The sequence below is a fragment of the Pantoea sp. PvP021 genome, from assembly GCF_054056055.1.
Window position 1 is genome coordinate 57481 of the sequence record NZ_JBSRXX010000011.1, and the last position, 57671, is coordinate 115151.

General features: G+C 56.4%; 49 protein-coding genes and 1 pseudogene (2 of these 50 only partly in view). 40 read left to right on the top strand and 10 right to left on the bottom strand.

What is annotated here, in order from left to right; genetic code table 11:
• Positions 1 to 16, bottom strand: partial view of a uracil-DNA glycosylase gene (ung, locus tag ACVKSX_RS21185; RefSeq protein WP_187494674.1) — the start only. 665 nt of this gene lie to the left of the window's left edge; 16 of the gene's 681 nt are visible here — the first part of the coding sequence; it begins with the start codon at positions 14 to 16; the stop codon falls past the left edge of the window.
• Positions 17 to 258: 242 nt separating this feature from the next.
• Between ung and grcA the strand changes: the two genes are divergently transcribed.
• Entirely contained in the window at positions 259 to 642 is a 384-nt protein-coding gene (grcA, locus tag ACVKSX_RS21190) for an autonomous glycyl radical cofactor GrcA (protein ID WP_010672180.1), read from the top strand.
• A 217-nt stretch (positions 643 to 859) separates the two neighbouring features.
• Here the strand turns inward: grcA and srmB are convergent, their stop codons facing one another.
• Positions 860 to 2188, bottom strand: coding sequence for an ATP-dependent RNA helicase SrmB (gene srmB, locus ACVKSX_RS21195; protein ID WP_010257676.1), 1329 nt, complete (start codon positions 2186 to 2188; stop codon positions 860 to 862).
• Positions 2189 to 2353: 165 nt separating this feature from the next.
• On the opposite strand from srmB, the gene trmN reads away from it, so the two are divergent.
• Positions 2354 to 3103, top strand: coding sequence for a tRNA(1)(Val) (adenine(37)-N(6))-methyltransferase TrmN (gene trmN / locus ACVKSX_RS21200; RefSeq protein WP_010257673.1), 750 nt, complete (start codon positions 2354 to 2356; stop codon positions 3101 to 3103).
• On the opposite strand, the gene nadB is transcribed toward trmN, so the two are convergent.
• Positions 3088 to 4707 carry an L-aspartate oxidase gene (nadB, locus tag ACVKSX_RS21205; protein WP_010671303.1) on the bottom strand — a complete coding sequence of 540 codons (1620 nt, stop codon included), beginning with the start codon at positions 4705 to 4707 and terminating at the stop codon, positions 3088 to 3090. The genes trmN and nadB overlap by 16 nt on opposite strands.
• A 414-nt stretch (positions 4708 to 5121) precedes the next feature.
• On the opposite strand from nadB, the gene rpoE reads away from it, so the two are divergent.
• The 11 genes from rpoE (at position 5122) to acpS (ending at position 14576) form a co-directional block, all read left to right on the top strand.
• Complete coding sequence (gene rpoE, locus ACVKSX_RS21210) at positions 5122 to 5700, top strand: RNA polymerase sigma factor RpoE (protein ID WP_010257669.1); 579 nt, start codon at positions 5122 to 5124, stop codon at positions 5698 to 5700.
• 27 nt (positions 5701 to 5727) lie between these two features.
• A complete protein-coding gene (gene rseA / locus ACVKSX_RS21215; protein WP_307379008.1) occupies positions 5728 to 6381 on the top strand; it encodes an anti-sigma-E factor RseA in 654 nt (217 codons plus the stop codon).
• Positions 6381 to 7337 (top strand): sigma-E factor regulatory protein RseB, encoded by a 957-nt coding sequence (gene rseB / locus ACVKSX_RS21220; protein ID WP_010257666.1) that lies wholly within the window; start codon positions 6381 to 6383, stop codon positions 7335 to 7337. Before rseA ends, rseB begins: the two co-directional genes overlap by 1 nt.
• Entirely contained in the window at positions 7334 to 7798 is a 465-nt protein-coding gene (rseC, locus tag ACVKSX_RS21225; RefSeq protein ID WP_010257664.1) for a SoxR-reducing system protein RseC, read from the top strand. The genes rseB and rseC overlap by 4 nt, the downstream gene beginning before the upstream one ends.
• Positions 7799 to 8016: 218 nt before the next feature.
• Positions 8017 to 9816 (top strand): translation elongation factor 4, encoded by a 1800-nt coding sequence (gene lepA / locus ACVKSX_RS21230; RefSeq protein WP_010257661.1) that lies wholly within the window; start codon positions 8017 to 8019, stop codon positions 9814 to 9816.
• Between the two features lie 9 nt (positions 9817 to 9825).
• Positions 9826 to 10800 carry a signal peptidase I gene (gene lepB, locus ACVKSX_RS21235; protein ID WP_010257658.1) on the top strand — a complete coding sequence of 325 codons (975 nt, stop codon included), beginning with the start codon at positions 9826 to 9828 and terminating at the stop codon, positions 10798 to 10800.
• A gap of 131 nt (positions 10801 to 10931) precedes the next feature.
• The gene (gene rnc, locus ACVKSX_RS21240; RefSeq protein ID WP_010257656.1) at positions 10932 to 11612 is read left to right on the top strand and encodes a ribonuclease III; all 681 of its coding nucleotides are present in this window, start codon (positions 10932 to 10934) and stop codon (positions 11610 to 11612) included.
• Positions 11613 to 11753: 141 nt separating this feature from the next.
• Positions 11754 to 12659, top strand: coding sequence for a GTPase Era (gene era, locus ACVKSX_RS21245; RefSeq protein ID WP_010257653.1), 906 nt, complete (start codon positions 11754 to 11756; stop codon positions 12657 to 12659).
• A gap of 4 nt (positions 12660 to 12663) precedes the next feature.
• Complete coding sequence (gene recO / locus ACVKSX_RS21250) at positions 12664 to 13392, top strand: DNA repair protein RecO (protein ID WP_010257651.1); 729 nt, start codon at positions 12664 to 12666, stop codon at positions 13390 to 13392.
• 72 nt (positions 13393 to 13464) lie between these two features.
• A complete protein-coding gene (pdxJ, locus tag ACVKSX_RS21255; protein WP_010257647.1) occupies positions 13465 to 14196 on the top strand; it encodes a pyridoxine 5'-phosphate synthase in 732 nt (243 codons plus the stop codon).
• Positions 14196 to 14576 carry a holo-ACP synthase gene (gene acpS, locus ACVKSX_RS21260; RefSeq protein WP_010257645.1) on the top strand — a complete coding sequence of 127 codons (381 nt, stop codon included), beginning with the start codon at positions 14196 to 14198 and terminating at the stop codon, positions 14574 to 14576. The genes pdxJ and acpS overlap by 1 nt, the downstream gene beginning before the upstream one ends.
• On the opposite strand, the gene ACVKSX_RS21265 is transcribed toward acpS, so the two are convergent.
• Together ACVKSX_RS21265 and ACVKSX_RS21270 are read right to left on the bottom strand one after the other, a co-directional pair.
• Positions 14573 to 14821 (bottom strand): YfhL family 4Fe-4S dicluster ferredoxin, encoded by a 249-nt coding sequence (locus tag ACVKSX_RS21265; protein WP_010671305.1) that lies wholly within the window; start codon positions 14819 to 14821, stop codon positions 14573 to 14575. The genes acpS and ACVKSX_RS21265 overlap by 4 nt on opposite strands.
• A gap of 55 nt (positions 14822 to 14876) precedes the next feature.
• Positions 14877 to 15716, bottom strand: a complete 840-nt coding sequence (locus ACVKSX_RS21270; RefSeq protein WP_010257643.1) for a MurR/RpiR family transcriptional regulator — start codon at positions 15714 to 15716, stop codon at positions 14877 to 14879.
• A gap of 154 nt (positions 15717 to 15870) precedes the next feature.
• On the opposite strand from ACVKSX_RS21270, the gene yfhb reads away from it, so the two are divergent.
• A complete protein-coding gene (gene yfhb, locus ACVKSX_RS21275) occupies positions 15871 to 16509 on the top strand; it encodes a phosphatidylglycerophosphatase C (RefSeq protein ID WP_010257641.1) in 639 nt (212 codons plus the stop codon).
• A gap of 63 nt (positions 16510 to 16572) precedes the next feature.
• Complete coding sequence (gene tadA, locus ACVKSX_RS21280) at positions 16573 to 17064, top strand: tRNA adenosine(34) deaminase TadA (RefSeq protein ID WP_073970918.1); 492 nt, start codon at positions 16573 to 16575, stop codon at positions 17062 to 17064.
• On the opposite strand, the gene mltF is transcribed toward tadA, so the two are convergent.
• Positions 17061 to 18527: a membrane-bound lytic murein transglycosylase MltF gene (mltF, locus tag ACVKSX_RS21285; RefSeq protein WP_033758659.1), complete on the bottom strand. Its 1467-nt coding sequence runs from the start codon at positions 18525 to 18527 to the stop codon at positions 17061 to 17063. The two genes, tadA and mltF, sit on opposite strands and share 4 nt — an antisense overlap.
• Before the next feature lie 267 nt (positions 18528 to 18794).
• Between mltF and purL the strand changes: the two genes are divergently transcribed.
• From purL to glnB, 5 genes are all read left to right on the top strand, one after another.
• Positions 18795 to 22682 carry a phosphoribosylformylglycinamidine synthase gene (purL, locus tag ACVKSX_RS21290; RefSeq protein WP_010257635.1) on the top strand — a complete coding sequence of 1296 codons (3888 nt, stop codon included), beginning with the start codon at positions 18795 to 18797 and terminating at the stop codon, positions 22680 to 22682.
• Positions 22683 to 23261: 579 nt separating this feature from the next.
• Positions 23262 to 24689, top strand: coding sequence for a sensor histidine kinase (locus ACVKSX_RS21295; RefSeq protein WP_010257633.1), 1428 nt, complete (start codon positions 23262 to 23264; stop codon positions 24687 to 24689).
• A 3-nt stretch (positions 24690 to 24692) separates the two neighbouring features.
• Entirely contained in the window at positions 24693 to 25361 is a 669-nt protein-coding gene (gene qseG, locus ACVKSX_RS21300; protein ID WP_182500263.1) for a two-component system QseEF-associated lipoprotein QseG, read from the top strand.
• Positions 25361 to 26695 (top strand): two-component system response regulator GlrR, encoded by a 1335-nt coding sequence (gene glrR, locus ACVKSX_RS21305; RefSeq protein WP_010257627.1) that lies wholly within the window; start codon positions 25361 to 25363, stop codon positions 26693 to 26695. Before qseG ends, glrR begins: the two co-directional genes overlap by 1 nt.
• 184 nt (positions 26696 to 26879) lie before the next feature.
• A complete protein-coding gene (glnB, locus tag ACVKSX_RS21310; protein WP_003848647.1) occupies positions 26880 to 27218 on the top strand; it encodes a nitrogen regulatory protein P-II in 339 nt (112 codons plus the stop codon).
• A gap of 478 nt (positions 27219 to 27696) precedes the next feature.
• On the opposite strand, the gene hmpA is transcribed toward glnB, so the two are convergent.
• Complete coding sequence (hmpA, locus tag ACVKSX_RS21315) at positions 27697 to 28881, bottom strand: NO-inducible flavohemoprotein (protein ID WP_354439536.1); 1185 nt, start codon at positions 28879 to 28881, stop codon at positions 27697 to 27699.
• A 327-nt stretch (positions 28882 to 29208) separates the two neighbouring features.
• Between hmpA and glyA the strand changes: the two genes are divergently transcribed.
• Together glyA and ACVKSX_RS21325 are read left to right on the top strand one after the other, a co-directional pair.
• Positions 29209 to 30462: a serine hydroxymethyltransferase gene (glyA, locus tag ACVKSX_RS21320; protein WP_010257616.1), complete on the top strand. Its 1254-nt coding sequence runs from the start codon at positions 29209 to 29211 to the stop codon at positions 30460 to 30462.
• Positions 30463 to 30590: 128 nt separating this feature from the next.
• Positions 30591 to 31739 (top strand): annotated as a pseudogene (locus ACVKSX_RS21325) (3-phenylpropionate MFS transporter).
• On the opposite strand, the gene csiE reads toward ACVKSX_RS21325, so the two are convergent.
• Positions 31721 to 32989: a stationary phase inducible protein CsiE gene (gene csiE / locus ACVKSX_RS21330; RefSeq protein ID WP_354439534.1), complete on the bottom strand. Its 1269-nt coding sequence runs from the start codon at positions 32987 to 32989 to the stop codon at positions 31721 to 31723. The pseudogene ACVKSX_RS21325 and the gene csiE sit on opposite strands and share 19 nt — an antisense overlap.
• 155 nt (positions 32990 to 33144) lie before the next feature.
• Between csiE and ACVKSX_RS21335 the strand changes: the two genes are divergently transcribed.
• The 3 genes from ACVKSX_RS21335 to ACVKSX_RS21345 all read left to right on the top strand — a co-directional run bounded on the left by ACVKSX_RS21335 (position 33145) and on the right by ACVKSX_RS21345 (position 35960).
• The gene (locus tag ACVKSX_RS21335; RefSeq protein ID WP_010257608.1) at positions 33145 to 33771 is read left to right on the top strand and encodes a DUF1007 family protein; all 627 of its coding nucleotides are present in this window, start codon (positions 33145 to 33147) and stop codon (positions 33769 to 33771) included.
• The gene (locus ACVKSX_RS21340; RefSeq protein WP_354439531.1) at positions 33762 to 34742 is read left to right on the top strand and encodes a nickel/cobalt transporter; all 981 of its coding nucleotides are present in this window, start codon (positions 33762 to 33764) and stop codon (positions 34740 to 34742) included. The genes ACVKSX_RS21335 and ACVKSX_RS21340 overlap by 10 nt, the downstream gene beginning before the upstream one ends.
• A 204-nt stretch (positions 34743 to 34946) precedes the next feature.
• On the top strand, positions 34947 to 35960 hold the full coding sequence (locus tag ACVKSX_RS21345) for a TIGR04086 family membrane protein (protein ID WP_010257601.1): 1014 nt from the start codon (positions 34947 to 34949) through the stop codon (positions 35958 to 35960).
• 63 nt (positions 35961 to 36023) lie between these two features.
• On the opposite strand, the gene suhB is transcribed toward ACVKSX_RS21345, so the two are convergent.
• Positions 36024 to 36827 carry an inositol-1-monophosphatase gene (suhB, locus tag ACVKSX_RS21350; protein ID WP_008926709.1) on the bottom strand — a complete coding sequence of 268 codons (804 nt, stop codon included), beginning with the start codon at positions 36825 to 36827 and terminating at the stop codon, positions 36024 to 36026.
• 132 nt (positions 36828 to 36959) lie between these two features.
• Here suhB and trmJ point away from each other — a divergent pair, with 132 nt between their 5' ends.
• The 5 genes from trmJ (at position 36960) to sseB (ending at position 41848) form a co-directional block, all read left to right on the top strand.
• Positions 36960 to 37712 carry a tRNA (cytosine(32)/uridine(32)-2'-O)-methyltransferase TrmJ gene (gene trmJ / locus ACVKSX_RS21355; protein ID WP_010257594.1) on the top strand — a complete coding sequence of 251 codons (753 nt, stop codon included), beginning with the start codon at positions 36960 to 36962 and terminating at the stop codon, positions 37710 to 37712.
• A 130-nt stretch (positions 37713 to 37842) separates the two neighbouring features.
• Complete coding sequence (gene iscR, locus ACVKSX_RS21360; RefSeq protein WP_010257591.1) at positions 37843 to 38340, top strand: Fe-S cluster assembly transcriptional regulator IscR; 498 nt, start codon at positions 37843 to 37845, stop codon at positions 38338 to 38340.
• An 88-nt stretch (positions 38341 to 38428) separates the two neighbouring features.
• Positions 38429 to 39589, top strand: coding sequence for an IscS subfamily cysteine desulfurase (locus ACVKSX_RS21365; RefSeq protein ID WP_010671315.1), 1161 nt, complete (start codon positions 38429 to 38431; stop codon positions 39587 to 39589).
• A gap of 161 nt (positions 39590 to 39750) precedes the next feature.
• On the top strand, positions 39751 to 41037 hold the full coding sequence (gene pepB / locus ACVKSX_RS21370) for an aminopeptidase PepB (protein ID WP_010257585.1): 1287 nt from the start codon (positions 39751 to 39753) through the stop codon (positions 41035 to 41037).
• Between the two features lie 46 nt (positions 41038 to 41083).
• Positions 41084 to 41848 (top strand): enhanced serine sensitivity protein SseB, encoded by a 765-nt coding sequence (gene sseB, locus ACVKSX_RS21375; protein WP_143789994.1) that lies wholly within the window; start codon positions 41084 to 41086, stop codon positions 41846 to 41848.
• A gap of 270 nt (positions 41849 to 42118) precedes the next feature.
• On the opposite strand, the gene sseA is transcribed toward sseB, so the two are convergent.
• Positions 42119 to 42961, bottom strand: coding sequence for a 3-mercaptopyruvate sulfurtransferase (sseA, locus tag ACVKSX_RS21380; RefSeq protein WP_010257579.1), 843 nt, complete (start codon positions 42959 to 42961; stop codon positions 42119 to 42121).
• 146 nt (positions 42962 to 43107) lie between these two features.
• Here sseA and ACVKSX_RS21385 point away from each other — a divergent pair, with 146 nt between their 5' ends.
• From ACVKSX_RS21385 to bamB, 10 genes are all read left to right on the top strand, one after another.
• Positions 43108 to 48003: an alpha-2-macroglobulin family protein gene (locus ACVKSX_RS21385; protein ID WP_346554563.1), complete on the top strand. Its 4896-nt coding sequence runs from the start codon at positions 43108 to 43110 to the stop codon at positions 48001 to 48003.
• Positions 48004 to 50343 (top strand): peptidoglycan glycosyltransferase PbpC, encoded by a 2340-nt coding sequence (pbpC, locus tag ACVKSX_RS21390; protein WP_354439526.1) that lies wholly within the window; start codon positions 48004 to 48006, stop codon positions 50341 to 50343. It abuts the gene before it with no gap.
• Positions 50344 to 50518: 175 nt separating this feature from the next.
• On the top strand, positions 50519 to 50950 hold the full coding sequence (ndk, locus tag ACVKSX_RS21395; protein ID WP_003848684.1) for a nucleoside-diphosphate kinase: 432 nt from the start codon (positions 50519 to 50521) through the stop codon (positions 50948 to 50950).
• A gap of 187 nt (positions 50951 to 51137) precedes the next feature.
• Entirely contained in the window at positions 51138 to 52307 is a 1170-nt protein-coding gene (locus ACVKSX_RS21400) for a bifunctional tRNA (adenosine(37)-C2)-methyltransferase TrmG/ribosomal RNA large subunit methyltransferase RlmN (protein ID WP_010257560.1), read from the top strand.
• 80 nt (positions 52308 to 52387) lie between these two features.
• Entirely contained in the window at positions 52388 to 53122 is a 735-nt protein-coding gene (gene pilW, locus ACVKSX_RS21405) for a type IV pilus biogenesis/stability protein PilW (protein WP_346531630.1), read from the top strand.
• Entirely contained in the window at positions 53112 to 54131 is a 1020-nt protein-coding gene (gene rodZ, locus ACVKSX_RS21410) for a cytoskeleton protein RodZ (RefSeq protein ID WP_010257552.1), read from the top strand. The genes pilW and rodZ overlap by 11 nt, the downstream gene beginning before the upstream one ends.
• 37 nt (positions 54132 to 54168) lie before the next feature.
• Entirely contained in the window at positions 54169 to 55290 is a 1122-nt protein-coding gene (gene ispG / locus ACVKSX_RS21415; RefSeq protein WP_003848692.1) for a flavodoxin-dependent (E)-4-hydroxy-3-methylbut-2-enyl-diphosphate synthase, read from the top strand.
• A 105-nt stretch (positions 55291 to 55395) separates the two neighbouring features.
• Positions 55396 to 56670, top strand: a complete 1275-nt coding sequence (gene hisS, locus ACVKSX_RS21420; RefSeq protein WP_010257545.1) for a histidine--tRNA ligase — start codon at positions 55396 to 55398, stop codon at positions 56668 to 56670.
• 39 nt (positions 56671 to 56709) lie between these two features.
• On the top strand, positions 56710 to 57327 hold the full coding sequence (locus ACVKSX_RS21425; protein WP_010257542.1) for a YfgM family protein: 618 nt from the start codon (positions 56710 to 56712) through the stop codon (positions 57325 to 57327).
• A gap of 19 nt (positions 57328 to 57346) precedes the next feature.
• Positions 57347 to 57671: the 5' portion of an outer membrane protein assembly factor BamB gene (gene bamB, locus ACVKSX_RS21430; RefSeq protein ID WP_033769690.1), read on the top strand. Its footprint extends 857 nt past the window's final position; the window shows 325 of its 1182 coding nt (coding positions 1–325); it begins with the start codon at positions 57347 to 57349; its stop codon lies beyond the right edge, outside the window.

Here is a 57671-nt window from a genome sequence, read left to right on the forward strand (position 1 = left end):
TCAGCTTTTCAGCCATGTTTAACTCCCTTAACGTTAGTGCCATAAGCTTAGCGGTTCCTGCCGCTGACCTGAAGGCAAAAATAATTTGAATAATACAAATTAAGTTTAGGTGTCAGGGGTATTGAGATCAACGGGTTAGCTTAAAAGCGGCCGGAATGCCTGATTAATATTGATACAGGTCAAAACTGTCCGAAATCAAAGGTGATATACCGGGGCCTCAAATTTGATTTATCCACGTATTACCCGGGAGACGCAATCATGATCACTGGTATCCAGATCACTCAATCAAACAATTCACAACTACTGAACTCCTTCTGGCTGCTGGACGAAGAGAAAGCCGAAGCGCGTTGCCTGTGTGCAAAAGCGGGCTACGAAGAAGATCAGGTTGTCGCCATCAGCGAGCTGGGCGAATTCGCTTACCGTGAAGTGCCGGTTGAAATCAAACCTCAGGTACGTGTTGAAGGTGGACAGCATCTGAACGTCAACGTTCTGCGCCGCGAAACGCTGGAAGATGCAGTTAAACATCCTGAAAACTATCCGCAGCTGACCATCCGCGTTTCAGGCTATGCCGTGCGTTTTAACTCACTGACGCCTGAGCAGCAGCGCGACGTGATTACCCGTACCTTTACTGAAAGTCTTTGAGCAGCCTGAGTTATCGGTTGCTGAAAATTAGCGCAAAGCGCACACAGCAATTTTTATTAATATTATGAATAAGATAAACAGTTAACTTCCCGGCACGCTGATGCCAGTGTCATGAAGAAAGCGCTCTGGCAGACAAAAGATTGTGAAAGGGCTGTTACTGATTATCAGATAAAAAAAATCGCCTCCTGTGAGGCGATTTTTTTATGGCTGCGATGATTTATTCCGCATTCTCGTTAGCTGGCGTACTGCCGCTTGCCTTGCGGCGTTTGCCGACATTTTTGGCATCACGATGGCGTTTTTTCACTCGCGGTTTTTCTGTTTCACTGGCTTTCTGCTCTGCACGCTTCGCCAGAACCTTTTTCGACGGTTTGCCGGTCGTTTTGGCACTTGGCGCCCGCGTCTCAGGACGCAGCTCATCAATCACGCGCGCTTTGATCGGCTCGTTCACATAGCGGGTGATTTTGCCCAGCAGCACGAAATCGTGCGCTTCAACCAGTGAGATGGCGATGCCTTTACGGCCCGCACGACCGGTACGCCCGATGCGGTGCAGATAGGTATCAGCGGTGCGCGTCATGTCATAGTTGAAGACGTGACTGACATCTTCAACGTCAATGCCGCGCGCGGCGATATCCGTCGCAACCAGCACGTTAACGCGGCCTTCACTCAGACGTTTAATCGCTTCGTTACGCTTTGCCTGCACCATTTCGCCTTCAAGATAGCTGCTACGAATCCCCGCTTCGTGCAGCCAGCTCACCAGCTCATGCAGACGTTCACGCTTACGCACGAAGACGATGCTGCGCGTCACATCCGGCTGTTTCAGCAGATGGATCAGTAATTTGGTCTTGTGCTGCAGATCGTCAGCGCGGTAGTACCACTGCTGGATCTTTTTGCGCTCACGGCGGCTTGGGTCCGCTTCCAGCTCAACCGGATCGTTCAGCAGACGCTCGGCGAAGTCACGGATATTGTCGCCTTCCAGCGTGGCAGAGAACAGCAGAGTTTGCTTGCGCCAGCGCGTTTCAGCCGCGATGGTTTCGATATCCTGGGCAAAGCCCATATCGAGCATGCGGTCCGCTTCATCCAGCACCAGGGTTTCTACTGCGCGGCAGTCAAAGTTCTCTTCTTTGATGTACTGCAGCAGACGGCCGGTGGTGGCGACCACGATGTCCTGGTTTTCGCTGAACACTTCGGCATGGTTCATATAAGCCACGCCGCCAGTGATGGTGGCGATGTCCAGATGGGTATGTTTCGCCAGCTCACGCGCATGATCGGCGACCTGCATCGCCAGTTCGCGGGTCGGGGTCACAATCAGGATGCGTGGCGGGCCAGATTTCTTACGCGGAAAATCAAGGAGGTGCTGCAACGCCGGTAACAGATACGCGGCGGTTTTCCCGGTCCCTGTAGGTGCCGAACCCAGAACGTCACGGCCCTCCAGCGCGGGCGGAATTGCAGCAGCCTGGATCACTGTTGGGCGCGTAAAGCCTTTTTCCTGCAACGCTTGTAGCAGGCTTTCGTCGAGTTCGAGTTCGGAAAATGTGGTTACTGTCATGGTCTACCTCAGTTTGGGGCGCTGATTATAGACAGATCAGACTGAATCTTCATCTGTTAATCCGTTTCGGCTGCGCCTGGGGTTGTCTGCCGCGTGAATTCCCTCTGTTGTCACGTTACACTCATGCGCTGCCGTACGGCAGGAAAAAAACGATGGTAGTGACGAATGATGCAGGATAAGCCGCGTGAACGGCCACAGTTAAACAAGAACGGTTTTACCTTTAAACAATTTTTTGTCGCGCACGATCGCTGTGCGATGAAAGTGGGCACCGATGCCATTCTGCTTGGGGCCTGGGCGCCGGTTGCCGGGGTAAAACGTATTCTGGATATTGGCAGCGGCAGCGGGCTTATCGCGCTGATGCTGGCGCAGCGTACGCCGTCGCCGGTCAACATCGATGCGGTTGAGTTAGAACCGCAAGCCGCGCTTCAGGCGCAGGAGAATGTGCAGCAGTCGCCGTGGCCTGAACGTATTCAGGTTCATCAGCGTGATATCGCCGACTGGGCTGAACAGTGCGACAAACGTTACTCGCTAATCGTCAGCAATCCGCCTTATTTTGCGCCTGGCGTGGCCTGTTCTACTGCGGCACGGGACAGCGCCCGTGCCACGGCCTCGCTCGATCATCAGACACTGTTACGCAGTGCTGCATTACTGATTGAAGAAGAGGGGATGTTCTGCGTGGTGCTGCCCACCGCGACCGGCCAGGAATTCATCGCCCTGGCGCAGGCGGATGGCTGGCATCTGCGTTTCCGGCTGGACGTGGCGGAATATGCCCATCGTCCGCCGCACCGCGTTCTGCTGGGGCTGTCGCCGCAGGCCGGTGAAACCCTGCTTGAGCGTCTCGCTATCCGCACGCCGGACACCCGCTATTCTGATGAGTGGTGTAGTCTGACGCGGGAGTTCTACCTTTTTATGTAGTCCGGCGGCGTCAGGATGGTTGGCCGCGCCTCGGGCAGTAAATCCGGGTAGTCGCGGATATAGTGCAGGCCGCGACTCTCTTTTCGCTCCAGCGCACAGCGCACCATCAGGTCAGCGACCTGCACCAGATTCCGTAGCTCCAGCAGATTATTGGAGAGGCGGAAATGACGATAATATTCATCGATCTCCTGCTGAAGCAGGTTGATGCGACGCAGCGCCCGCTCCAGCCGCCGGGTCGTGCGGACGATTCCCATGTAGTCCCACATGAATAACCGCAGCTCGTGCCAGTTATGCTGGATCACCACGCGCTCATCGGCGTCATCAACCTGACTTTCATCCCATGCGGGTAGCGCAGTAACGGCTTCAATGGCGGGCAGGGTGCGAATCAGCTCCTCTGCGGCGGACCAGCCATAAACCAGACACTCCAGCAGCGAATTGGATGCCATGCGGTTAGCGCCGTGCAGGCCGGTATAACTCACCTCACCGATGGCATAGAGGCCACTGACGTCGGTCTGGCCATGCTGATCGACGACCACGCCGCCACAGGTATAGTGCGCGGCAGGCACAATCGGGATGGGTTCTTTGGTGAGGTCAAAGCCAAAGGTCAGCAACTTCTCATAGATCATCGGGAAGTGCGCGCGAACAAACTCCTCAGGCTGGTGGCTGATGTCCAGATACATACAGTCAACGCCCAGCCGCTTCATCTCATGATCGATGGCCCGGGCGACGATATCGCGCGGGGCGAGTTCGGCACGCTCATCGAAATCGGGCATGAAACGGCTGCCATCGGGACGCAACAGCCAGGCACCTTCTCCGCGTAACGCTTCGGTTAACAGGAAATTCTGCGCCTGCGGATGAAACAGGCAGGTCGGGTGGAACTGGTTAAATTCCAGATTGGCAACCCGGCAGCCGGCACGCCAGGCCATCGCGATCCCGTCACCGGAGGCGATGTCGGGGTTAGTCGTATATTGATAGACCTTGGCGGCACCGCCAGTTGCAACCACCACGGCCCGTGCCCGACAGGTTTCCACCTGTTCGCGATTACGGTTCCAGATCCACGCGCCTACTACACGGCGTGGGCCTGGCAGGCCGATTTTATCTGAAAGAATCAGATCGACCGCGTTGGTGCGTTCCAGTATCCGGATATTGGGATGGCTCAACGCCTGGCTAACCAGCGTCGTTTCAACCGCATGGCCGGTGGCGTCAGCGCTGTGCAGGATACGGCGATGACTGTGGCCGCCTTCCCGCGTCAGGTGATAACGCATGTCGCCGGCCGCCTGCGGATCGAGATCAAAGGCGACACCGTTGTCGATCAGCCACTGCACGCAATGCCGGGCATTACTGGCGATAAACGAGACGGCTTCACGGTCGCATAATCCTGCTCCGGCAATCAGCGTATCTTCGATGTGTGACTCGATGCTGTCAGTCTCATCAAATACCGCAGCAATACCGCCCTGGGCGTAAAGGGTTGACCCCTCATTGACCTGCGCTTTACTGAGAACTGTCACCTGGTACTGTTTTGCCAGCCGTAACGCCAGCGACAGGCCAGCAGCACCGCTGCCCACAATGAGTACATCACACTGATAATCCGGGTTCGCATTCATCATAATGTTTAATTTACTAAACAAGAATAGGGCTGAGCATAAGCGCAATGGGGGTTGCTGTGAAGTATTTTAAACATCTGGCGCAGGTTTTTGTCTGATGATTTCCCAAAGTTACTTAATATCAGTGAGTTAAAACCGGACTGCTTTTGGCGCGGTTTTTTATAGCAAACTTATTAAACCTAAAGGATTTAATGATGAAAAAGCTGTTGTCATAGGTTACTCTGCCTGCGATTTACGCTCCTTACACTGAACGAAAACGAAGAACCTGTGTAATGTCCATCGGAGCGGTAAATATCAGGGCGAGAAGTGAACTTCGCACCACATCACAACTCTAAGCGCATGCTTGCTCAGAACCATGAGATGTGCTGGCAGTTACTTTATGCGTATGAAAAATTTGGGGAGACATTACCTCGGATGAGCGAGCAGTTGACGGACCAGGTCCTTGTCGAGCGCGTACAGAAGGGAGATCAAAAAGCTTTCAACTTACTGGTGATTCGTTACCAGCATAAAGTGGCGAGCCTGGTTTCACGCTATGTTCCCTCGGGCGACGTACCTGATGTAGTACAGGAATCGTTTATTAAAGCGTATCGCGCACTGGATTCATTCCGGGGCGATAGCGCGTTTTATACCTGGCTGTACCGCATTGCGGTAAATACAGCGAAAAATTACCTGGTTGCTCAGGGGCGTCGTCCGCCATCCAGCGATGTGGATGCTATTGACGCGGAAAATTTCGAAAGTGCGGGTGCATTAAAAGAAATTTCGAACCCTGAGAACTTAATGTTGTCAGAAGAATTGAAACAAATTGTCTTTCGTACCATCGAGGCGCTACCCGAGGACTTGCGTATGGCAATCACCCTCAGGGAACTGGACGGTCTGAGTTATGAAGAGATCGCCGTCATTATGGATTGCCCGGTAGGCACTGTTCGATCACGTATCTTTCGTGCGCGAGAGGCCATTGATAACAAAGTTCAACCGCTTATCCAACGTCAGTGATAACGGCTACTGGAAGGGTACATAGGCATGCAGAAAGAAAAACTTTCCGCTTTAATGGATGGTGAGACCTTAGATAACGAGCTGTTTTCCGCCTTGTCTAAGGACGCAGAATTACAGAAAAGCTGGGCAAGCTATCATCTCATTCGCGATACCATGCGCGGTGATGTGGGCGATGTCCTGCATTTTGATATTTCTGCGCGCGTCGCTGCTGCCATCGAAAAAGAACCGTTGCGTACGGTTACAACGCTGATCCCTGAAGCTCAGCCAGAACCTTCCCGCTGGGAAAAAATGCCGTTCTGGAAAAAAGCGCGCCCGTGGGCTGCGCAACTGACCCAGGTCGGTGTCGCTGCCTGTGTTTCACTGGCCGTGATCGTAGGCGTTCAGCACTATAACCAGCCTGAGGGCAGCGCCACGCAGACCTCTGACTCTCCGGTGTTCAATACGATGCCGATGATGGGCAAAGCGTCTCCGGTGAGCCTGGGCGTGCCGTCTGATGCATTTGACACCAACAGTTCTAACCAGCAGGTTCAGGACCAGCGTCGTCGCGTAAATGCCATGCTGCAGGATTACGAACTGCAACGTCGCCTGCACGCTGACCAGCTGCAGTTTGAAACCTCTGCGCCAAAACAGGCGCAGGTTGATGTTCCCGGAAATCAATCATTAGGACAGCAACAGCAGTAATGAAGCCGCTTTGGTATGCTGTTAGCCTGCTGACAGGCAGCCTGTTGTGGTCATCTGCCGCCCCGGCGCAACCTTCTGCGTCCGGGGCGCTATTGCAGCAGATGGAGCAGGCAAGTCAGAACCTCAACTACGAATTCGCCTATATCAACGTCTCCCGCATCGGCATCGAATCGCTGCGTTATCGTCATGCTGTAATCGATAACCGGATATTCGCGCAGCTGTTGCAGATGGACGGGCCACGTCGGGAAGTGATCCAGCGCGGCAACGATATCAGTTACTTCGAACCCGGCCTCGATCCCTTTTCGCTCCCCGGCAATCACATTATCGATGCTTTGCCGTCGGTGATTTTTGCTGACTTCACCAAGCTCGCCACAGCCTATGATTTTATTACCGTAGGCCGCTCGCGCATTGCCGATCAGATGTGTGATGTGTTGCGCATCGTGTCACGCGATGGCACCCGTTACAGCTATGTGGTCTGGCTGGATGTGGACACCAAGCTGCCGCTGCGCATCGACCTGCTCGATCGTGACGGCGAAACGCTGGAGCAGTTCCGCGTCATCAGCTTTGCGGTGGACGAAGGGGTGCGCAATCTGATGCAGGGGCTGGAGAAAGCCAATCTGCCACCGTCGCTTTCCGTGCCGAAAGGGGATGCGGTTACGCTCACCTGGCAGCCAGGCTGGATACCTGCCGGTATGTCGCTGGTGTCGCAGAATCGCCGCACGCTACCCGGTCTGAATAAAAATATGGAATCGAAGCTCTACAGCGATGGCCTGTTTAGTTTCGCTATCAACGTGACGCCGGCCGATAAAACCAGCACAACGCAGACATTGCGCACTGGGCGTCGTACGGTCCAGACCGTTGTGCGCAATAATAACGAAATAGCGGTGATCGGCGAATTACCGCCCTCGACCGCAAAACGTATTGCGGACAGCATCGACCTGGGGTCACAAAAATGATGAGAGAATGGGCCACCGTGGTGGCATGGCAGGATGGCATCGCCACGCTGCACACCGAAGCAAAAACCTCCTGCAACAGCTGCCAGGCGCGTAAAGGCTGTGGCAGCCATATGCTGAATAAACTCGGTCCGAAGAATGCCCACGTGATGCAAATCGCCAGCAGCAAGCCGCTGCAGCCGGGGCAGCGGATCGAACTCGGTATCAAAGAGAGCAGCCTGCTGGGTTCAGCGTTGCTGGTCTACATGACGCCGCTGTTTGGCCTGTTCCTTGTTTCCGGGCTGTTTCAGGCGCTGTTCAGCAGCGATCTGGCCGCCGCCTGCGGTGCGCTGCTGGGCGGTATCGGGGGTTTTATTGTCGCCAAAGGCGTTTCAATGAAATTCGGCGATCGGGAAGCCTTTCAGCCGGTCATTCTGAACATCGCCTTGCCTCCCGATGCGCTGCGTGTTGAAAGCGAAGCGTAACGCACGTCCAGGCCGCGCATCCCGCGGCCTTTGTCTGTTCTGCCTCGCGCAGATATCTGTTTCGCTTCCACCACGTTCCATTCTTTTATGCGCGGCGTTAACAGTGTAATATGCGTCGTCATTAATGAGGCTGACAGGATTGTGGGTAAAGAGCGATCTTCCTGAATGTGTCTGTGCTCAGGTTTTCAACTGAATTTTAAGCGAAGATATCCCAATAAATGAAGCACATAAGAAATTTCTCCATCATCGCTCATATCGACCATGGCAAATCTACGCTCTCTGACCGCCTGATTCAGATTTGCGGCGGCCTCACCGCTCGTGAAATGGCTGCGCAGGTTCTTGACTCTATGGATCTGGAGCGCGAGCGTGGCATCACCATCAAAGCACAGAGCGTCACACTCGATTACCACGCGAAAGACGGCCAAACTTACCAGCTCAATTTCATCGATACCCCAGGCCACGTAGACTTCTCTTATGAAGTTTCCCGCTCACTGGCCGCCTGCGAAGGTGCGCTGCTGGTGGTGGATGCCGGTCAGGGTGTTGAAGCGCAGACACTGGCGAACTGCTACACCGCGATGGAGATGGATCTGGAAGTGGTGCCGGTTCTGAACAAAATTGACCTGCCCGCTGCCGATCCCGATCGCGCCGCACAGGAAATTGAAGATATCGTCGGCATTGATGCAACTGACGCGGTGCGCTGCTCAGCCAAAACCGGCGTCGGCGTTCCGGAAGTGCTGGAACGCTTAGTGCGCGACATTCCGCCGCCAGAAGGCGATCCGGAAGCGCCGCTGCAGGCACTGATTATCGACTCCTGGTTCGATAACTACCTGGGTGTTGTTTCCCTGGTGCGCGTGAAAAACGGCACCATGCGCAAAGGCGACAAGATCAAAGTCCTGAGCACCGGCCAGGTTTATAACGCTGACCGCCTGGGTATCTTCACCCCGAAACGGGTTGATCGTAATGAGCTGAACTGCGGTGAAGTAGGCTGGCTGGTCTGCGCCATCAAAGATATCCTCGGCGCACCCGTGGGCGATACGCTGACTACCGCACGTAACCCGGCAGACAAAGCGCTGCCGGGCTTTAAAAAAGTGAAGCCACAGGTTTACGCTGGTCTGTTCCCAATCAGCTCTGACGACTATGAAGCGTTCCGTGATGCGCTCGGTAAGCTGAGCCTGAACGACGCCTCGCTGTTTTATGAGCCAGAAAGCTCAACGGCGCTGGGCTTTGGTTTCCGCTGCGGCTTCCTCGGTCTGCTGCACATGGAGATCATCCAGGAGCGTCTGGAGCGCGAATACGATCTCGATCTGATCACTACCGCACCGACGGTGGTGTATGAAGTCGTGACGACCAGCGGCGAAATCGTTCATGTCGACAGCCCATCCAAGCTGCCGGCACTGAACAATATCGAAGAGCTGCGTGAACCGATTGCCGAATGTCACATGCTGCTGCCACAGGAGTATCTGGGCAACGTCATCACGCTCTGTATTGAGAAGCGTGGCGTGCAGACCAACATGGTTTACCACGGCAATCAGGTGGCACTGACTTACGAAATTCCGATGGCTGAAGTGGTACTCGACTTCTTTGACCGTCTGAAATCAACTTCGCGCGGTTATGCCTCGCTGGATTACAACTTTAAACGTTTCCAGCCTTCAGACATGGTACGTGTTGACGTACTGATTAACTCTGAGCGTGTGGATGCGCTGGCGCTGATTACCCACCGTGACAACGCGCCTTATCGCGGACGCGATCTGGTTGAGAAAATGAAAGAGCTCATCCCGCGTCAGCAGTTTGATATTGCGATTCAGGCTGCAATCGGCAACCACATTATCGCGCGTTCAACGGTGAAACAGCTGCGTAAAAACGTTCTCGCCAAGTGTTATGGCGGTGACGTCAGCCGTAAGAAGAAACTGTTGCAGAAGCAGAAAGATGGTAAGAAGCGAATGAAGCAGGTTGGTAACGTTGAGCTGCCACAGGAAGCGTTTCTCGCCATTCTGCATGTCGGTAAGGACAGCAAATAAGGATTTCCAATGGCTAATATGTTCGCCCTGATTCTGGCGATAGCGACGCTGATTACTGGCATCGTATGGGTAATTGATCGTTTTAAATGGGCACCCGCGCGTCGCGCGAAACAGGCTGAGGCTCAGGCCCAGACCGGTAACGCGCTCGACAGCAAAACGCTGGCGAAGGTCGCTGCAAAGCCAGGCTGGGTTGAAACCACCGCATCCGTGTTCCCGGTGCTGGCCGTGGTTTTCATCGTGCGTTCGTTTATCTACGAACCGTTCCAGATTCCCTCTGGCTCGATGATGCCGACGCTGCTGATTGGTGACTTTATCCTGGTGGAGAAGTTTGCTTACGGCATCAAGGATCCGATCACCCAGACGACGCTGATCCCAACCGGTCAGCCGAAGCGCGGCGATATCGCGGTATTTAAATACCCGAAAGATCCGAGCCTGGATTACATTAAGCGCGTTATCGGCCTGCCGGGCGACAAAGTCATTTATGATCCTTACAGCAAAACGCTGACGGTGAAACCGACCTGCTCCGATGATAAAGCCTGTGACACAGCGTTAGCGGTAACTTACACCGACGTTGAGCCAAGCAACTTTGTTCAGACCTTTAGCGGCTTTGATGGCAACGAAACCGGCAACGGTTTTTATCAGGTGCCGCAGGGCGATACCCTGCGCGGTGGTTTGCGCCTGGGAACCCGCAAAGAGACAATTGGTAACGTGACGCATGACATTCTGCTGGTAAACGAAGCGCAGAGTCAGGCAGGCATGTATTATCAGCAGCCGGGTCAGCCGCAGGCGAGCTGGGTCGTGCCGAAAGGGCAATACTTCATGATGGGCGACAACCGTGATAACAGCGCCGACAGCCGCTACTGGGGCTTTGTCCCGGAGCGTAATCTGGTCGGTAAAGCGGTCGCTATCTGGATGAGCTTTGAGAAACAAGAAGGCCAGTGGCCAACCGGCGTGCGATTCAGTCGCATCGGTGGTATCCACTAACATTATTGTCTGATTAACAGGCAAATCGGGTGGCCTCCTCAGGGAGGCCACTGCACACCAAACGGAACGTGTTGGATTACCAGCCCCGTTTGGTATGCAGAGTCACAGACGCAACAAAGAACTGGAATCGCATGAACCCCATCCTGATTAACAAGCTTCAGCGCAAACTGGGCTACACTTTTACTCATTCGGAACTGTTACAGCAGGCCCTGACTCACCGCAGCGCCAGCAGTAAGCACAACGAACGCCTGGAATTTCTTGGCGATTCTATTCTTAGCTATGTGATTGCTAATGCCCTTTATCACCGCTTCCCGCGGGTTGATGAAGGTGACATGAGCCGCATGCGCGCCACGCTGGTGCGGGGCAATACGCTGGCTGAAATGGCACGCGAATTTGATCTTGGCGAGTGCCTGCGCCTGGGACCCGGTGAGCTGAAAAGCGGCGGTTTCCGTCGTGAATCGATCCTGGCGGATACGGTGGAAGCGCTGATTGGCGGTATCTTCCTCGACAGCAGTATTGAGCGGGTAGAGCAGCTGATCCTCGACTGGTATCAGACCCGCCTCGACGAAATCAGTCCTGGCGACAAACAAAAAGATCCGAAAACGCGCCTGCAGGAGTATCTGCAGGGACGTCATCTGCCACTGCCAAGCTATCTGGTGGTACAGGTACGTGGCGAAGCCCACGATCAGGAATTCACCATTCACTGTCAGGTGAGTGGCATGGCCGAGCCGGTTGTCGGCGTCGGCTCCAGCCGTCGTAAAGCTGAGCAGGCAGCGGCTGAACAGGCACTGATAAAATTAGGTCTTGAATAGATCTGTCGGGGTGACAGTGCCGGAACCGGCACTGACCATTAACCTGACACTCTATCCCGGCGTCAGAAGACGCTGAATGACACATGACTCAAATAGCACTCTTTCGGCGCCGCATCAGGCGCTGAACAATTCAGGACTCGAATGAGCGAAAACGTTACTTATTGCGGCTTTGTCGCGATTGTTGGCCGACCAAACGTCGGTAAATCCACCTTACTGAACCAGTTGCTGGGGCAGAAGGTGTCGATCACCTCGCGTAAGCCGCAAACCACGCGCCACCGCATCATGGGCATTCATACCGAAGGCGAATATCAGGCGATCTACGTCGATACTCCCGGTCTGCACATGGAAGAGAAGCGCGCCATTAACCGTCTGATGAACCGCGCAGCCAGCAGTTCCATTGGCGACGTTGAACTGGTGATCTTCGTGGTTGAAGGCACCCGCTGGACGCCCGATGATGAGATGGTGTTGGGCAAACTGCGCGACAATAAAGTGCCGGTGGTGCTGGCGATCAATAAGGTCGATAACATCCAGGATAAAAGCATTCTGCTGCCGCATCTGCAGTTCCTGAGCCAGCAGATGAACTTCCTCGATATCGTGCCTATTTCCGCTGAGAGCGGCAAAAACGTCGATACCATTGCGGCGATTACCCGCAAGCATCTGCCGCAGGCCGATCATCACTTCCCGGAAGATTACATCACCGACCGCTCACAGCGTTTCATGGCGTCAGAGATGATCCGTGAAAAACTGATGCGCTTCCTGGGTGCTGAACTGCCTTACTCCGTTACGGTTGAGATCGAGCGCTTCGTGACCAACGAACGTGGCGGTTACGACATTCACGGTCTGATTCTGGTTGAGCGCGAAGGGCAGAAGAAGATGGTGATTGGCAACAAAGGCGCCAAAATCAAAGTCATCGGAACAGAAGCGCGCAGAGACATGGAAGAGATGTTCGAAGCGAAAGTGCATCTCGAACTGTGGGTGAAAGTGAAATCCGGCTGGGCAGATGACGAACGTGCGCTGCGCAGCCTGGGTTATACAGACGATCTCTGATTCAATGGAAGGCTGGCAACGCGCCTTTGTGCTGCATAGTCGCCCCTTCAGCGAAACCAGTCTGCTGCTCGACCTGTTCAGCGAAAGCGAAGGGCGGGTGCGGGTTCTGGCCAAGGGCGCACGTTCGCGGCGCTCGCAGCTGAAGGGGGCGTTACAGCCTTTTACCCCGCTGCTGGTTCGCTGGAGCGGGCGCGGGGAAGTCAAAACCCTGCGCAATGCCGAAGCGGTGTCGCTGGCCTTACCGCTCAGCGGCATCACGCTCTACTGCGGTCTCTACGTCAATGAGCTGGTCTCTCGCGTATTGCAGCAGGAATTCCCCTTCTCAGAACTCTTCTTCGACTATCTCAACTGCCTTCAGGCATTAGCCTCAACGCACGGCAAGCCCGAACCGGCACTGCGACGTTTTGAACTGGCGCTGCTCGGTCACCTGGGTTATGGCGTCGATTTCCTGCACTGTGCCGGCAGCGGCGAGCCGGTCAGCGACAACATGACGTACAGCTACCGCGAAGAGCGCGGCTTTATTGCCAGCCTGGTGGTCAATCAGCGCAGCTTTACCGGCCGCGAGTTGCGCGCCCTGTGCGAGCGAGAGTTTCCCGATGCCGACACCCTGCGCGCCGCGAAGCGGTTTACCCGCATCGCCCTGAAGCCCTATCTTGGTGGCAAGCCGCTGAAGAGTCAGGAGCTGTTCCGCCAGTTTATCCCGAAGAAAAAGCCTGAACAGGCAGAAGAATAGCGCGGGTCGTACCGCCTGTTTCACTTTGCGCGGTACACTCAACATCACGATGAAAAAGAAGTGAGGACGGTCATGGCTGAGTTGCTGTTAGGCGTCAATATCGATCACATTGCCACGGTGCGTAACGCCCGTGGGACAAACTATCCCGATCCGGTGCAGGCGGCGTTTATCGCCGAGCAGGCGGGCGCAGACGGCATTACCGTGCACCTGCGCGAAGATCGCCGTCACATTACTGACCGCGACGTGCGTATCCTGCGTGACACCATCCAGACGCGGATGAATCTGGAGATGGCGGTCACCGATGAGATGATCGGCATCGCCTGTGATATCCAGCCCCATTTCTGCTGTCTGGTGCCGGAAAAGCGTCAGGAAGTGACCACTGAAGGCGGGCTGGATGTGGCGGGGCAGCAGGAGAAGATGAACGCGGCCGTACGACTGCTGAGTGACGCGGGCATTCTGGTTTCGCTGTTTATCGATGCCGATCACCGTCAGATTGAAGCGGCCGTGGCCAGCGGCGCGCCTTACATCGAAATCCATACCGGCGCTTACGCCGAAGCACCAGAGGGACTGGCGCGTGACGCGGAGCTGGCGCGTATCCGTCACGCCGCGACCTTTGCCGCCAGTCTGGGACTGAAGGTCAATGCCGGTCACGGTCTGACCTACCACAACGTGCTGCCGATTGCGGCGCTGCCGGAAATGCATGAGCTGAATATCGGCCATGCGATTATTGGTCGTGCGGTGATGAGTGGCCTGCCGGATGCGGTGAAAGAGATGAAGCAGCTGCTGCGTGAAGCCCGTCGCTGATGGCTATTCTGGGACTGGGTACGGACATCGTTGAGATTGAACGTATCGCCGGGGTGATAGAGCGCTCCGGCGACCGGCTGGCGCGGCGGGTGCTGAGCGAAGCCGAATGGCAACAGTATCAGGCGCACAAGCAGCCGGTGCGCTTTCTCTCTAAACGCTTTGCGGTAAAAGAGGCGGCAGCAAAAGCCTTTGGCACCGGCATTCGCGGTGGTCTGGCGTTTAATCAGTTTGAAGTTTATAACGATGCGCTGGGGAAACCGGGATTACGCTTCTTTCAGCATGCCGCTGAAGTGGCAGAGAGGCTGGGCGTTAAACACGTTCACGTGACGCTGGCCGATGAGCGTCACTACGCCTGCGCCACGGTGATCATTGAAAGCTAGCCGTGCAGCAGCACGAACTTCTCCCACAGCGCATCACGTGATTCGGTGTGCTGTGGGTCAATGATGATGGTGTTGTCGATGGGGCATACCTGCTGACAGGTTGGCGTCTCATAATGCCCGACGCATTCCGTGCAGCGGCTGACATCAATCTCATAGATCGCATCGCCCAGTGAAATGGCCTGGTTCGGGCACTCCGGTTCACACATATCGCAGTTAATGCATCTGGACGTAATCAACAGCGCCATTTTACCCACCTGATAACAACAGAAAAAGCGCGGGTATTATACGCGCTGCCGCTGATCAGACCAGCTTTTTCACCAGCGCTTCGCTGTGGCGAATATGACTGGACGCGCGTTCCGGATCGTTTTGCACCAGTGCCATAAACAGCAGATCGGTCAGTGCCAGCTGCGCCGTGGTCGAGGAGATGGCCGCGCTGCGGGTACTCTGCTCTTCCGCCACCGTATAGAGACAGTAACTGGCGCTCTGCTGCAGCGTATTCGGCGTAAAACCGGTAAACGCCACCACATCGGCGCCTACCTGAACCGCCTCCTGCGCGGCCAGATTGATCTCCCGCCGTTCACCGGTGTAAGAGATGGCGAGCAGCACATCGCCGGGCCCCATCGCCTGCACGCTGGCCAGCAGGGCGTGCATATCCTGCTCTGCCACCGCATTAATGCCGATCTTCATCAGCTTCCAGGAGAAGTCCTTCGCCACCAGACCCGAAGCGCCGATGCCTACCAGTAAAATACGCCGGGCATTTTTCAGCAGCTGTAACACATCGTTGAGCTTCTCTTCGCTGTTGATATCCAGCGTGGCGCGGATCGCCGAGAGTTTCTCTGTCAGCAGCTTCTCGCCCACCATTTTAAGGGGATCGTCGCTGAGGATATGGTTATGCACGGTAATGGCATCTTTGTCCGCCAGTGACTCACTCAGAGCCAGCTTAAGCGCCGGAAAGCCTTTGTATCCCAGTTTCTGAGCAAACTTCACCACGCTCGACTGGCTGACGCCAGACTCTTCCGCCAGCTTTTGCGAACTCAGGTGGCGCGCCCGATCGGGTTGCGACAGTAAAAAATCAGCCAGCCGACGCTCGTTCAATGCCAGACGTGGATAAAGCTGGCGAATGCGCAGCAATGAACTCATGCCCAATCCTCGTAATTCAGGGATAATCTGTGAAGAATAAACTATTCATCAGGCATTGTAGTCATCGGAATTAAAAATGACAGTCATCGCCGTAGCGCCTGATGATGGCTACACTACTCTTTATCATTCCAGAATCAGCCTGAAGGAGAGTTGTTTGACCAGGGGAACACAACGTCGCGTCGTATTTTTTGACCTGGATGGCACTTTGCACCAGCAGGACATGTTCGGCACTTTTATGCGCTATCTGCTGCGTCGCCGACCGCTTAATCTGCTGCTGGTGGTGCCGTTATTGCCGGTAGTGGGTATCGGCTTGCTGTTTAAAGGCCGTGCGGCACGCTGGCCCATGAGCCTGCTGCTCTGGTCTATTACTTTTGGCCGTTCTGAGCGGACGCTGCTGCAACTCGAAGCCGAATTTGCACAGTGGTTCCGCCTGCGCGTTAAAGCCTTTCCGGTGGTTCAGCAGCGTCTGACCGATTACCTCGGCAGTGATGATGCTGACGTCTGGCTCATCACCGGATCGCCACAGTCTCTGGTGGAGCAGGTCTATTACGACTCCGCGTTTCTGCCACGCGTGAAGCTGATTGCCAGTCAGATGCAGCGCGGCTGGGGCGGGCGGGTACTGGCAATGCGCTGCCTCGGCCATGAGAAAGTGGCACAGCTGGAAGAGAAAATCGGCACCCCGCTACAGCTCTACAGCGGCTATAGCGACAGCAAACAGGACAACCCGCTGCTGTTTTTCTGTCAGCATCGCTGGCGCGTAACACCCGCAGGTGAGCTGCAACAGCTGGAATAAGTTTCTAAAGGATCGGTGAGACCGCTATAATGCGCCGCTTTTCTGTCACCCGGAGTGGTCAGCATGAAACAACAAGATGAATACTGGATGCGCCATGCGCTTGACCTGGCGCGCCGGGCGTGGGAGCAGGGCGAAGTGCCGGTGGGTGCGGTGCTGGTTCAGAATGACCGGGTGATCGGTGAAGGCTGGAACCGGCCCATCGGCCAGCACGATCCGACGGCGCATGCGGAGATTATGGCGTTGCGGCAGGGCGGTAAAGTACTGGAAAATTATCGTCTGCTGGACACCACGCTCTACGTGACGCTGGAGCCGTGCGTGATGTGCGCCGGCGCCATGGTTCACAGCCGCATCAGCCGGCTGGTCTTCGGGGCGCACGATATCAAAAGTGGAGCGGCAGGATCGCTGCTCGATGTGCTGGGGCACCCCGGCATGAATCATCAGGTTGAATTACAGAGCGGCGTGCTGGCTGAAGAGTGTGCCGCAATGCTGAGCGACTTCTTCCGTATGCGTCGCGAGCAGAAAAAAGCGCTGCGTCAGGCGCAACGCCAGAATTAATTCATGGCGATCTTCGGTTCGACCGCCGGATAGCCTTTGGCCAGTTCGGCCTGTGCTTGTTGTGCTTCAGCCTGCTGCGCCAGGCGTTTTTCCTGCTCCTGCAGATAACCCACCAGGCTTAACTGATATTTGCGGATGTTCTCCACATAGTTATAGGCTTCATGCCCACGGGCATAGCCATAAGCCGTCTGGGTGTAGTAACGCTTCTGACTCAGCATGGGCAGACGCAGCTTCACATCCGCCCAGCTATCCGGATTACCTCCCTGGCGGGCAGTGAGTTTACGGACATCCAGCATATGGGCATAGCCCATGTTATAGGCCGCCAGCGCAAACCAGATGCGCTCATCTTCCGGGATGGTCTGCGGCACCTTCGCCATCATATCCTGCAGATACTGACTGCCGCCGCGAATGCTCTGTTCGGGATCGGTCCGGTCGCCCACATCCAGGCTCTCAGCGGTGTTACGGGTCAGCATCATCATGCCGCGCACGCCGGTAGGGGAGGTGGCCTGCGGGTTCCAGTGCGACTCCTGATAGGAGATCGCCGCCAGCAGTCGCCAGTCAATGCTGGTGGCGTACTTCTCAAACAGCGGTTTGATGTCAGGCAGTGTGTTGTCGATGGCGCGCAGGAAAGTGCGTGTATCGACATAATCAAAGGTGCCGACGTGGCCGAGATATTTCTCCTCCAGCCGCGCCATCGCCCCTTCTTCACCCATACCGTTAAAGAAGTCGAGCATCGCGGCATTCAGGCTGTCGTCATCGCTGTGCCGCACATACCAGGTGACCGGCTCTTCATCAGTGACGTCAAACGCCACCGCCAGCTGCGGATAGATGCGCTGCAACAGAGCGATGGTCACGGAGTCGCCAATCGTATAGTCGAGCTTGCCGTCTGCCACCGCTTCCAGCAGGGCTTTAGGACTTTGATCGGTGGAGATCGCCCAGTCCAGATCGGGGTACTGATTTGACCGCGCGCTCTTCAGCGTTGACAGATACGCCGATCCAGACGCAACAGTCAGCCGCCCCTTTAAGTCACCGAGGTTTTTAGGGCGTGGCTTATCCACGCGATAGACCAGCTGCTGCGAAACGTTGTAGTAGCCTGGCCCGGTCTGATAGCGGGTCAGGCGTTCGCTGTTGTAGTTCAGACCCGCGGCCAGCAAATCGGCTTTGCCATCATCTAAATCGTCAAACAGATCGCTCAGGTTGGGACGTACTGTCACCTTGAGTTTGACGCCCAGATAATCGGCGAAGCGTTTTGCCAGCTCATAATCCATACCGGCCGGAGATTGGTTCACTGTGTAGTAAGTCAACGGGGAATTGATGGTACTGACGCGCAGTACTCCCCGTGATTTAATCTGTGAAATCTGGTCCTGCCCACCCCCATACCAGGGAATGGATGGCCATAGCGCTAACGCTAACAGCACGGCAACCAGACCGATAAACAGATAATTAAATTTTAGGCGTTTCAAATAGTTATCTCTCGCTGGCTCTAAGGCCTCTGTCTTTTAAAGGCAGTATTTGTCTTCTTTGAACTCCCAGAGCGAGGGGCATTTTGCGCAACAAAATCACGCTGAGCAACTTTTATAGCAGCTTTTGCGCAAAATTCAGGCAAATCCGGGTCGCCAAAAATTGTGCGCAAACGGTTTCGTCGCGAGGTCGCTTTCTCTATAATACGCCCCGTTTTCCCTGTTGCGCCCAATGAAGCGTCGCCCGGCGCCCTGACGAGAGATTTATTAATGGAAATTCTGCGTGGTTCGCCCGCCCTGTCGGCATTTCGTGTAAACAAACTGCTGACCCGCTTTCAGGACGCTCATCTGCCGGTGAGTGATATTTACGCTGAGTACATCCATTTTGCTGATGTCAGCACGCCCTTAAGCGCTGACGAACAGAGCCGTCTGCAGCGCCTGCTGAAATATGGTCCCTCTCTCGCTGAACATGCCCCACAGGGGCGTCTGCTGCTGGTGACGCCTCGTCCCGGCACCATTTCGCCCTGGTCATCCAAAGCCACTGACATTGCCCACAACTGCGGCCTGCCGCAGGTCCGTCGCCTGGAGCGCGGCCTGGCCTTTTATGTACAGGCCCCACAACTGACGGAAGCGCAGTGGCAAACGCTGGGCACACTGCTGCACGATCGGATGATGGAAACGGTCTTCGGCGATCTGGCGCAGGCTGAACAGCTGTTCGCGCATCACACGCCACAGCCGGTGAAAAGTGTCGATCTGCTGGGTGAGGGCCGTCAGGCGCTGGTTCAGGCGAATATCTCACTGGGTCTGGCGCTGGCCGACGATGAAATCGACTATCTGGTGGCGGCGTTTACCGCACTGGGCCGCAATCCCAACGACATTGAACTCTACATGTTTGCGCAGGCGAACTCTGAGCACTGTCGTCACAAGATCTTCAACGCCGACTGGATTATCGACGGCGAGAAACAGCCAAAGTCGCTGTTTAAGATGATCAAAAACACCATGGAGCAGACGCCGGACTACGTTCTCTCTGCTTACAAAGATAACGCCGCCGTGATGGAAGGCTCAGAGGTTGGCCGCTTCTTTGCTGACGCCGGAGAGAGCGAATACCGCTGGCATCAGGAAGCCGCACACATCCTGATGAAGGTGGAAACTCATAACCACCCAACGGCCATCTCGCCCTGGCCTGGTGCTGCGACCGGTTCCGGTGGTGAAATCCGTGATGAAGGCGCAACCGGAAGGGGTTCGAAGCCAAAAGCGGGCCTCGTAGGTTTTTCCGTATCGAACCTGCGTATCCCAGGCTTTGAACAGCCGTGGGAAGAGGACTTCGGCAAACCGGCCCGCATCGTCAGCGCGCTGGAAATCATGACCGATGGCCCGCTGGGCGGCGCTGCATTTAACAATGAATTTGGTCGTCCGGCTCTGAATGGTTACTTCCGTACCTATGAAGAGCAGGTCACCAGCCACAACGGCACTGAGCTGCGTGGCTACCATAAGCCGATTATGCTGGCGGGCGGCATCGGGAATATCCGTGCCGATCACGTGCAGAAAGGTGAAATCACCGTAGGCGCGAAGCTGGTGGTGCTGGGCGGTCCGGCAATGAACATCGGCCTGGGCGGCGGTGCGGCGTCATCGATGGCCTCGGGTCAGTCTGATGCCGATCTCGACTTTGCCTCGGTACAGCGTGATAACCCGGAGATGGAGCGCCGTTGTCAGGAAGTGATCGACCGCTGCTGGCAACTGGGTGATGAGAACCCGATTCTGTTTATCCACGACGTGGGCGCTGGCGGTCTCTCCAATGCGATGCCGGAGCTGGTCAGCGATGGCGGTCGTGGCGGCCGGTTTAACCTGCGTGACATCCTGAGTGATGAGCCAGGCATGAGTCCGCTGGAGGTCTGGTGTAACGAATCACAGGAACGTTATGTGATGGCAGTGGCACCCGATCAGCTGGCGCAGTTTGAGGCAATTTGCCAGCGTGAACGCGCACCGTTCGCGGTCATTGGTGAAGCCACCGAAGAGCTGCACCTGAGCCTGGAAGATAGTCATTTCGGTAACAAGCCGATCGACATGCCGCTTGATGTCCTGCTGGGCAAAACGCCGAAGATGACGCGGGATGTGGTGACGCAGCAGACACAGGGTACTGCCCTGCAGCGTGACGGCATTACGCTGGTCGATGCGGTAAACCGCGTGCTGCATCTGCCTGCCGTGGCGGAAAAAACCTTCCTGATCACCATCGGTGACCGCAGCGTGACCGGCATGGTTGCGCGCGACCAGATGGTGGGACCGTGGCAGATCCCGGTTGCCAACTGTGCGGTGACTACCGCCAGCCTCGACAGCTATCACGGCGAAGCGTTTGCCCTGGGCGAACGTTCACCGGTTGCGCTGCTGGACTTCGCGGCATCGGGTCGTCTGGCCGTCGGTGAAGCACTGACCAACCTGGCGGCTACCCATATTGGTTCGCTGAAGCGTGTGAAGCTTTCCGCAAACTGGATGTCCGCAGCCGGTCATCCGGGTGAAGATGCCGGTTTATATGCGGCGGTGAAGGCAGTCGGCGAGGAGCTTTGCCCGGCGCTGGGGATCACTATCCCGGTCGGTAAAGATTCGATGTCGATGAAAACACGCTGGCAGGAAGGCAGCGAACAGCGCGAAATGACCTCACCGCTGTCGCTGGTGATTACCGCTTTTGCCCGCGTCGAAGATGTCCGTCGCACCGTCACGCCACAGCTGCAGGCCGATCAGGATAATCTGCTGCTGCTGATCGATCTGGGCAACGGCGCGAATACGCTGGGCGCAACCGCGCTGTCGCAGGTTTACCGTCAGCTTGGCGACAAACCTGCCGACGTGCGCGATGCCGCTCAGCTGGCGGGCTTCTTCAATGCCATCCAGGCGCTGGTGGCTGAGCAGAAACTGCTGGCTTATCACGATCGCTCCGACGGTGGTCTGCTGGTGACGCTGGCCGAGATGGCGTTTGCTGGTCACTGCGGCATCGACGTTGACATCGCCTCGCTGGGTAACGATGCGCTGGCTGCCCTGTTTACCGAGGAGCTGGGCGCGGTGATTCAGATCAACGCCGCCGATCGCGCCGTGGTTGAGCAGATCCTGGCGGATCACGGCCTTGCCGACTCGACGCATCTGCTGGGCAGCGCGCAGCCGGGCGATCGCTTTGTGATCCGTTCTGGTGACAGCGCGGTCTACAGTGAAAGCCGCAACACATTGCGTACCTGGTGGGCGGAAACCACCTGGCAGATGCAGCGTCTGCGCGACAACCCGGCGTGTGCCGATCAGGAACATGAAGCGAAGAAAAACGACAGCGATCCTGGCCTGAACGTTAATCTGACCTTTAATCCGCAGGAAGATGTTGCTGCCCCGATGATCGCCACTGGCGCACGTCCAAGGGTCGCGGTGCTGCGTGAGCAGGGCGTGAACTCCCATGTAGAGATGGCCGCCGCCTTTGATCGGGCAGGTTTCACCGCCATTGACGTTCACATGAGCGATCTGCTGGCCGGACGTCGCGGTCTGGAAGAGTTCCAGGCGCTGGTCGCCTGTGGCGGCTTCTCCTACGGCGATGTGCTGGGTGCCGGTGAGGGCTGGGCGAAATCGATTCTGTTTAATCCGCGCGTGCGTGACGAGTTCGAAACCTTCTTCCACCGTCCGCAAACCCTGGCGCTGGGCGTCTGCAACGGCTGCCAGATGATGTCTAATCTGCGTGAACTGATCCCAGGCAGCGATCTCTGGCCGCGCTTTGTGCGTAACCAGTCTGAGCGCTTTGAAGCGCGTTTCAGTCTGGTAGAAGTGGCCGCCAGTCCATCGCTGTTGCTGGACGGCATGGCCGGTTCGCATATGCCCATCGCCGTTTCGCACGGTGAAGGCTTTGTTGAAGTGCGTGATGCTTCGCATCTGGCGGCGCTGGAGTCGAAAGGGCTGGTGGCACTGCGCTTTGTCGATAACTTCGGCAAGGTAACAGAAACCTATCCGGCTAACCCGAATGGCTCACCAAACGGCATCACTGCCGTGACTAATGAAAGTGGTCGCGTCACTATCATGATGCCGCATCCGGAGCGGGTGTTCCGCACCGTCAGCAACTCCTGGCATCCGGCAGAGTGGGGCGAAGACAGCCCGTGGATGCGTATTTTCCGCAATGCGCGCAGACAGCTGGGTTAATGTAATCCGCTGAAAAGAGCAGGAGGCCAGTGCGCCTCCTGCTCTTTTTTGTGGCTCTGTTGGCAAATGGCGACAATGAGCAGGTCGCACTGTCTCTTTTTGGCGACATCTATCTCGTTGATTTTAAATGAACGCCCATCAGGCGCGTTTTCATGTCGCTCTGCGGAGACAGTTTTCCCTTACTGTAATCAGATTTTACGCAACAGTTGTCCGGTAAGCTTATTCAATCTGCTGAAAAATATAATGATTTATTTTCTGGCATGGAACTTGCTATACTCATGCAGCTGCTCATTCACCTGTTTATGATTGCCCCGCTTAGCGGAGAAGAGCTCATAAAGCCCGAATGACGCACCAAACGGAGCCTGCCGTCCAACTGACCGATAATCGCTTGCGTTATCAAACACCGGACGTAACGTTGAGTAAGGCTCCACCCATTTTTACGCGATGCATCATGCGTCGTGCCAGCGGCAGGCCATTGAGCCTGCCGTTTTCTTTTGTTCCCCTTTCTTCCGCCGACACCTTTCTTCCGCTGACAGAGTCCGTTAGCATCCAGACAGCAAATCTTAAGGAAGCGGCTGCGTGAAAAAATGGCGTTTATTTCCCCGTTCTCTGCGTCAGCTGGTGCTGATGGCGTTTGTACTGGTGCTGCTGCCGTTGCTGGTGCTGGCCTGGCAGGCGTGGGAAAGTCTCTCTGCGTTAAGCGAACAGGCAGCGGATACCAACCGCAATACCTTCACCGATGTTCGCAGAAGTGAGGCGATGGCGCGAACGGCGGTTGAGCTGGAGCGCAGCTATCGCCAGTACTGCGTGCTGGATGATGCCTCGCTGGCGCGCCTTTATCAGACCCAGCACACCCGCTACAGCCAGATGCTGAGTTCGCACAGCGCCAGCCTGCCCGAGCTGCCCGCATTCCAGACTTTACAGGCGACGTTGCCGCTGCTGACACCGTTAAAGTGCGATAACGGTAATCCGGTTACGCCTGCCGCAGAGGCGCTGGATCGTTTTTCTGCCACCAATGCGCAGATGGTGCAGGACACGCGCGAAGTGGTGTTTTCGCGCGGCCTTCAGCTGCAGCGCGAAATTGCCGATCGCGGCCAGTTTTTTGGCTGGCAGGCGCTGATTCTGTTTATCATCAGTCTGGCGTTGATGACGCTGTTTACCGGCATGATTATCGGGCCGGTCAAGCGTATTGAGCGGATGATCAACCGGCTTGGCGAAGGCCGGGAACTGGGTAACAGCGTGACATTTCGCGGCCCGCGCGAGTTACGCTCGCTGGGACAGCGCATCGTCTGGCTCAGCGAACGGCTTCAGTGGCTGGAATCGCAGCGCCATGAATTCCTGCGCCATCTTTCTCACGAACTGAAAACGCCGCTGGCCAGCCTGCGTGAAGGCACCGAACTGCTGGCGGACGAGGTAGCCGGGTCGCTGAACGCCGATCAAAAAGAGGTGGTCACTATCCTCGACGGCAGCAGCCGTCATCTGCAGCGGCTGATTGAACAGCTGCTTGATTACAACCGTAAACTGGCAGATGGCCCGATCCAGCTGGAACCGGTCAGCGTAGCGGAAATTGTGGAGGGGGTGGTGAATGCACATGCACTCTCGGCGCGCGCCAAACTCATGCAGACGGTTGTCGATCTGGAGGTCAGTCACTGCCTTGCCGAACCGATGTTACTGATGCGGGTCATCGATAATCTCTATTCGAACGCCGTGAACTACGGCAGCGAATCCGGTACCATCTGGCTGCGCAGTCAGCAGCAGGGCGATCGGGTCTGGATTGATGTCGCGAACAGCGGTACGCCGATCCCGCCGGAAGAGCAGGCAATGATTTTCGAACCTTTTTTCCAGGGTAGCCAGCAGCGCAAAGGGCCGGTAAAAGGCAGCGGGCTGGGATTGAGTATTGCCAAAGATTGCCTGCGCCGGATGCATGGCGACCTGACGCTGGTCTCCTGCGAGCAGGCTGACGTCTGTTTTCGAATTGAACTGAACACCACAGCCGGGAATGTCTGACTGATGAAATATTTACCCGTTTTACTGTTGAGCACACTGATCACGCTGCTGCTCAGCGGATGTACGACCTCCCCGGCCACCTCATCCCTGCCGTCAGGCCATCAGGTAGCGGAACCCGAGGTCAGCGTGGCTGATTACCTGGCGACCCGCTGCAGTGACCTGTGGACGATAGAGAATAGTGCGGCACTGAGTAATCCCCTCTACTGGATGCGGGCCATCGATTGCGCTGAACGCCTTTCCCCCGCCGAGGCCCGAGCCGAAGCCCACCGCTGGCCGGTTGAGAGCTGGTCGCGCGCTTTCAAGCAGGGCGTGCTGATGTCGAACGGCAACGTGACGCCAGTGGAGCGTCGTCGCTATGTTGAAACCCTGGATCGCTACAGCAGCGATTTCCCGCAGTCTGTGCGTCCGCTGCTCCAGTTGTGGCGCAGTAATCAGGCCGCGCAGCTCGACCTGAGTGAAGCGCGCACCCGATATGTTCATCTGCAACAGAGCAGCGATACCCAGCTGGAAGCGATACGCCAGCAGATGGTTAAACAGCAGCAGCAGCTCAGCGACACGCAGCATAAGCTGGAGCGACTTACTGATATTGAGCGCCAGCTTTCATCGCGGAAAGCCCCGGATGTGTCTGACAGCGGCCATGGCACTGCGCTGCCGCAGGATGAGGAGCAATAATGGTCAGACAAGCGGCAAAACTGCTGCTGGTGGATGACGATCCCAGCCTGCTGAAGCTGCTGGGCATGCGTCTTCGCAGCGAAGGTTATCAGGTCACCACCGCGGCCAGCGGACCCGAAGCGTTGCGTCTGCTGCAGAAAGAAAAAATCGAGCTGGTGATCAGCGATCTGCGGATGGATGAGATGGATGGTCTGGCGCTGTTTGGCGAGATCCAGAAACGTCACACCGGTCTGCCAGTGATTATCCTGACGGCGCACGGCTCAATCCCGGACGCGGTTTCCGCCACGCAGCAGGGCGTCTTCAGCTTCCTGACTAAACCGGTGGATAAAGATGCGCTTTATAAAGCGATCGATGAAGCACTGGCTCAGCAGGCGCCGGTCAGCGATGACCGCTGGCGGGAAGCGATCGTCACCCGCAGCCCGCTGATGTTGCGGCTGCTGGAGCAGGCACATATGGTGGCGCAGTCGGACGTCAGCGTGCTGATTAACGGGCAGAGCGGTACCGGTAAAGAGATGCTGGCACAGGCGATTCACGCCGCCAGCCCGCGAAACGGCAAGCCCTTTGTCGCCATTAACTGCGGCGCACTGCCGGAGCAGTTACTGGAGTCAGAGCTGTTCGGCCATGCCAAAGGGGCCTTTACCGGCGCAGTCAGTGCCCGTGATGGTCTGTTTAAAACTGCAGGTGGCGGGACGCTGTTCCTGGATGAGATTGGAGATATGCCGCAACCGCTACAGGTTAAGTTGCTGCGGGTGTTGCAGGAGCGTAAGGTCAGGCCGCTGGGCAGCGATCATGATATTGAGATTGACGTGCGCATTATTTCAGCCACGCATCGCGATCTGCCGAAGGCGATGGAGAAAAAGGAGTTTCGCGAGGATCTCTTCTATCGTCTTAATGTGGTGAACCTGAAGATACCGGCGCTGCATCAGCGCACTGAAGATATTCCGCTGCTGGCTAATCATCTGTTGCGTCAGGCGGCGGAACGGCATAAACCGCAGATCCGCAGTTTTTCCGTTGATGCGATGAAGCGGTTGATGGCGGCCAGCTGGCCGGGCAACGTGCGTCAGCTGGTTAACGTTATTGAGCAGTGTGTGGCGCTGAGTTCATCGCCGGTGATCAGCGATGCGCTGGTGGAGCAGGCGTTAAGCGGTGAGAACAGCGCTTTGCCGACCTTTGCTGAGGCGCGTAATCAGTTTGAGCTGAACTATCTGCGTAAGCTGTTGCAGATGACTAAAGGCAATGTGACCAATGCCGCACGTCTGGCTGGACGCAACCGCACGGAGTTCTATAAGCTGCTGTCTCGTCATGAGCTGGATGCCAGTGATTTCAAAGAGTAGCGGAGGCTGCGGAGTGATACCGGCAGGTTGCCTGCTCAGGCCCGAATCAGAATGGGTGCGGTCAGCATAATCTGGCAGCGCTTGCGGCAACCTGAAGAATCCCGGATATTACCGCCCGACAGCGCCAGCAACATTTATACTTGATAAACCCTCTGACCATGGAGGGAGTGAAAAAGGGTCTGACATGAAAAAGATTGATGCGATTATCAAACCATTCAAACTCGATGATGTCCGTGAAGCCTTAGCGGAAGTCGGCATCACCGGGATGACCGTGAGTGAAGTAAAAGGTTTTGGCCGCCAGAAAGGGCACACCGAGCTTTACCGCGGCGCAGAGTATATGGTCGACTTTTTGCCTAAAGTGAAAATCGAGATGGTGGTGGGCGACGATATCGTTGATACCTGCGTCGAGACCATTATGCGCACTGCGCAGACCGGCAAAATCGGTGACGGTAAAATCTTTGTCTTCGACGTGGCGCGCGTGGTGCGCATCCGTACTGGCGAAGAGGATGAAGAGGCGATCTGATTATATCTTTATCAGCTCTTTATCAGCATAAAGAAGCCCGCGCTGCGGGCTTTTTTTATGCCTGGGGAGCCTGATACGGATAGCTTTGAGATCGAGCCAGCTCTGAGAACACGGTCAGATCTGAAAGACGCAAAAGCCAGTTCCTTAGTGCCTCATCTGGAATAGTTGGCTGTGAGAGCGTGCCTGCTCAGGGAACACGGTCAGATCGGAAAGACGCAAAAGCCAGTTTCTTAGTGCCTCATCTGGAATCGTTGGCTGTGCGATCGTGCCTGCTTAGAGAACACGGACAGATCGGAAAGACGCAAAACCCGCCATCCATGGCACGCTCGGCCCGCGCCGTCCTGGCGCGGGACGCTTTCCTCTTCTGCCCGTGTTCCCTTCGCTTTAGGCTAATTCGTTGCTGTAAGGCTCACATTGGGCAGATAGCAATGTGGTACGGGCATTCCCTGCGCTTTAGGCTAATTCGTTGCTGCCAGATTTACATCCCTTTGTGCGGGCCAAAAAGTTCGTAATGAATGCGTGTATCTGCCACGCTGGCATCGCGCAGTTGCGCCACCACATGCTGCATAAAGGGCAGCGGACCGCAGAGGTAGAAGTGGGTGTCGGGTGAGGCGAGACGTGCGGAGATCGCGGTGATATCCATCAGACCCTGCGCGTCATAGCGACCGGCATCTTCAGCGGCGGGATCGCGATACCAGACCTGACTGACGAAATCGGTGAGCTGAGCGCCCGTTGCTATCACTTCCGGGCCAAATGCATGCTGTTTGCCGTTCTCTGCTGCGTGCAGCCAGCTGACCGGCGCGCGGTGCTGGCGGGCCGCCAGGGCATGCAGCATGGCCAGCATCGGCGTCTGACCCACGCCCGCGGATATCAGCGCCACCGGGGTTGCAGCATCGACCTCAAGGAAGAAGTCGCCATGCGGTGCGGCCAGCATCAGCTCATCACCCACTTTGCCATTCTGATGCAGCCAGCCGGAGACGGTGCCCTGCGCTTCACGTTTCACCGCAATCCGGTAATCTTTGCCATTACTGAGGTGAGTAAGCGAGTACTGGCGAATCTGGTGATGTTCGAAACTGGCGGGCTGCAGATGCACCGTCAGATACTGACCCGGTTTAAAGGCCGCTACCGGGCCGCCATCTGCCGGACTGAAGGTAAAGCTTTTAATCACCTCGCTCTGCTGCTCAACAGCACTGATGCGAAACGCACGAGTGCCGCGCCAGCCACCGGTTTGCTGCTCCGTCGCCTGATAAATCTCCTCTTCGCGATTAATGAACACATCTGCCAGTACGCCATAGGCCCGGCCCCAGGCTGCCAGCGCCTCTTCACCCGGATTCAGCAGCTCTTTAATGGTTGCCAGCAGATTTTCACCGACGATGGCGTATTGCGCAGGCTGAATATTCAGGCTGGTATGTTTCTGCGCAATCTTTTCCACTGCGGGCAGCAGCACGGCCAGGTTCTCCAGATTCGCGCCATAGGCGCAAATGGCGTTGAACAGCGCTTCACGCTGATCGCCATTGCGCTGGTTGTTCATATTGAAAACATTTTTGAGTTCCGGATGGTGCGACAGCATGCGGTCATAGAAGTGTGCGGTAAGCGCAGGACCACAGGCGGCGATGGCAGACAGGGTCGATTTAACCGTGGCGATAGTGTGTGCATCAAGCATAAAAACGGCCTCTCATTTAAAGGTGTATTTTAAATGCATCTTATAGCCGTCTCGCCTGTGGTGTAAATAACCCGATAAATTTCCCGGTTGTCAAAGTGGCAACTTTTTGGTGCATCCTGAGAAGCCGCCGTCACATCCTGAAGAAAAATCGTGGCGTCTGAACAGGGTGAAAAGGTGTAAAAAAGCCCTGCCAGTAGCCAGCCAATCGTTTGCGTAAAAAGAGGAGGTTCACCCTACCTTCACCTGTTAAAACGGTTTACACTGTGGGCCTTCGCCCCTGAAGGGGGGTAAATACCGTCAGAAAGTTAGCTGAGTCAGGAGATCCGGATGCTAAAGCGTGATATGAACATTGCCGATTACGATGCCGAGTTGTGGCAGGCGATGGAGCAGGAGACAGTGCGTCAGGAAGAGCACATTGAACTGATTGCTTCTGAAAACTACACCAGCCCGCGTGTTATGCAGGCACAAGGTTCTCAGCTCACCAATAAATACGCTGAAGGCTATCCGGGCAAACGCTACTACGGCGGCTGTGAGTACGTTGATATCGTTGAGCAGCTGGCGATCGATCGTGCAAAAGAACTGTTTGGTGCCGATTACGCTAACGTACAGCCACACTCAGGTTCACAGGCTAACTTTGCGGTTTACACCGCGCTGCTGCAGCCGGGCGATACTATTCTGGGGATGAACCTGGCGCACGGTGGACACCTGACTCACGGCTCACCGGTTAACCTGTCGGGCAAACTCTATAACGTCGTGGCTTACGGTATCGATGAGACCGGTAAAATTGACTACGACGAACTGGCTGAACTGGCGAAAACCCACAAGCCAAAAATGATCGTTGGCGGATTCTCAGCTTACTCCGGCGTTTGCGACTGGGCGAAAATGCGCGAAATCGCGGATAGCGTAGGTGCATGGCTGTTTGTGGACATGGCACACGTTGCCGGCCTGATTGCTGCAGACGTTTACCCGAGTCCGATCCCGCATGCGCACATCGTGACCTCTACCACTCACAAAACGCTGGCGGGTCCGCGCGGTGGTATCATTCTGGCGAAAAACGGCGACGAAGATTTCTATAAGAAACTGAACTCTGCTGTATTCCCTGGCGGTCAGGGCGGTCCTCTGATGCACGTTATCGCTGGTAAAGCGGTTGCGTTCAAAGAGGCGATGGAGCCGGAATTCAAAACCTACCAGCAGCAGGTGGCAAAAAACGCCAAAGCGATGGTTGAGGTGCTGATTGAGCGTGGCTATGACATCGTTTCTGGCGGCACCTATAACCATCTGTTCCTGATCGATCTGGTGAGCAAAAACCTGACCGGTAAAGAAGCGGATGCGGCGCTAGGCCGTGCCAACATCACGGTTAATAAAAACAGCGTGCCTAACGATCCGAAAAGCCCGTTTGTCACTTCCGGTATCCGTATCGGTACGCCAGCTGTTACCCGTCGTGGCTTCAACGAAGCGGACGTGCGTGAGCTGGCTGGCTGGATCGCGGATGTGCTGGATAACGTCAATGACGAAGCAACCATTGAGCGCACCAAAAAGAAAGTGCTGGAAATCTGCAGCCGTCTGCCGGTCTACGCTTAATCGTTAACCTGTTGTGAGACAGCATACAAAGGATGGCATCAGCCATCCTTTTTTATTGCCTGTCCTGCGGCGCTCTGCCAGAGTAGCGCCCACTCATGCTGCCAGGCAGCACTCTTGCTGGAGGGAATATGGCAATCGGCTCCGCCAGATGGCTCGGATTGGGCTACTTCACTTACTTCTTCTGTTACGGCATCTATCTGCCATTCTGGGGCGTGTGGCTGAAAGGCACCGGTCTTGATGCTGAAAAGATTGGCCTGCTGCTCGGCTGTGGCATGGTGGCACGCTTTGTCGGCAGTCTGCTTATCGCTTCTCAGGTCAAAAATCCTTCACGGTTGATTACGGCGCTGCGTCTGCTGGCGCTGATGACCTGCCTGTTCGCTGCCGGTTTCTGGGTGGGTGAGCAGTGGATGTGGCTGCTGACGGTCATGATCGGCTTTAACCTCTTTTTCTCGCCGCTGGTCCCGCTCAGCGATGCGCTGGCCGCCACCTGGACACAGCAGATAGGGCTGGCGTATGGGCCGGTCAGGCTGTGGGGTTCGCTGGCCTTTGTAATCAGCTCGGCGTTAACCGGCGTGCTGGTCAGTGCTTACTCTTCAAACGCCATTCTGCTGCTGCTTTCCGTCGGCGTCATCTCTATGCTGGCAGGCATGATGCTGTCACCCGCCACCCAGCCACAGGGTAATGAACGGCAGGGCGCGGCGGGCGGCGGCTGGCAGGTGTGGCGTGAATTGCTGCGTGAGAATGCGGTATGGCGATTTATGCTCTGCGTAACACTGCTGCAGGGTGCGCACGCCGCCTATTACGGCTTCAGTGCTATCTGGTGGCAGGAGAGTGGCTATTCCGCCTCCACGGTGGGTTATCTCTGGTCGCTGGGCGTGGTGGCCGAAATCGTCGTGTTTGCCCTGAGCAACCGGTTGTTCCGCCGCTAGAGCGCGCGCGATCTGCTGCTGCTTTCGGGCATTTGTGCGTTGATCCGCTGGAGTCTGATGGGCGCCACTACCGCGCTGCCGCTGCTGATTGTGGCGCAAATCCTCCACTGTGGCAGCTTCACCGTCTGTCATCTGGCGGCGATGCGTTTTATTGCGGCGCGTCAGGGAGCGGAAGTGATCCGTCTGCAGTCGCTCTATTCCGCGCTGGCGATGGGGGGTGGCATTGCGATAATGACCATGATCTGCGGCGTGCTGTTCGCTCATCTGCAGGGGCATCTGTTCTGGGTGATGGCACTGGTGGCGCTGCCCGCGCTATTTCTGCGTCCCGGCTACGACTCCAGTAAATAACGAATCCGCTGCTGATGGTGTAACGTCAGCGGCAGTTCCGCATGCACCAGCGGCGGGGAGAAGAGTGGCAGCGAGGTGGGGTAGGGCGAAATGATGATGTCCACATCCCGCGGTGCGCCATCCCGCTGAAACTGTTTCACGTCCTGATAGGTAATATTGATCGGCAGCAGCGTGATCTCCCGGATCTGCTGCTCCACATCCTGCTCCAGATCGGTATCGTCACCCGTCAGAATCAGCACCTGCTTCTCCTGCAACGCATTCTCCTGCATCAGCCAGGCACCAAAAATAACGGTAATTAAGCTCACCTCTTCCGGGCTGAACGCAATCCCGTATTGCTGCTCAAACGCCTGCAGCGCCTGCTGAGTGGTGCGCAACAGGCGGGGATAGAGGCGGCTGACATCCAGCGCCACGCTGTTGTCGATGCCGATAGTGAAGTGGGTGCGATCCAGCGCCTGTGCCAGATGAGGATAGAGCTGGTTAAGCAGCTCGTCGCGATCAGCAAAAGTGATGTCGGCACACCGTTCAAAGTCATTAATTAACTGCTGGGTCGCAGCCATTAACTGCTGCTCAGCAGGATGGGCAATCGCACCCACGACAGGCGTATGTATCTGGCTGAACAGCAGTGTCCAGAAGTCGGTTTCACTGACGGGCGGCGCAAGGTGGCAGCGTTTGCGCCAGTGGTGAATCACATCCTCGGCAGCCTGCCGCTCAGCCTTCTGCTGCAGCCAGTGACACTGCGCTTCACTGAACAGCACCGGCTGGCGCTGGCACAATCCATATTTCATGAAAATCTGCAGAAAAAGCCGGTCGCGTTCGCTGAAATCGCGCTTCAGACGCAGGCTACAGTGCTGGATCAGCGCCTGTAAATTGGTCTCATCCCACAGCGCCTTCTCAATCTTCATCACCTTCAGGCGCTGACGCAGGGGGGCTGCAAAATGATCGCAGACGAAATCCTGCGATAAACGCAAACTGCGTCGCAGGTTGTGCAGCAGACAGAGGCGCCGATCCAACTCTGTGCCATGAAGACGAAAGCTGCCATCCACCATCTGATGCAATTCCAGCTGGTGATATCGCTGTATCTCAAGGCCCACATCCGCGATATCCTGTCGGGCAACAGCAGGATCGACGCCATTCAGCTGGCAGACTTTTTCAAGCGTAAGCACGGGTGTCGGCAGAAACAGCAGCAATAAAAGATGGCACTGACGCTGTGAGCGGGTGAAGAGTGGTGCCAAAGGGGTAGCAGAACTCATCAATCAGGTTTCCAGCAGGCTATTTTGAGCTAAGAATAGTCAACCCCGTCAGCGCCTGCGCGGTTTACGCGGTTTATTTGCCGGAGGTTTAAGGCGGGTCACAAAATTTTGTTACTTATAGATTCTTTTCATCGGGAACGTTACTTTATAACATTATGAAACGCACACTCTTTGCCCTCTTGATGGTATTAAGTCCGGCTGTAATGGCACATCCTCACAGCTTCATCGATATGAAAACCGAACTGGTGGCGCAGGATGACACCTTTACCGGATTAAAGATGACCTGGACCATGGATGAGATTACCTCCGCCGATCTGCTTTACGACGCGGGCGAGGCGAAACCAGGCAGCGTGGTGTGGAAGAAGCTGGCGGCAGGCGTGATGGCGAACGTGCTGGGCCAGCACTACTTTTCTGAAATCTGGCACAACCAACAGCGGGTAAAGTTTTTGAATCTGCCAACCGAATACAACCTGTCACGTAACGGCCATAAAGCGGTGCTGGAATTTATTCTGCCGCTGGCGGAACCCCCGAAGCTGACCGGGCAGCGCTTTGAGATCCTGACTTTTGATCCCACCTATTTCGTCGATATGTTCTATGACAATCCTGGTGCGTTAACGCTGCCGACGGCGCTGCAGGCGCGTTGCAAGTTCGCGCTGAACACGCCAAAGCCCAATGATTCACTGAAGCAGTATGCGCTGTCGCTGGATAAAGCCGACGCGCCTGCAGAGGAGATGGATTTAGGCCGCCAGTTTGCCCAGACGGTGATACTGACATGTCAGTAATCTCCACACCGTTACGGGCTTCCCGCCTCTGGCCGCTGTGGCTGATGGTGGGCGTGCTGCTGAGCAGCGCATTGCTGGTCTGGCTCTACTGGCCGCAGATTCTGATGCAGAGCGTACTGTGGCAAAAAGATCTGCATCGGCAGATGACTCAGCTGCTACAGCAGGTTGCGGAGCAGCCCCACCAGGCAGGCATTTCGCTGGTGATATTCAGCCTGCTGTATGGCGTACTGCACGCGCTGGGGCCGGGCCATGGCAAAGTGGTGATCGCGACCTTTCTGGCAACCCATCCCACCAGAGTGAAAACCAGTATCAGGCTGACGCTGCTCGCCTCACTGCTGCAGGGTTCGGTGGCGATTGTCCTGGTGACGGTGATGCTGTTGCTGCTGAAAACGTCATCGCGACAGCTGCATCTCAGCAGTTTCTGGCTGGAGAAGGGCAGTTATCTGTTGGTGATCGGGCTGGGCGTGATGATCGGTTATCGGGCGCTGCGTTCGCTGTGGCGGACATTGCGTCCGCGTCCGGCCCCGGTATTTAGCGCCTTTAAACCTCACCATCAGCATGACGATCAGTGCGGATGTGGACACGCGCATCTTCCGACACCGCAGCAGATGAGCGGCAATCTCAGCGTGAAAACCCAGCTGCTGGTGGTGGTGTCGATGGGATTACGTCCCTGTTCCGGCGCGATTATGATGCTGCTGTTTGCCAAAGTGATTGGTGTCTATGGCTGGGGGGTTATCTCTGCTGCAGTGATGGCGCTGGGCACGGCACTGACCATTTCGGCGATTGGCCTGCTGGTTCAGCAGGCGCGCACGGTGGCACAACGGCTGGCACAGCCTGGCGTTACCGCAGGCATGACGCGACTGCTGATCCCCGCGCTGGCCTTAACCGGCAGCCTGATTTTAATCGTAGCGGGTATCGCGCTATGGCAGTCAGCGCAGATGACGCTGGGTGGCGGAATTCGACCTTTCTGAATAAAAGCGCAGCGGAAATAAAATTGCCGCTGCGCTCTTCTCTTCGTTAATTATCTCTGAATTCATCTCTTTATTTTTTTCTCTGGCTGGTTTAGTGGTGAAATGACTATTCCCTGTCTACGCTGATAATACCAAAACGGCATTCCGCCGTCGGGATGATAAAAGATCAAGACCGCTTTCTGTTTATTGCGAGGAGTATATTTCATGGCTGATACCCGTATTAATAATGGCTACACCGAAACGCTGGCGACCGGGCCTGCTGGATTGCCGTTAAAACGTATTTCCTGGAGCGCCGTGTTTGCCGGTGTCATTTGTGCGTTGATCGTTCACATTATTCTGACGCTGCTGGGAACCGCCATCGGTGCCACCACCATTGATCCGATGAAAGAACAGAATCCACTCGACGGCCTGGGCACAGGCGCGCTGGTCTGGACTGCCATTGAAATGCTGGTCGCGATGGCTGCAGGTAGTTATGTTGCAGGCCGACTGGCTCAGCGCGAAGGCGCACTGCACGGTTTACTGATGTTTGGCCTTAGCACAATTTTCACTATTTACCTGGCTATTGCGCTGGCGACCAGTGTATTAGGCGGCGCGATGAATATTGTGGGCTCAGGCTTCCAGGCGCTGGGTAGTGGTATTTCCGCCGCTGCGCCATCCGTTACCCAAATGGCAAAAGACAAACTGCAGGAGAGTAATATTAATTTAGATAACCTGCAGAACGAACTGGAAACGACTTTACGCCAGACCGGGAAACCGGAATTACAGCCAGAGAACTTAAAGCAGGATGCAAATAAAGAAGCGCAGAATGCTGAAAACCAGGCTAACAACACCGCAAACCATCCACAGACAGCGGATACTGATCTGGCTAACTGGTTAAAAGGGGTGATGGATCGTCATTCAGATACCCTGCAGGCAGCCGATCGTGATGCGCTGAAAAATATTATCAAAGCGCGCACCGGCAAAAGCGATCAGGAAGTGGATCAGATCGTGGCCAAAACTGAACAGAGCTATCAGCAGGCGGTTCAGAAGTATCAGGAACTGAAACAGCAGGCTGAACAGAAAGCGCGTGAAGCCGGTGAAAAAGCCGCTGCTGCGACCGCGAAAGCGAGCTGGTATGCCCTGATTCTGCTGATCATCGAAGCCGTGCTGGCAGGCGTGATGGGTATGGTAGGTCGTCGTACTCAGCCTCGTCAGGTGCTGTCACACGAACGTCGTTAAGCATCACTGAGTAACAGGCAATAAAAAAGGCGGCTGATAAGCCGCCTTTTTCTGTACTGAGACTTAGCGTTTTAACGCTTCGCTCAGCTCATCACGCATGTTCGACAGCATCGATTTCACCACACGTGGGTTACCCGCGACCAGGTTACCTGACAGCAGATAGCCGTGGTTGCCGGTGAAATCAGTCACCAGACCGCCCGCTTCACGGACCAGCAGTTCACCCGCCGCAAAATCCCACGGCTTCAGGCCAATCTCAAAATAGCCATCTACGCGACCGGCAGCCACATAGGCCAGATCCAGCGCAGCAGAACCGGTGCGGCGGAAGTCAGCACACTGGGTAAAGAGTTTGGTCATGATATTCATGTAAGCCGGCGCGTGCTGCTTCATTTTGAACGGGAAGCCGGTCGCCAGAACGGTGCCATCCAGATCGCGGGCCGTGCTGCCACGCAGACGATAGCCATTCAGCTGAGCGCCCTGACCGCGTGAAGAGGTGAAGAGTTCATTGCGCATTGGATCGTAAACGACGGCGACTTCAGTGCGGCCTTTAATGCGCACAGCGATAGAAACAGCAAAGTGGGGTAAACGTTTGATGAAGTTTGAGGTGCCATCCAGCGGATCGATAACCCATTGAACATCCTGATCTTCGCCCGCCAGTTCACCGCTTTCTTCGGTGATGATGGTATGTTTCGGGTAAGATTTACGAATAATTTCGATAATCAGGCGTTCTGCTTCGCGGTCAACATTCGTTACGAAGTCGTTGCTGCCTTTCTGGCTGGCTTCGACGGCGTCCGGGGTTTCATAATATTTGGCAATTAAATTTCCGGCCTTGCGCGCTGCGCGCACGGCAATGTTGAGCATTGGATGCATCGGTATCTCTCGCTGGATGTTAAAGAACGGGGAAAACGGCGCGGAGTATAGCAGCGTGTTCGGTAAATGTCCTGCTTTATGTTAATATTCTCTCTACTGATTTTACTGACCCGTTTCTGAGTATCCCTAATCATGTTGCAAAATATTCGTATCGTGCTGGTCGAGACTTCTCACACCGGTAACATGGGCTCCGTTGCGCGCGCCATGAAAACCATGGGCTTAACCAACCTCTATCTGGTTAACCCGCTGGTCAAGCCTGACTCACAGGCTATCTCACTCGCGGCCGGTGCCAGCGACGTTATCGGCGACGCCAAAATTGTCGACTCGCTGGATGAGGCCATTGCCGGATGCAGTCTGGTGGTCGGCACCAGCGCACGTTCCCGCTCGCTGCCCTGGCCGATGCTGGATGCGCGCGAATGTGGCGTGAAAAGCGTGGAAGAGGGCCAGCAGGCACCGGTTGCGCTGGTTTTTGGTCGTGAACGTGTCGGCCTGACCAATGACGAGTTGCAGAAGTGCCACTATCACGTCGCAATTCAGGCAAACCCGGAATACAGCTCGCTGAACCTGGCGATGGCCGTACAGATTATCGCCTATGAAGTGCGCATGGCATGGTTACAGGCGCAGGAGCAGGCCAGCCCGCCGCCACAGTATGAAGAGTCACCTTATCCGCTGGTGGATGATCTCGAGCGCTTCTATCAGCATATGGAACAGATGATGCTGAACAGCGGCTTTATCCGTGAAGCCAATCCTGGCCAGGTGATGAGCAAACTGCGTCGTCTTTACACCCGCGCCCGCCCGGAACGCGACGAACTGAACATCCTGCGCGGCATGCTTTCGTCGTTTGAAAAGCGAAAAAACGATAAAAAAGAAGCAGATAATAGTTGAGTGAATTACCAGGTTAAATACCTGACTAATTTACCAGGTTAAATAGTTGACCAATTTACTCGGGAATGGCAGACTTCAGAGCATCTGTTGCTAATCCTCCGATAACCGGACGCTATTGAGGTCGTACGCTATGAGACTGACATCCAAAGGACGTTATGCCGTTACTGCAATGCTGGACGTTGCCCTTCACTCCCATGAAGGCCCGGTCCCGCTGGCTGATATTTCAGAGCGTCAGGGCATTTCGCTCTCCTATCTGGAGCAGTTATTCTCCCGATTGCGTAAAAATGAGCTGGTGTCCAGCGTACGTGGTCCGGGCGGCGGTTATCTGTTGGGCAAAGCGTCTAATACCATCTCTGTCGGTGAAGTGATCACCGCCGTTGATGAGTCTGTTGATGCCACCAAATGTCAGGGTAAAGAAGGCTGCCAGGGCGGCGAGCGTTGCCTGACTCACGTGCTGTGGCGCGATCTGAGCGTGCGTATCAGTGACTTCCTGAACAATATTACACTGGCTGAGCTGGTGAATAATCAGGAGATCCTGGATGTAGCCGATCGTCAGAATGCGATTGATAATCGTCGCTTCCAGAGCCCGCGCACGCAGGAAATTAACGTCAACCAACGCGCCTCGTAATCCCCGCTGTTGCGGCCCTTACTGCTAACGCGGTCAGGGCCGAATCTGCTATAAAGACGTATGATTTTTTATACGGAGCTGTAGCGCAATGAAATTACCGATTTACCTGGATTACGCCGCCACCACGCCGGCCGATCCGCGTGTGGCCAGCAAAATGATGCAGTTTCTGACGCTGGATGGCACGTTCGGTAATCCGGCCTCGCGATCGCACCGTTTTGGCTGGCAGTCTGAAGAAGCGGTTGATGTTGCGCGTAATCAGATCGCCGAACTGGTCAATGCCGATCCGCGTGAAATCATCTTTACCTCTGGCGCCACTGAATCCGATAACCTCGCGATTAAAGGTGCAGCTCACGCCCATCAGGCGCGCGGCAAACATATCATCACCAGCCAGACAGAACATAAAGCGGTGCTTGATAGCTGCCAGCAGCTTGAGCGTGAAGGCTTTGCTGTCACTTATCTCACCCCGGCGGCTAACGGCATTATCTCGCCTGACCAGTTGCGTGCGGCGCTGCGCGACGACACGATTTTAGTCACCCTGATGCACGTTAATAATGAAACCGGAGTGATTCAGGATATCGCCGCCTTTGGCGAACTCTGCCGCGAACGTGAGATTCTGTTTCATGTGGATGCGACCCAGAGCGTCGGCAAGCTGCCTATCGATCTCAGCCAGTTACCGGTTGATTTGATGTCCTTTTCTGCCCATAAACTCTATGGCCCGAAAGGCATCGGCGCACTCTATGTCCGGCGTAAACCGCGTGTGCAGATTGCTGCGCAGATCCACGGCGGCGGACATGAACGCGGTATGCGATCCGGGACATTGCCGGTGCATCAGATTGTCGGCATGGGCGAGGCGTATCGTATCGCAGCAGAAGAGCGCGAAACCGAGATGGCGCGACTGCAGACTCTGCGCAATCGCCTGTGGCAGGGCATCAGCACACTGCCCGACGTCACCCTCAATGGCGATCTGCAGCAGAGCGCACCGAACATTCTTAACCTCAGTTTTGCTGACGTTGAGGGTGAATCACTGATCATGGCGCTGAAAGATCTGGCGCTCTCTTCCGGATCGGCCTGCACCTCCGCCAGCCTGGAGCCTTCCTATGTATTGCGGGCGCTGGGCCTGAGTGAAGAGCTGGCGCACAGTTCGTTGCGCTTCTCGCTGGGACGCTTCACAACCGAGGAAGAGATCGACTACGCCATTGCCCTGGTGCAGAAATCAGTGACCCGTCTGCGGGCCTTAATGAAATCCTGATATCCGGTCATAGTCCGGAAATTGCGCCTATATTTGCACTTCGCTGGCAACACCTGACGGAATCTGTTATCAGGTCTCTCTGCGAATTATATTTAACATCTTATTAAAGCCGTTATAACAATCAGGCTGGATGAAACAGATAACGATTATGGAGCTTTTCGATGACCACACAACCCATGAATATTACGCTTAGCAGCCAGCCCGCCGATGCGCGCTGGGGCGAAAAAGCGATTCTCAGCAGCAACGACAGCGGCATGACACTGCATCTGACCGGCGCGGATGCGCTGAATATCATTCAGCGTGCGGCTCACAAAATCGACAGCCAGGGGATCCGCCATGTGGCGCTGACCGGCGAAGGCTGGCACCTTGAGCAGTGCTGGGCATTCTGGCAGGGCTTCCGTGGTCCGAAAGGCCAGCGTCAGGTTGAGTGGCCGGCGCTGGGCGAACATGAGCAGGCGGAGTTTGATCGCCGTCTGAAAATTATCGACTGGGTTCGCAACGTTATTAACCTGCCTGCGGAAGATCTTGGGCCAGAACAGCTGGCACACAATGCAGTCGATCTGATCAGTGAAGTGGGCGGCAGTGCCGTCAGCTATCGCATCACCAAAGGCGACGATCTGAGGGTACAGGGGTATATGGGCCTGCACACCGTTGGACGCGGTTCAAATCGTCCGCCGGTATTTCTGGCGCTCGATTACAACCCGACCGGCGACGACGATGCCCCGGTCTACGCCTGTCTGGTCGGTAAAGGCATCACCTTTGATACCGGTGGCTACAGCCTGAAGCAGAGCAGCTTCATGGACTCAATGAAATCTGACATGGGCGGCGCGGCGACCGTCACCGGCGCGCTGGCCATGGCGATTTCGCGCGGTCTTAACAAGCGCGTCAAACTCTACCTCTGCTGTGCCGATAATATGGTCAGCAGCAACGCCTTTAAACTGGGCGACATCATTCGCTATCGCAACGGTAAATCGGTGGAAGTGATGAACACCGATGCGGAAGGGCGTCTGGTCCTGGCCGACGGTTTAATCGACGCCAGCGAGCAGAACCCGACGATGATCATCGATGCTGCGACGCTGACCGGTGCGGCTAAGACGGCGCTGGGCAACGATTACCATGCGCTGTTTACCTTTGATGATGTGATGGCACAGTCGCTGATGGGCAGCGCGGTGAGTGAGAACGAACCTTTCTGGCGTCTGCCGCTGGCCGAATTCCATCGCAGCCATCTGCCGTCTAACTTCGCCGATCTCAATAATATCGCCAGCCCGTCACATGCGGCGGGTGCCAGTAGCGCGGCAGCGTTCCTGTCACACTTCGTCAGTAACTATCAGCAGGGCTGGCTGCACATCGACTGCTCCGCGACCTATCGCAAAGGCGCAGTTGACCAGTGGGCGGCGGGTGCAACAGGTCTTGGCGTGCGTACCCTCGCCAATCTGTTACTGAAATAAGCCGATCTCAGCGGTGGCTGATGCCGCCGCTGTTCAAAGGAAAACTATGAACCGTCTTGAAGAGGTGCTGAAGCTGGCGGCCACTGAGCCTGCCCATCGGCCCGAATTTTTTCAGCTGCTGCTGGAAGCTGATGCCTGGGTGCCAGGTGAAAGCACCACGCAACAGCTTGATGCCAGCACGCCCGTTGATCTGCAGCACTGGGAAAAAGAGGATGGCAGCAGCATCATTCCTTTTTTCACGTCAGAAGAGGCGATGAGTGAAGCGGTGAGCGGTGAGCAGTCCTGGCTGCGTCTGCCGGTACGGACGCTGTTTGAGATTACGCGCGGCGAGACGCTGTTTCTCAATCCTAAACTGCCTTCCGGTAAAGAGTTTACTGCGGCCGAGATCACCCATCTGCTGGCTGAAGAGGGCAGTGCGCTAAGTCAGCAAACCGTGCTGGAAGGCGGACAGTCACTCTTGCTGTCTGAGGTGGCTGAACCCCCTGCGCAGATGATCGACTCACTGACTCAGCTCTTCAGTAAGCATAAGCAGGTGCGTCGCGCGTTTATCGCCAGTATCCGTGAGCGGGCTGACGAAGCGCCCAATCTGCTGATTGGCATTGAAGCGGACAGCAACATTGAGACGATCATTCAGGCGGCGGGCAGCGTGGCAACCGATACGCTGCCGGACGATGCGCCGGTTGATATCTGTGAGGTGACGCTGAACGATCGCGGCATCAGCCACTTCTTTACCGCCCACATCACGCCATTCTATGAGCGTCGCTGGGGCAGTTTCCTGCGCGACTTCAAGGGAAGTGAGCGGATTATCTGAGACAACAAAGTAAACAGGCGGCTCACGAGCCGCCTCATATAGCTGATATCCCGAATCAGGGGGAATCTGGCCGCAACGAATAAGCTTAACGCGCAGGGAACAGGGTCAGAGGAGGAAAGCGTCCCGCGCCATGGACGGCGCGGGCCGAGCGGCCAGGGAGTGGCTTTAGCGACTTTCCGATCTGACCCTGTTTCCTGTGCTACCTCGTTCTTACAGCTGATCGAATCCGATATTATTAAAAAAACAGGCGGCTCATGGGCCGCCTGTTTTTTATTTCGCGATAGGTAAGTCGTCGCGACTGCCCCATTCGCCCCAGGATCCGTCATACAGCGTGACATCCCGTGCACCCAGCGCCGTCAGCGCCAGAATCACCACCACCGCCGTCACGCCTGAGCCACAGCTGGCGACCACCGGTTGGGTAATATCGACGCCCGCATCGGCAAACAGCGTCTGAAGTTCCGCCTCCGGCTTGAGTTTTCCCTGTTCAACCAGGCTGTTCCACGGCACGTTCAGGCTGTTGGGAATATGGCCACGATGCAATCCGGGACGTGGTTCATCCACTTCGGCGTTAAAGCGATTGGCAGGACGCGCATCAATAATCTGTGCGCCGCCTTCATGGCTGATCAGCAGTACGTCCGTCAGGCGTTTCACCCGGCTTTCATCTGCGTGGGCCTCAAACTCACCTTCCGGCAGATTCACTTCGCCGGTTGCCAGCGCAAAACCAGCTTCTTTCCAGCCCTGCAAGCCCCCGGCCAGAATCGACACCTGAGCCACACCAAAGGTTTTCAGCATCCACCAGGCGCGTGGCGCAGAAAAGAGATTACCCTCGTCATACACCACCAGGTGCTTATCACTGCTGACACCCAGTTCACGCATCGCGACGGCAAAACTTTCGGCGCGGGGCAGCATATGGGGGTAAGGGCTGGTGTGATCGGAAAGCGCTTCAATATCGAAGTAAGGGGCGTCGGGTAAATGACCCGCCAGATATTCGGCCTGGATATCGCGAACCGCTTCCATACCGGGTGGCAACAACCGTGCATCCAGCACCTGAAGCCGCTCATCGTTGTAGTGCTCTTGTAACCAGTCGGCGGACACAAACAGTGGCGTCGTCATAACAACCTCATCTCAGCAATCTGTCATACCAGTGTCAGGGAATGTGCGCACCATCTCAAGAGAAGCGTTGATTAAATGCGAGCATTGATATGAAATTGCGCTGCGTAATCAAACGACACTCCCTGCGTCCCGGTGAAGGAACTACCATGAAGAAACGCAATACCCGGCTGCTGCTCAGCATGCTGATCGGTGGCTCGCTGCTGTCAGCGACCCTGTTACCTGTTTTGCCTCTCCAGGCGGCAGAAGCACCCGCAACCTCCCAGGTCAGCAAACCGCTGACGATTATCGATCTCTCGGAACTGCAAATCGATAATGCCGCTGCGCTGGTCTTAACCTTCAGTCAGCCGCTTGATGATAAACAGGATATCGCGCAAAAAGTCAGGCTGACCGACGATAAACAGGGCCGGGTGGATGGCGGCTGGGAACTTTCTGCTAACCGCAAAACGTTGCGCTTCCGCCATCCCGAGCCGTCACGTCACTTCACCGTCAAGGTGGATGCGGGACTGCGCGCGGCCAGCGGAGAGACGCTTGCCGCCGATTACAGTCAGAAAATCGCCACCCGTGATATCCAGCCGATGGTGGGCTTTGCCAGTCGCGGTTCACTGCTGCCGCTGCGTATCACGCAGGGACTGCCGGTGCTGGCGCTGAATGTTGACCAGGTCGATGTCGATTTCTTCCGGATAAAGAATGCCGGCCTGGCGGAATTTCTCTCCCAGTGGAATTACGGCAACAACCTCTCAAGCTGGCAGTCGCAGGAGCTGCTGAAAAGCAGCCAGCTGGTCTATAGCGGACGCTTTGAGCTCAACCCGGCGCGTAACACGCGTGAAAAACTGCAGCTACCGATGCGTGACATTACCGCACTTCAGCAGCCGGGCGTCTATCTGGCGGTGATGAAGCAGGCCGGTACTTATCGCTACAGCCAGCCCGCCACGCTTTTCACCCTCAGCGATATTGGCCTGTCACTGCATCGCTTCCCGACCCGGTTTGAACTGTTCGCCCAGAGTCTGGCAGACGGTCAGCCGCTTTCCGGGGTCAGCGTCAGGTTACTGGATGAGAAGGGGCAGGTGCTGCAAAGCGGTACCAGTGACAGCACCGGTCATCTGAGCCTCAAGGCGGATGAAAAAGGCAAGCTCCTGCTGGCAATTCAGGGAGAACAGACCTCAATGATCGACCTGGCGCGTCCGGCGCTGGATCTCGCTGAATTCCCGGTCGCGGGGCCGCAGGGCTATGACAAACAGCTGTTTGTTTTTGGTCCGCGCGATATCTATCGTCCAGGCGAAACGGTCATCGTGAATGCGTTGCTTCGCGATGCAGACGGACACCCCTTGCCCGCGCAGCCGATCAAAGCGGAGCTGGTGCAGCCCGATGGCCAGGTGATGCGGACTTTTGTCTGGCAGCCTGAAGCGGGATTCTACCAGCAGCGACTGGCGCTGTCCGCGTCGGCCATGACCGGCGACTGGATGTTGCGACTGAATACCGGCGATAACCTCAAGCGAGAGTGGAAGTTTCACGTCGAAGATTTTCTGCCGGAGCGTATGGCGTTAACCCTGAAAAATGACCCTCAGCCACAGGCCGCTGATGCCAGTGTTGAGTTCGGTATTGAGGGGCGCTATCTCTATGGCGCCCCAGCGGCAGGTAACACGCTACAGGGTCAACTCTATCTGCGACCGGCACGCGAGGCGGTGACTGCACTGCCAGGCTACCAGTTTGGTGACATCACCGAAGAGGGGTTAAAGCGGACGCTGGATGAGGTGGATCTCAAGCTCGACGCCAGCGGTAAAGCACAACTCACGGTAGAAAATCAGTGGGATCAGCTCCACTCTCCGCTCAATCTGATCCTGCAGGCCAGCCTGCTGGAGACCGGCGGACGTCCGGTCACCCGTCGTGCCACCCAGGCCATCTGGCCCGCTGAAGCGCTGCCGGGTATCCGGCCGCTGTTTGGTAACAAGGCGGTTTATGACTACCGCAGTGACAGCTATCACGATGAGCCGACCGTGCCGGAACAGAGCCTGGCCGAATTCGACATTGTCTATGCCAACAGTCAGGGCAAAAAACTGGCGGCAGAGAAGCTGGATGTTCGCCTGATCCGTGAACGCCATGATTACTACTGGAGCTTCTCTGACAGCGAAGGCTGGCAGTCGCAGTATAGCGACAAGGATCTGCAGGAAGATGAACGCGCCATCTCTGTCCCGGCTGATGGCAGCACCAAAGTCAGCTTCCCGGTCGAGTGGGGACACTACCGGCTGGAAGTGCAGGCGGGCGAGAAGATCGTCAGCAGCGTCCGGTTCCAGGCGGGTTATGACTGGCAGGATAACACCAACGGCACGGGGGCATTGCGCCCGGATCAGGTCAGACTGAAGCTGGACAAAGCGGCTTACCAGCCGGGCGACACCGTGCATCTGCAGGTTGAGTCACCGGCGGCCGGTAAAGGTTACCTGATGGTGGAGTCGAGCAGCGGCACGCTCTGGTGGCAGCCACTGACCGTACCAAAGGGCGGCACAACGGTGGATGTCCCTGTTGCTGAGAGCTGGCAGCGTCACGATCTCTACTTCAGCGCCATCGTGGTGCGAGACGGCGATAAGGTCAGTGGCGCAACGCCAAAACGCGCGGTGGGGCTGTTGCATCTGCCGATGGCGACGGAGGCGCGCCGCTTAAATATGACGCTGGATGCGCCCGATAAAATCCGTCCTGAGCAACGCCTGACGGTAAAAGTCCACGCCAGTCGTGATGGCGGCCCGCTGCCTGAAAAAGTGAATGTACTGCTGTCAGCGGTGGACAGCGGCGTTCTGAGCGTGACGGATTTTAAAACGCCCGATCCGTGGCAGGCTTTCTTTGGCCGTAAACGCTACAACGTCGATCAGTACGACGTCTTTGGCCAGCTGATCGAAGGCGGTGGCCGGCTCGCGGCGCTGCGTTTTGGTGGTGATGGCGAGGATGAATCGATGACGCGCGGCGGCAAAAAGCCGGTGACGCACGTCAATATCGTGGCGCAGCAGTTACAGGCGGTGACGCTGGATAAAGAGGGCAACGGATCGATTACGCTGCCGATCCCGGCCTTTAACGGTGAACTGCGGCTGATGACCCAGGCATGGAGCGACGACAGCTTCGGCGCGGCCGAACGTAAACTGGTGGTTGCGGCACCGCTGATCAGCGAACTGGCCACCCCGCGCTTCCTTGCCAGCGGCGATACAGCCTCACTGGCGCTGGATCTCACTAACCTGACCGATTTGCCGCAAACTCTGAAGGTGGATCTGAGCAGCAGTGGCTTAGTGGATCTGGCCGGGGCTGCCAGCCAGAGTGTGACGCTGGCCAAAGGCGCGCGTACCACACTTCAGATTCCGGTCATGGCGAAAACCGGCTTTGGTGATGGCGAGGTTGCCGTGCAGATTGCCGGTCTGAACCTGCCGGGCGAGCAGGTGAAGCCCAGCAAACAGCAGTGGAAAATCGGCGTCAGACCACCTTATCCGGCCCGGACGCTGAATTTCGATGCCGTCATCAATCCCGATCAGCCCTGGCAGGTCGCGGCAACCGCGTTTACCGGCCTTGATGCTCAGACCCTGAGTGGACAGCTGACGCTGAGCAATCGTCCGCCGCTCAATATCGCCAGCTATATCAGTGCGCTTTATGCCTATCCCTACGGCTGTCTGGAACAGACCACCAGCGGCCTCTGGCCGTCGCTCTACACCAGCCATGCTGAGCTGACCGCGATGGGGATAAAAACCAGCAGTGATGAGGCGCGCCGGGCCGCCGTCGACACCGGCATTGCCCGTCTGGCGGGCATGCAGCGGGCCAACGGCAGCTTCGGGCTGTGGGACAAGCAGAGTGAGGAGGAGTTCTGGCTGACGCCTTACGTGACCGATTTCCTGCTTCGCGCCAGCGAGGCGGGCTATGCGCTGCCGGATAATGTAGTTGATCGCGCTAACGCACGGCTGCTGCGCTATCTGCAGGATCCCGCGCAGATCAGCGGCGGCGGCAGTGATAACAACGCCGCGCTGCAGTTCAGCGTGCAGGCTTACGCCGGACTGGTGCTGGCGCGTCAGCAGCGTGCGCCGCTGGGTGCGCTGCGCGCATTGTATGAAAAGCGTGAGAAGGCCCGCTCCGGCCTGGCGCTGATGCAGCTTGGCGTAGCGCTGAAGCTGATGGGTGACGGGCAGCGCGCATCGCTTGCGATCATGCAGGGTGCCAGTCTGACGCGCTCAGATAAAGAGTGGTATGGCGACTATGGCAGCACGGTGCGCGATGAGGGGATGATGATAGCCCTGTTAGCAGAGAATAAGCTGCAGCCTGATTTGCAGAATAGTCTGCTGCTGTCGCTGTCAAAAGAGGTCAACGGCAAGCGCTGGTTCTCGACTCAGGAGAATAACGCGCTCTATTTAGCGGCGCATACGCTGCAGCGTGCGCAGGGCGGAAGCTGGCAGGCGCAACTGTCGGGCAATGCACAGCCTCTGCAGGGCGATGCGCCACTGAATAAAGGGCTGGGGGCTGAACGACTGTTGCAGGGCTTAGCCATCAGTAATCCGGGCAATGCGCCGCTGTATGGTCGTCTGGATGTCACCGGTTATCCGCTGGCCGCGCCACAGCCGGAGAGCAATGTGCTCGGGATAAAACGTGAATACTTTACGCTGGATGGCAAAGCCGCCGATCTCAGTAATCTGCGCAGCGGCGAGTTGCTGGTGGTACGTCTGACCGTTTCGTCGAAGCGCAGCATCACCGATGCGCTGGTGGTGGATCTGCTGCCTGCCGGTCTGGAGCTGGAAAACCAGAACCTGGCTGACAGCAGCGCCAGCCTCGGCGACAGTGCGGATGCGCTGAAGGAGAGCATGGGTGACATGCAGCAGGCTGACATCAGACACATTGAGTTCCGTGACGATCGCTTTGTGGCGGCACTGGCGGTGGATACTTATCGTCCCGCGACGCTGGTCTACCTGGCGCGGGCGGTCACACCGGGGCGCTATCTGATGCCACCACCGCAGGTCGAGTCGATGTATGTGCCGGAGTGGCGCGCCACCGGCAGCACGCCGTCACAGCTGCATATTCAGTAAGTGACGCGACGCGTGGTAAACGTCAGCAGCATCAAAAAGTGGTGGCTCGCGCTGCCGCTTTTTTTTCTGGCGCTGTGGCTGGCGATATGGGGGCTGGATCGGCTTTTCCCGTTGCCGCTTAAACAGGTGCAGCCTGCGCGGGTGGTTGTTGCCAGCGACGGTACACCATTGTGGCGCTTTGCTGACAGCAAGGGGATCTGGCGCTATCCGGTCACGCCAGAGGAGGTGGCTCCGGCCTATCTGCAGGCGCTGCTGACCTATGAAGATCGCTGGTTCTGGTATCATCCCGGCATCAATCCCCTGGCTCTGCTGCGTGCCGCCTGGCAGGATCTGCGCCATCAGAGCGTGATTTCCGGAGGCAGCACGCTGACCATGCAGGTGGCACGCCTTATCGACCCGCAACCCCGGACGCTGCGCGGCAAGCTGATTCAGGCGTGGCGGGCGCTGCAGCTGGAGTGGCATCTTTCCAAGCGAGACATCCTGACGCTCTACCTTAACCGTGCGCCCTTTGGCGGCACGCTGGAAGGGGTGGGCGCGGCCAGCTGGAGCTGGCTGGGAAAAGCCCCGTCACAGCTGACGCCGGGCGAGGCGGCGCTGCTGGCCGTTTTGCCGCAGGCACCGAGCCGTCTGCGGCCCGATCGCTGGCCGGAGCGGGCAGAAGCCGCACGCAACAAAGTGCTGGATCGGCTGGCGGAATACCGCATCTGGTCCGCTGAACAGGTGGCGGAAATCCGTCAGGAGCCGGTGTGGCTGCCGCCGCGCCAGATGCCACAGATGGCGCCGCTGCTGGCCCGGCGACTGCTGTCGATCAGCCACAGCGATAAGATTGTCTCTACGCTTGACCCCTCACTGCAGCGCGAACTGGAAAGTCTGGCGCTGAATGTTAAAAATCAGCTTCCTCCACGCACTTCGCTGGCGATGCTGGTGGTGGATCACACCACCATGGCGGTTCGCGGCTACGTCGGCTCGGCTGATTTTACCGATGACAGCCGTTTTGGCCATGTGGATATGATCGCCAGCGTGCGTTCGCCAGGCTCGGTGTTAAAACCCTTTATTTACGGCATGGCGCTGGATGAGGGGCTGATTCATGCTGAATCACTGCTGCAGGATGTGCCGCGTCGCTTTGGTGATTACCGGCCAGGCAACTTCGATACCGGATTTCACGGGCCGGTCAGCGCCAGTGACGCGCTGGTGCGGTCGCTGAATCTGCCTGCGGTGCAGCTTCTGGAGGCACTGGGACCGAAAAACGTTGCAGCGCGCCTGCGCAATATCGGTCTGAACTTACGTTTTCCCCCCGGCGCTGAACCTAATCTTTCCCTGATTCTCGGCGGCACCGGAGCGCGCATGGATGAGATCGTGGCAGCCTACAGCGCCTTTGCCCGCCACGGTAACGCCGGCCAGTTGCGCTGGATGCCCGATCAACCCTTACAGCAGCGGCCGCTGCTTTCGCCTGAGTCGGCGTGGATCATCCGGCGTATCCTGGCCGGGGAAGCACAGCCCGCGGGCAATGGCAGCGTACCCGATGTGGTGCCACTGGCCTGGAAAACCGGCACCAGTTATGGCTACCGCGACGCCTGGTCGGTGGGGATCAATCCCCGTTATCTGATTGGCGTCTGGGTCGGAAGACCGGATGCGACGCCGGTTGCCGGGCAGTTTGGTTTTGCCTCTGCCGTGCCCGTCATGAATCAGATCAACAGCCTGCTGATGAGTCGCCTTGGCAGACGTGACGTTCCGGGCGATCCGCGCCCGGCCTCAGTGACGGTGGCGACCATTTGCTGGCCTGGCGGTCAGCCGTTGTCCGCCGGAGACGAAAACTGTCGCCAGCGGCGGCAAAGCTGGGTCGCCGCCGACACGCTGCCGCCTACACTGCTGGCACCCGGCCAGGAGAGCCTCAGCGGATTACGCCTGGGCTACTGGCAGAATGCGCAGGGACTGCGCGTCGCAGCAGACTGCCCCGGCGCCACCCGCCATGAACGGCTGGTCTGGCCGCTGCCGCTGGAGGCCTGGCTGCCGCCTCAGGAGCGGCGGGCGCAACGTCTGCCCCCTGTCGATGCCCGGTGTCCGCCGTTACAGCAGGGCAGCAGCGCGCCGCTGATCGTTACCGGCGTGATTGAGGGGCAAATTGTCAGACCGCTGCCGGGCAGGAGCGCGCTGACAATGCCGGTCGCGGTGCAGGGAGGGCAGGGCACACAGCGCTGGTGGTTCCTGAATGGTGAGCCTCTGATGACGCAGAACGCCGCAGACAGCCTGTCGCTGCAGCTCGATCATCCGGGCGAGTATCAGCTGGTGGTGATGGATGAAGAGGGGCAACTTGTCTCGGTCACCTTCAGCCGGGGCTGACGATTTTTTGCGCTAAATCATAACTATGGCGCGTCTGCTTCGACTCAGATCAAGATTTTTCATCAAATTAGGGATCTCTGATAGGCAATGCCGGACTCAGCCCCTATAATCGGCGCCGTTTCTTAACCGGGGCGGACGCCACCGGTTTCTTCAGAACGTCAAGACAGAGGTCATCATGGCAATCGAACGTACTTTTTCTATCATCAAGCCAAACGCCGTCGCTAAAAATGTGATTGGTGCTATCTACAACCGTTTTGAAAGCGCTGGCTTCAAAATCGTTGGCGCAAAAATGCTGCAGCTGAGTAAAGAGCAGGCTGAAGGTTTTTACGCTGAGCACCAGGGCAAGCCATTCTTCGATGGTCTGGTTGAATTCATGACCTCTGGCCCGGTTGTTGTTTCCGTGCTGGAAGGTGAAAATGCCGTTCAGCGTCACCGTGACCTGATGGGTGCCACTAACCCGGCAAACGCACTGGCTGGCACACTGCGTGCTGACTACGCTGACAGCTTCACCGAAAACGCCACGCACGGTTCAGATTCTGCTGAATCCGCTGCCCGCGAAATCGCTTATTTCTTTGGCGAAAACGAGATCTGCCCACGTACCCGTTAATCGCCTGGCGATAAACGTTACGTAGGCTTTACAAAAATCTGCGTAGGGGAGGTCACTCCCGCCTGTTATCAGGCTGCAGATGTTGTACAATATTGCGCCTTCATTGACTCAGCTTAATGAAGGCGCAATTTTTTTCACCTATCACTGAACAGCGCCATAACGTGTAACAACGAGGCCAGAGAATATTATGTCCGAACAGATTGTGACGTCCGCGTCAGCATCCCCTATTGTCGTCTCCCCCAAAAGCCAGAAAATAAACCTGCTGGATCTCAACCGTCAGCAGATGCGCGAATTCTTCCTGTCGCTGGGCGAAAAGCCTTTCCGCGCCGATCAGGTCATGAAGTGGATTTATCACTACTGCTGCGATGACTTCGAGCAGATGACCGACATCAACAAAAAGCTGCGTAACCGGCTGATGGAGCTGACGGAGATCCGTGCGCCAGAAGTGGCAGAAGAGATGCGCTCTACCGACGGCACTATCAAATGGGCCATTCGCGTGGGCGACCAGCTGGTGGAAACGGTCTATATCCCGGAAGGGGACCGCGCCACGCTCTGTGTCTCTTCACAGGTGGGTTGTGCGCTGGAGTGTAAATTCTGTTCGACCGCACAGCAGGGCTTTAACCGTAACCTGCGGGTGTCAGAAATTATTGGTCAGGTGTGGCGCGCGGCGAAAATTGTCGGCGCAGCGAAAATCACCGGCCAGCGTCCTATCACCAACGTGGTGATGATGGGCATGGGCGAGCCGCTGCTCAACCTCAATAACGTGGTCCCGGCGATGGAGATCATGCTGGATGACTTCGGTTTTGGTCTGTCGAAGCGTCGCGTGACCCTCTCTACCTCGGGTGTGGTACCTGCGCTGGATAAACTGGGCGATATGATCGACGTCGCGCTGGCGATTTCCCTGCACGCGCCTAACGATAAGCTGCGTGATGATATTGTCCCGATCAACAAAAAGTACAATATCGAAACCTTCCTGGCGGCGGTGAAACGCTACATTGGCAAATCTAACGCCAATCAGGGACGCGTGACCATCGAGTACGTGTTGCTGGATCACGTCAATGACAGCACAGATGATGCGCATGAACTCGCCGCATTACTGAAAGAAACACCGTGTAAAATCAACCTGATCCCCTGGAACCCCTTCCCGGGCGCGCCTTATGGCCGTAGCTCCAACAGCCGCATCGATCGTTTCTCCAAAGTCCTGATGGACTATGGTTTTACGACCATCGTGCGTAAAACCCGTGGCGATGATATCGATGCCGCCTGTGGTCAGTTAGCCGGTGAGGTGATCGACCGTACCAAGCGTACGATGCGTAAAAAAATGGCGGGTGAAGCCATCTCTGTGAAGGCTCTCTAGAAGAGTGACTCAGAGCGTTTCCTGAAGTGATGACGCGTGGCAGGCTGCAGCCTGTCAACGTCAACCGGATGGAAACGATTATGCGTAACGGATTACCTGCAGTTTTACTGGCGCTGTTTGTTGTAAGCGGGTGTGTCAGCCAGCATCACGAACCCGGAGCAGAAGAGGTGCGTCTGCAGTTAGGGATGCACTATCTGGCGGGTGGCGACTATGCCGCAGCTGAGCGAAACTTTCTGCGGGCACAGGCCGCCGCGCCAGAGGATTACCGGGTCTCGCTTGCGCTGGCTCGACTGGCGCAGAAGCAGGGTAATCAGACAGCGGCGCAGGCACGGTTTATACTGGCACAGCAGCAGGCCCCGGATAATGGTTTTGTTGCTAACAATTACGGTGCGTTTCTCTGCGCTTTAAGGCAGTATGGCGAAGCGCATCAACAGTTTAGTCGGGCAAGCGCAGCACCGCAGTTTGATGCACGCAATGACGCGCTTGAACTGGCAGGGTTTTGTTATCTGCAGGCTGGCGATATTGCCGCTGCCCGCAGGACACTACGCCAGGCCATTGAGTCTGACAGACGCAAAGCTGATTCGCTGCTGTCGGAAGCTGAAAAGCAGATGGCAGATAACCATCTGGCGAAGGTGCAGGTTTTGCTTGATATTTACCAGCAACAGCTGCCCGCAACGGCACGAAGTCTGGCGTTACACTTACGTTTCGCCGCGCTACAGGGAGATGCCGCTGACGTTTCACGTTATGGCGACCAGTTAGCGCGACGTTTTCCGCAATCGATACAGTACCAGCGTTATTTAGCTAATGAATACTGAAGCCACTCAAGAAAACTCTGCATTACATTCAACAGGTGAACGCCTGCGTCTGGCCCGTGAGCAGATGGGGCTGACGCAGCAGAACGTCGCTGAACGCCTGTGCCTGAAACTTTCTACCGTGCGTGATATCGAGGAAGACAAATCGCCTGCCGATCTGGCCTCCACGTTCCTGCGCGGATACATTCGCTCCTACGCGCGTCTGGTGCACATTCCTGAAGAGGAACTGCTGCCGATGATGGCGAAACAGACACCGATTCGGGCTTCAAAGATCGAGCCGATGCAAAGTTTCTCGCTGGGCAAACGCCGCAAGAAACGCGACGGCTGGTTGATGATTTTCACCTGGCTGGTGGTGTTTGTGGTGGTGGGTCTGACCGGTGCCTGGTGGTGGCAGAATCATAAAGAGTCGCAGGATGATTTGGTGCCGATGACCGATCAGAACAGCAGCAGCGGTGATAGCGGTCAGTCGATTCCGCTGGGTGAATCCAGCGGTGACAGCGCGGCACCTGCCGCGCCTGACGAAAGCAATACCACCAGTGACAACAGCGCAGCCAGTGCGCCAGCGAGTGCGGCTCCGGCCGCCACTGGCAGCAATAGCGCGACCACCGCACAGCCGGATACCACCAGCAATGCCGTGGTTTCACCGAGCCAGGCGCCCGTGGACAACTCAGCGGCTGCACCTGCGGCCACAAACACGAATACCAATACCAGCACGGCACCTCAGATGCCAGTAGGTGCAGCGGCGGTCAGTGAACCGGCTGCTGACCCTAATGCGGTGGTGATGACCTTTAACGCCGACTGCTGGCTGGAAGTGAGCGATGCCACCGGCAAAAAACTGTTCAGCGGCATTCAGCGCAGTGGTGGTAAACTCAGCCTCGCAGGAACGCCTCCGTATCGTCTGAAAATTGGCGCGCCTTCCGCTGTTCAGGTGCAATATCAGAATCAGCCCGTTGATTTAAGTCGTTTTATCCGTAATAACCAGGTTGCTCGCCTGACGTTGGGTGCGCAATAACAGCGTATCGCGTACCGGGCAATTGTGGAGAAGAAATATGCATAACGAAGCACCCATTATCCGTCGTAAATCCAAACGCATTTACGTCGGCAAGGTGCCGGTCGGTGACGGCGCACCCATCGCTGTCCAGTCGATGACCAACACCCGCACCACTGACGTGGAGGCGACGGTAAATCAGATCAAAGCCCTTGAGCGAGTCGGTGTCGATATCGTTCGTATCTCGGTGCCTACCATGGATGCCGCAGAAGCATTCAGACTGATCAAACAGCAGGTAAACGTCCCGCTGGTTGCAGATATTCATTTTGACTACCGCATCGCCCTGAAAGTCGCCGAGTATGGCGTCGACTGCCTGCGCATCAATCCCGGTAATATCGGGAACAATGAGCGCATCCGTATGGTGGTCGACTGCGCGCGCGACAACAATATTCCGATTCGAATTGGCGTGAACGCCGGTTCGCTGGAAAAAGATCTGCAGGAAAAGTATGGCGAGCCGACGCCGCAGGCGTTGCTGGAATCTGCCATGCGCCATGTCGATCATCTCGACCGTCTTAACTTCGATCAATTCAAAGTCAGCGTTAAAGCCTCTGACGTTTTCCTCGCGGTTGAATCTTATCGTCTGCTGGCGAAACAGATTGAACAGCCACTGCATCTCGGTATCACCGAAGCGGGTGGCGCGCGGGCTGGCGCAGTGAAATCGGCGATTGGACTGGGTCTGCTGCTGTCAGAAGGGATCGGCGATACGCTGCGTATCTCGCTGGCCGCCGATCCGGTAGAAGAAGTCAAAGTCGGTTTCGATATCCTCAAGTCACTGCGCATCCGTTCTCGTGGCATCAACTTCATCGCCTGTCCGACCTGCTCACGTCAGGAGTTCGACGTTATCGGCACGGTCAACGCGCTGGAGCAGCGTCTGGAAGACCTCATCACTCCGATGGATGTCTCCATTATCGGCTGCGTGGTCAACGGACCCGGCGAGGCGACCCTCTCTACGCTGGGCGTGACCGGCGGCAGCAAGAAGAGTGGTTTCTACGAAGATGGTGTGCGTCAGCGCGATCGTCTCGACAACAATGACATGATCGATCAGCTGGAAGCGCGCATTCGTGCTAAAGCGTCGATGCTGGATGCCAGTCGCCGTATTGATGTGCAGCATCTGGAAAAATAATGGCGTACGCGGTTTGCGTGCGTGACTTTTTTGACTGAACCTGTGCGGTTTCATCCTCATAAGGTATGATGCCGGACAGGTTTTTTTGCATTAAGAGATTCTAACGTGGCGAAGAATATTCAGGCGATTCGCGGGATGAACGACTACCTGCCTGCGGATACCGCCCTCTGGCAACGGATTGAAGGCGTTCTCAAGCAGACGCTGGCGAGCTACGGTTACAGCGAAATTCGCTTACCGCTGGTGGAGCAAACCCCACTGTTTAAACGCGCCATCGGTGAAGTCACCGACGTGGTTGAAAAAGAGATGTATACCTTCGAAGACCGCAACGGTGAAAGCCTGACGCTGCGTCCGGAAGGCACTGCAGGTTGCGTGCGAGCCGGTATTGAACACGGTTTACTCTACAACCAGGAGCAGCGCCTGTGGTATATGGGCCCGATGTTCCGCTATGAGCGTCCGCAGAAAGGCCGCTATCGTCAGTTCTACCAGATTGGCGTGGAAGTGTTTGGTCTGCAGGGACCGGACATCGATGCTGAACTGATCATGCTGAACGCCCGCTGGTGGAAAGCCCTGGGTATCTCTGAGCACGTTCGTCTGGAACTCAACTCTATCGGTTCGCTGGAAGCACGCGCGCATTACCGCGACGCGCTGGTCGCCTTCCTTGAACAGCATAAAGAGGTGCTGGATGAGGATTGTAAACGCCGCATGTACACCAATCCGATGCGCGTTCTCGACACTAAAAATCCCGATATTCAGCAGCTACTGAATGATGCGCCACAGCTTGGCGACTATCTTGATGACGAATCACGCGAACATTTCAGCGGCCTGTGTGCCCTGCTGGATGACGCCGGGATCAGCTACACCGTCAATCAGCGTCTGGTACGCGGTCTTGATTATTACAATCGCACCGTGATTGAGTGGGTCACCGATAGCCTGGGTTCACAGGGCACGGTATGTGGTGGCGGTCGCTATGATGGCCTGGTTGAGCAGCTCGGTGGGCGCGCAACACCTGCCGTTGGCTTTGCCATGGGCATGGAGCGTCTGGTGCTGCTGGTTCAGGCGGTTAATCCTGAATTTGAACCGACGAGCAATGTGGATGTCTATGTTATCGCTTCAGGTCAGGGCGTGCAGTCTGCAGCAATGCAGCTGGCTGAGAAATTGCGTGATGAAGCGCCAGAACTGAGGCTGATGACCAACTTTGGCGGCGGCAACTTCAAGAAACAGTTTGCCCGTGCTGACAAGTGGGGCGCTCGCGTCGCACTGGTGTTAGGCGAGGACGAGGTCAAAGCCGGTCAGGTCGTGATTAAAGATCTGCGCCGTGGCGAGCAGCAAACGCTGGATCAGGCAGAGGCTGCTGCTGTCTTGCGCTCGCTGTTACAGTAAGCGTGACACAGCACCAACCATAGAAAGGAGAGGGATTGCGTGGAAGTGTATAGCAATGAGAACGAGCAGACCGACGCGCTGCGCAACTTTTTTGCCAACAATGGCAAAGCGTTAGCTATTGGCGTGGTGATCGGCATTGCTGCGCTGGGCGGCTGGCGTTACTGGAGCAGTCATCAGGACGATACGGCGAAGACAGTATCAGCGCAGTATCAGCAGCTCACCAGCGCCATGCAGGCGGGCAAACCGGAGACGCTGGAAGCGGTAAACCGTTTTGCCAGTGAAAACAGCAACACCTACGGTGCGCTGGCTGCGATGGATCTGGCGAAGCAGTATGTTGACGCCGGTCAGCTTGATAAAGCCGCGACGCTGCTGCAAAACGGACTGAAAGATACCAAAGATGCCAATCTGCAGGCGGTGATTAACCTGCGCCTGGCACGCATTCAACTGCAACAGAATCAAGCGGATGCGGCGCTTAAAACCCTTGACGGTGTGAAGGGTGATGGCTGGACAGCCATTGTGGCCGATATTCGCGGCGAAGCGCTGCTGACCAAAGGCGACAAGCAGGGCGCGCGCGATGCCTGGAGTAAAGGGGTTGAATCTGACGCCTCTCCGGCATTGAAGCAAATGATGCAGATGAAGATGAATAACTTAAGCTAAGCCAGTCAAGAGAGAGCGCATGGAATTACGTAAATACCTGCTGCCGGGACTGATTTCAGTCACTTTGCTCAGCGGTTGTTCGCTGTTTAGCGGCGAAGAAGATGTAGTAAAAATGGCCCCGTTGCCGAAGGTGGAAAATCAGTTCACGCCACAGAAAGTGTGGAGCACCTCGGTAGGCGATGGTGTCGGTGATTTCTACTCAAATCTGCATCCTGCCTGGCAGGATAATACGGTTTATGCTGCCGACCGCTTTGGTATCGTCAAAGCGCTCGATGCCGCAGACGGTAAAGAAAAATGGAAAGTCGATCTCTCTGAGAAAACCGGCTTCTTCTCGAAAAATCGCT

Excerpts from the sequence above, each read along its gene's own strand:
- grcA (WP_010672180.1), top strand. The coding sequence starts at position 259 with ATGATCACTGGTATCCAGATCACTCAATCAAACAATTCACAACTACTG.
- srmB (WP_010257676.1), bottom strand. The coding sequence starts at position 2,188 with ATGACAGTAACCACATTTTCCGAACTCGAACTCGACGAAAGCCTGCTA.
- trmN (WP_010257673.1), top strand. The coding sequence starts at position 2,354 with ATGATGCAGGATAAGCCGCGTGAACGGCCACAGTTAAACAAGAACGGT.
- nadB (WP_010671303.1), bottom strand. The coding sequence starts at position 4,707 with ATGAATGCGAACCCGGATTATCAGTGTGATGTACTCATTGTGGGCAGC.
- rpoE (WP_010257669.1), top strand. The coding sequence starts at position 5,122 with ATGAGCGAGCAGTTGACGGACCAGGTCCTTGTCGAGCGCGTACAGAAG.
- rseA (WP_307379008.1), top strand. The coding sequence starts at position 5,728 with ATGCAGAAAGAAAAACTTTCCGCTTTAATGGATGGTGAGACCTTAGAT.
- rseB (WP_010257666.1), top strand. The coding sequence starts at position 6,381 with ATGAAGCCGCTTTGGTATGCTGTTAGCCTGCTGACAGGCAGCCTGTTG.
- rseC (WP_010257664.1), top strand. The coding sequence starts at position 7,334 with ATGATGAGAGAATGGGCCACCGTGGTGGCATGGCAGGATGGCATCGCC.
- lepA (WP_010257661.1), top strand. The coding sequence starts at position 8,017 with ATGAAGCACATAAGAAATTTCTCCATCATCGCTCATATCGACCATGGC.
- lepB (WP_010257658.1), top strand. The coding sequence starts at position 9,826 with ATGGCTAATATGTTCGCCCTGATTCTGGCGATAGCGACGCTGATTACT.
- rnc (WP_010257656.1), top strand. The coding sequence starts at position 10,932 with ATGAACCCCATCCTGATTAACAAGCTTCAGCGCAAACTGGGCTACACT.
- era (WP_010257653.1), top strand. The coding sequence starts at position 11,754 with ATGAGCGAAAACGTTACTTATTGCGGCTTTGTCGCGATTGTTGGCCGA.
- recO (WP_010257651.1), top strand. The coding sequence starts at position 12,664 with ATGGAAGGCTGGCAACGCGCCTTTGTGCTGCATAGTCGCCCCTTCAGC.
- pdxJ (WP_010257647.1), top strand. The coding sequence starts at position 13,465 with ATGGCTGAGTTGCTGTTAGGCGTCAATATCGATCACATTGCCACGGTG.
- acpS (WP_010257645.1), top strand. The coding sequence starts at position 14,196 with ATGGCTATTCTGGGACTGGGTACGGACATCGTTGAGATTGAACGTATC.
- ACVKSX_RS21265 (WP_010671305.1), bottom strand. The coding sequence starts at position 14,821 with ATGGCGCTGTTGATTACGTCCAGATGCATTAACTGCGATATGTGTGAA.
- ACVKSX_RS21270 (WP_010257643.1), bottom strand. The coding sequence starts at position 15,716 with ATGAGTTCATTGCTGCGCATTCGCCAGCTTTATCCACGTCTGGCATTG.
- tadA (WP_073970918.1), top strand. The coding sequence starts at position 16,573 with ATGAAACAACAAGATGAATACTGGATGCGCCATGCGCTTGACCTGGCG.
- purL (WP_010257635.1), top strand. The coding sequence starts at position 18,795 with ATGGAAATTCTGCGTGGTTCGCCCGCCCTGTCGGCATTTCGTGTAAAC.
- qseG (WP_182500263.1), top strand. The coding sequence starts at position 24,693 with ATGAAATATTTACCCGTTTTACTGTTGAGCACACTGATCACGCTGCTG.
- glrR (WP_010257627.1), top strand. The coding sequence starts at position 25,361 with ATGGTCAGACAAGCGGCAAAACTGCTGCTGGTGGATGACGATCCCAGC.
- glnB (WP_003848647.1), top strand. The coding sequence starts at position 26,880 with ATGAAAAAGATTGATGCGATTATCAAACCATTCAAACTCGATGATGTC.
- hmpA (WP_354439536.1), bottom strand. The coding sequence starts at position 28,881 with ATGCTTGATGCACACACTATCGCCACGGTTAAATCGACCCTGTCTGCC.
- glyA (WP_010257616.1), top strand. The coding sequence starts at position 29,209 with ATGCTAAAGCGTGATATGAACATTGCCGATTACGATGCCGAGTTGTGG.
- csiE (WP_354439534.1), bottom strand. The coding sequence starts at position 32,989 with ATGAGTTCTGCTACCCCTTTGGCACCACTCTTCACCCGCTCACAGCGT.
- ACVKSX_RS21335 (WP_010257608.1), top strand. The coding sequence starts at position 33,145 with ATGAAACGCACACTCTTTGCCCTCTTGATGGTATTAAGTCCGGCTGTA.
- ACVKSX_RS21340 (WP_354439531.1), top strand. The coding sequence starts at position 33,762 with ATGTCAGTAATCTCCACACCGTTACGGGCTTCCCGCCTCTGGCCGCTG.
- ACVKSX_RS21345 (WP_010257601.1), top strand. The coding sequence starts at position 34,947 with ATGGCTGATACCCGTATTAATAATGGCTACACCGAAACGCTGGCGACC.
- suhB (WP_008926709.1), bottom strand. The coding sequence starts at position 36,827 with ATGCATCCAATGCTCAACATTGCCGTGCGCGCAGCGCGCAAGGCCGGA.
- trmJ (WP_010257594.1), top strand. The coding sequence starts at position 36,960 with ATGTTGCAAAATATTCGTATCGTGCTGGTCGAGACTTCTCACACCGGT.
- iscR (WP_010257591.1), top strand. The coding sequence starts at position 37,843 with ATGAGACTGACATCCAAAGGACGTTATGCCGTTACTGCAATGCTGGAC.
- ACVKSX_RS21365 (WP_010671315.1), top strand. The coding sequence starts at position 38,429 with ATGAAATTACCGATTTACCTGGATTACGCCGCCACCACGCCGGCCGAT.
- pepB (WP_010257585.1), top strand. The coding sequence starts at position 39,751 with ATGACCACACAACCCATGAATATTACGCTTAGCAGCCAGCCCGCCGAT.
- sseB (WP_143789994.1), top strand. The coding sequence starts at position 41,084 with ATGAACCGTCTTGAAGAGGTGCTGAAGCTGGCGGCCACTGAGCCTGCC.
- sseA (WP_010257579.1), bottom strand. The coding sequence starts at position 42,961 with ATGACGACGCCACTGTTTGTGTCCGCCGACTGGTTACAAGAGCACTAC.
- ACVKSX_RS21385 (WP_346554563.1), top strand. The coding sequence starts at position 43,108 with ATGAAGAAACGCAATACCCGGCTGCTGCTCAGCATGCTGATCGGTGGC.
- ndk (WP_003848684.1), top strand. The coding sequence starts at position 50,519 with ATGGCAATCGAACGTACTTTTTCTATCATCAAGCCAAACGCCGTCGCT.
- ACVKSX_RS21400 (WP_010257560.1), top strand. The coding sequence starts at position 51,138 with ATGTCCGAACAGATTGTGACGTCCGCGTCAGCATCCCCTATTGTCGTC.
- pilW (WP_346531630.1), top strand. The coding sequence starts at position 52,388 with ATGCGTAACGGATTACCTGCAGTTTTACTGGCGCTGTTTGTTGTAAGC.
- rodZ (WP_010257552.1), top strand. The coding sequence starts at position 53,112 with ATGAATACTGAAGCCACTCAAGAAAACTCTGCATTACATTCAACAGGT.
- ispG (WP_003848692.1), top strand. The coding sequence starts at position 54,169 with ATGCATAACGAAGCACCCATTATCCGTCGTAAATCCAAACGCATTTAC.